Here is a 57,671-nt window from a genome sequence, read left to right as displayed (position 1 = left end):
AAAACTGTTTGGCCAGGTCGTTCATTGCCTTGTCGGACTTCGCTACCACGAGCAGTCCGGATGTATTTTTATCGATGCGGTGTACCAGCCCGAAGCGGGGCAGCGCGGGCTCCGTGGCCTGGGTTTTATCGCCCAGGTACCAGGAGAGGCCATTGACGAGGGTGCCGGTGTAATTCCCGCAACCAGGGTGTACCACCATGCCGGCAGGTTTATCGATCACCATTACATCATCGTCTTCGTACACGATATTCAACGGCATTTCCTCCGGTACCACTTCCGTGCTTTCCGGGCTTTTGTTGGAATACACGACGATGTGGTCCAGCGGGCGGATCTTATAGTTCGATTTTACCGGCTTATCGTTTACCAGTACCATTTCCCCGTCCAGGGCTTGTTGTATTTTATTGCGGGTGGCGCCTTCAATACGGGCGGTGAGGAATTTGTCAATACGGACAGGCTCCTGGCCTTTGTCCACTACCATATTGATTTTTTCGTATAATTCCTCGCTGCCATCACCGTTTTCCAGCTCATCTTCCAGTTCCAGCAATTCTTCAGCCATTGATTCAAATTTTTGCAAAGGTACGTATCTTTGCGGGCTAAAAGCCAGGGGCTAAAGGCAAAAGCTATGAGTAAGCAACAGATTGTAGTTAAGGATCTTGGGAAGATAGACTATCAGCAGGCATGGGACTACCAGGAGCAGCTGCTGAAAGCGAACGTGGAGATTAAGTCAAAGGCCGGCGCTGTAAGCCCCAAGCCTACTACCAATTACCTGCTGTTCTGCGAGCATCCGCCTGTTTACACCCTGGGAAAAAGCGGCCACCTCGAAAACCTGTTGCTCACCGAAGCGCAGCTCCAGGAACAGGGGATCGGCTTTGTAAATACCAATCGCGGCGGGGATATCACCTTCCACGGCCCCGGGCAGATTGTAGGTTACCCCATCCTTGACCTCGAAAATTTCTTCACGGACATTGGCAAGTATTTACGGTTGTTGGAAGAAGTCATCATCCACACCATCGGCGATTATGGCGTAACCGGCGATCGTTCCCCCGGTGAAACCGGCGTTTGGCTGGACCCTGCCGTAAAGGCCAGCGCGCGCAAGATCTGCGCGATGGGCGTGCGTTGCAGCCGCTGGGTAACTATGCACGGCTTTGCGCTGAACGTCAACACCCCGTTGTCTTACTTTGGCAATATTATCCCTTGCGGCATACAAGACAAGCAGGTAGCAAGTTTAAACCGGGAGCTGGGCCGCGATGTAGATGTGGAAGAGGTGAAAGCGCGGCTGGTAAAGCATTTCGCGGATGTGTTCGAAGCGGAGATGGTTTCCTGAGCCCACTCACGGAAACGACTATACGTTAATCAAAGTATTTATTGCATAGTATAACCCTGCTGATACCGCTGGTATCGGTAGGGGAAGGCATGTCCGATGGGTGTTGGAGATTGGCAGCGCCCTGGCGGGAACGTGGGATTAAACGGGAAAATATCAAATTGATAAGATTGTAATCAACTTAAAACCAATTATTTAAATATTATTTTTTAACCAGTTATTAACAAACTGTTTTAAATGTTTTTTGTTACTTCGGGTAGAAAAAGATAATATTGTTATGTGTAATGTTACACCCCCCATTTCTTCATTTTTAGCTGCGCGAATCCCCATTCATACGCCAACGGGATTGATTTAACGGCTGTTTGTCAACAGCCGGAACACATGAAACCGAATCAATGGTAAGATCAATGCATTCACTGCATGGATTTATTGTATAATCATTTAAATCACATTTTATGGAAAACGCTCCTGGCAAAAAACATCCGGAGCCACTGGCTCCGCCACGCCCGCGATCTGAAATGAACCCAATCGAAGTGATGATCTCTGATCAGCGCAGAATTTTTCACGCTATTGCAAATGGAATTCCCTTGTCAATGCTTACTGACATTAAGTTTGCTGATGTGAGCCATGTTAAATTTGATCCTTATGAAGGCCCCGAAGACTTACTACGTAAGTACGACCTCTAATACGCATTGTTTTTGTACGAATGCGTTGGTATTGTACACGGTGGTTTTCAGTGAATTTGAATTAACGGATTACCATCAGAATAAGGTGCCGGCCTGGTTGTTGAATATATCCAGGGAGCCGCCTGCTATCAGGGGAGAAGGGAGTAATCATAGGGATTCCCTTGTTGGGCCAACGATTCAGGCTATCATTATCAGGTTTCTGAAAGAAAGGTCAACGGATGCCCTGTGTTACATCTGTGATGCGGCAGGCGGGTTGGCATCCGGCAGGCATCGGCTATTTCAGAGATGGTTCAGGCAGGGGCAGACAAAAATGGTGAAATATGATTCTAAACCATATCATCAGCAGCAGGACATCTACGCCTCCATTGTTATGCATACCAGCCATCCGAACCGGCTATATGTGATGGATGCATTTTACAAAACACTTGATTATCATTATCCGGAGGAGGTGCTTTATCCTATACCGGATGAAGATTGGCAGCTTGGTAGATTTTCAACCGCCCCTGTCACCCCAACCCTCATTTCCAAATAAAAAAGCCGGCCATTACGCCGGCTTTTCTCCATATCCTTTACATCTTATAATTCAACGGTATAAAAAAGTTCCATTTCTCCTTCAGCTTCCCATCCTCAAACAACTCAAAATTAAACCAGCCCGCATGCAAAAAAATAGCCTTTTCCAATACCAGGAAAGGCGCTTTCACCTTTTCAATATCGAAGATAAACGCGCCGTTTGATTCATAAAACTTAATACTGTAGTGCTTCTTCGGCGCTTCCGGCAGGCGGATGTTCACATTCCCGTCCGCAGTGGTGTAAATATAATTGGACGGGTGCCATACCACTCTTTCCGGCTCTTTGTTTTCCTGTTCCTTGCCGCGCATGCCTTTTGCCGCGTCCTTGATATCAGCGTATTGCAGCTTCATATCCGCCCGGAAAGAGCTGTCCGTCTGGGCCAGTATGGTTTTACTATAAAAGAAGCGGCCGTTGTTGAACACTACCAGCAAGCGGTAGTAGTTAGTGCCCGGCAGCGGCTTGCTGTCCTGGAAGGTACCGCGGGTATCTTTGTTGGCATATCCGATGGTGCTGAAGTTGATGACGCTGTCCAGCGAGCGCTGTACGCCAATTTCCTTTACATCCCGAAATCCTGAAATCCAGTCCAGGGATATTTTCCCGGTTTTGATGATGGCAGAGAACTCAGGTAATACCGGCGGCATAATTTCTTCCTGGCTCTGCGCGCTCACACGGATGGTGGTCAATAAAACTATTCCAATAGCAATTGAAAATTGCACGATCTGCTTCATACTTGATACCCTATCTCTTAAAGTTGGCAAAAATACACTACCCGTCAAATATAAAGAACACTTTTTAAAATGCGAGCGTGCCCGGCGGAAGCGAGCTATTGCCCTGAAGTCCGCCAGTATGGATCAACAGCACGTTACTGCCCTCGGGGAAGTAATTCCTTTTTAACAAAGTATTAAATGCCATGATAAGCTTGCCGGTATAAATAATATCCGTGGGGATGCGGGTTTCCTCGTAGAATTCGTTCATGGCGGCCAGTTGCGCGGGCGCGAACTTCCCATAGCCGCCGCCGTGGTGGTCCGTCAGCAGCTCCCAGCGCGCGGTGTGGCCGGGCTGAAGGAGAGCGGCTATGTCATCTTTAAGGCCGGCGGCGCCTTTGAGCACGCTGATGCCCAGCACCTGCTGATGGGGCAGCGCGCTGTTGATAAGTCCGGCCAGGGTGGTTCCTGTGCCTACGGCACATAATATATGGGTATAGGGAAAAGTTGGCTGCGCGTGGAGAATCTCCCCGGCGCCGCTGGCCCCTTCGCTGTTGTGCCCGCCTTCGGGTACAATCCAGGCGTTTTTCCACCCTTCCTCCATACGTGCGCCGGAAGCGTGCTGCAAGGATTTGTAATCTTCCCGGGTGACGAAGCGCAGCTCCATGCCGTTGGCAGCGGCTGCGCGGAGGGTGGCGTTGCTGTCCGCCTGTATTTCCTGGCCGCGGATGATGCCGATGGCGCGCAGGCCGGCGTCCCGGCAGGCGGCGGCCGTTGCGGCGATGTGGTTGGAGTAGGCGCCGCCGAAGGTGACGATGGTGTCTTTGCCGGCGGCCCTGGCGGCTGCCAGGTTGTATTTTAATTTGAACCACTTGTTGCCCGAAATCTCCGGATCCAGCAGGTCCAGGCGCAGCATGGCAGCGCTGATGCCCGCCGGCATGGCGGCGGTGCGGATGGCGTCCAGTGTGATGTTGCTGTAATCGGGCATGGGTGCGAAGGTACGATATGTAAAAGTTTCAGTGCAATACCCCTAAAAAGCAGCGGCGCAACGGGTATCCCGCTGCGCCGCCGTATCGTTCCTCATAAAATTTATTCCCCTGTCAGGAAGCCGCCTTTGCCTCTGTACAGCTTCACCGGCTTATCCAGTTTTACTTTCAGTACGGTTACATACTTATCCTGTACGTGCGCCGGTACGTCGATGTACACCAGCCCCGGTACAGGGCTCCAGGAAATTTTACCCACTACTTTATGTGTCAGCCGGGTGCCGTTCCCCACTACGGAGATGTCCTGGATGTTGTTGTCCAGTCCTTTGATCACTACCTGGCCGCTGGTTTTACCCGGCAGGAAGAGGTAGAGGGTGGTGGAATCCTTTGAGAGGGTGGTAGGGCCGTAGAAGTGCCCCAGTGGCAGGCCGCCGATGGTGTTGAACACCGCTTCGCCGTTCTTCTTATTCCATGCGCCCAGCTCTTTGAGCACGTGTACCTGTTCGGCCGGGATGGTGCCATCCGCTTTCGGACCGATGTCCAGCAGGAGGTTACCGCCATTGCTCACCGCATCCACGAAGATGGTGATGATTTCAAAAGGCGTTTTCCAGTTGGTATCCTGCGGCTGCCAGCCCCAGTTGTTGTTGATGGTCATGCAGAGTTCCCACCAGTGGTAGGCGGGGCGGGTCACGGGGAAGTTCTGTTCCGGCGTGTCATAGTCCCCGTAGCCCTGCAGGCGGCCATTGATAATGGTTTTCGGGTTGTGGGTGGTAAGCATGTTGCGCATTTTCGCGGCTTCCCACTCTTCGGCGGAATGTTCCCAGTCGCCATCAAACCACCACAGATCGGGGTTGAATTTATTCATGACCTCGGCCATTTGCCCTTCGTAGAACTGCAGGAATTTCTGCCATCTGGCCGGGTCTTTCTTTGCGTCATAGCGGCTGCTGTCCTTCAAAAATCCCGGGTAATCCGGGTAGGACCAGTCGATCAGCGAAAAATAGGCACCACATTTGATGCTATCGCGGCGCAATTCGGCGTAAAGGGGAGTGAGTACGTCTCTTTTTGCCGGTGTACTGTTTACCACATCCAGTTTGCTTAATTTACTATCCCAGAGCGCAACGCCGTCATGGTGTTTGGTGGTCATGACCGCGTACCTGGCGCCGGATTCCCTGATCAGGTCCGCCCATTCGCGGGGATTATATTTTTCAGCAGTAAATCCTTTTAGCTGAGCCATATAATCAGGATAGGAGATTTTCTTATTGTGGAACGACCAGGATTCGTCAACGCCTTTAACGGAATAAATACCCCAGTGGATAAAGATGCCCAGTTTGGCATCGGCAAACCACTGCATTTTTTCTTTAATGTCGGCCGGATTCGTTTTCTGTTGTGCGTTTGCGCTGAGGCAAAGCTGCATGGCACAGGCGCCGAGCAAGATCAGTCTCTTCATTGTCCCTTATTAAATTAGTCTTTGAAATATGTGTTAAACACAAAAAGAACTGTGAAAATAGGAAGTATTGATTAAATTTAGCGCCGATTATTTCAGGTAAATAATTGAAAATTATAAATCTAAAACAAACAAATGCAACCGACTTTATTGATTTTGGCGGCCGGTATGGCCAGTCGTTATGGCAGTTTGAAGCAAATCCAGCAATTTGGCCCCAGCGGTGAAACTATCATTGATTACTCTATTTATGATGCAATACGCGCAGGATTTGGTAAAATAGTATTTATCATCCGCGAGAGCTTTGCAGCAGAATTCAAGGAGATATTCGAGCCTAAGCTGAAAGGGCGTGTGGCTACTGATTACGTGTACCAGGATATGGATTCTTTTGTGGGTAAATATGAAGTACCTGCGGACAGGACCAAACCATGGGGTACCGCACATGCAATTTTATGTGCAAAGAATGCGATCAACGAACCATTTGCGGTAATCAACGCGGATGACTTCTATGGCGCAGATGCATTTGTGAAAATGGCCAACTTCCTGAAAGGGGAAGCAAAAGCCGATATATACAGCGTAGTGGGTTATGAACTGGGCAAAACGATCAGTGAGCACGGTTCCGTATCCCGCGGCGTGTGCGCGGTAGATGGCGCCGGCTTCCTGTCGGCCATCAACGAGCGTACGAAAATCTATTCCGAAAATGGCGCTATTGTTTACGAAGAAGCCGATGGCAGCAAACATCCGCTTTCTCCTGAAACGCCGGTGTCCATGAATTTCTGGGGCTTTGATCCCAGCGTATTCGATTTGAGCCAGGACCTGTTCTATGAGTTCCTGGAAAACAATCGGAGCAATCCAAAAGCAGAGTTTTTCATTCCGATCGTTGCCGACGAGTTTATCAAACGCGGTAAAGGTAAGGTGAAAGTGCTGCCTACCAGCTCTCAATGGTTTGGCGTAACCTACAAAGAGGATGCGCCAGGCGTACAGGCTAGCCTGAATGAGCTGGTTGCCAAAGGAGCATATCCCAACAATTTATGGAAATAATGCCCAACAAGCTAATCCTTCAGGCTTTCGGACTTGAGCCTGAAGGATTAAATGTCCGACGATTTGGATCAGGACACATCAACAACACTTTTCTGCTCGAAAAGAAAGAGGATGGCAGCAGGTACGTTCTACAGAAAATCAATGTGAACGTATTCAGGGAACCAGGAATTATCGCCGCAAACCAAAGAATGGCAGCTGATTATCTGGCAATTCATCATCCGGGGTATCTGTTCATCACGCCTATCCCCACCGTAACCGGCGATGAGCTGTATGTGATGAACAACGAATACTGGCGAATGATCCCCTTTATTGCTGATTCCGTGACGGTGGATCAGGCAGATAACCCGAAGCAGGCTTATGAGGCAGCCAAACAATTTGGACGCCTGGCCAATTACCTTACGGGCATCGACCTTAAACCGTTTAAAGCTTCAATTCCGAACTTCCACAATCTGACGCTGCGTTACGCCGCTTTCCAGGAAGCCATACGCAACGCCGCTGAAGAAAGGAAGGCAGCAGCAGAAGAGATGATTGAAGAGTTCCTCCGCTACTCCGACATCGCAGTGACTTACGAGCAGCTGAAAACAAATCCGGAATTCAGGGACCACCTGATGCACCACGACACCAAGATCAACAACGTATTACTCAACAAGGATACATTCGAAGGTATATGTGTGTGCGACCTGGATACCCTGATGCCCGGTAAAATTATCTCCGACCTGGGGGACATGATCCGAACTTATGTTTGCCCGGTTTCAGAAGAGGAGAGGGATTTCAGCCAGATCGTTATCCGCGAAGAGTATTTCGAAGCGCTTATGCAGGGATACCTCGAAGAGATAGGCGGCGCCTTAACAAAGGTGGAAAAAGAACAACTGTTCTTCGCAGGAAAGTTCATGATCTACATGCAGGGTATCAGATTCCTCACAGATTATCTCAACGGGGACGTCTACTACCCAATCAAGTATCCGACAAACAATTTTGACCGTGCAAAGAACCAGCTGATCCTATTGCAGCGGTTAATCGAAAAACAGGATGTGTTGCAGGCCATCATCGACAAATGCCTGCACGTCAGTGAACAGGTTTAGAAAAGTGAACAAAAGAAATGAAGCTATTTTAAAGCCGTTTCCGCAATGGAAACGGCTTTCCTGTTTCCAGGAAGGCAGGCCGGCGGGAATTTCAGTGATTCCACCCCTCCGGCAGGCCCCTTTCCCCCAATTTCCCGTCCCTTTTACACAAAAATCTTACTGCTATATGTCTACCGATTTTGTGATTTGTTTAGAATATGCCTAACAAATCGACTTCTTTTTTGAATATTTTCAAAAACCTTTATAGCAATTAATTTTTGACGAAATATTTGGCCCTTTGTTGTTTTTTATTTTAACCACCCATACTTTTGTATTGATAGAAAAAAATATCACCAGCCTCCATGTGGGTATATAAAGACAATATCAAACTTAATCACATCGTTGCACAGTTGAACTGGGCTATCACGAAGGTCGTGATTATTGTCGTTGTCATTATTAGCCACCAGTATGGAGGATAGGTCCACGTGCATATAACACACTTAAATACGCCTTCCTCCGCAAAGAGGAAGGCTTTTTTTTTGGGATCATATTTGACGACGCTAATAATTTCAATTTTATGTATAGCTATTACAACGACAACACCATTCTTTACATCGACGGTGAATACCGTAAAGCAGCCGAATCTACTACAGACCTGTACGGCCAGTCGCTCCACTATGGATATGCAGTATTTGAAGGTATCCGCGCCTACAAAACTGCCAGCGGCGAAGTGAAGATCTTCAAGGCCAAAGAACACTACGACCGTCTCCGTCGCTCCTGCGAATTAATCCACATCCCATTCAAATGGACCAATGAAGAACTCATTGAAGCTACTTACAAGGTGTTGGAACTGAACAACATGGAAGAAGCTTACATCCGTCCGCTGGTTTTCTGTCCGCCAAACATGACCCTCAAAGCCGCATCAGAAGCACATATCCTGATCTGCGCATGGGAATGGGGCGCGTACCTCGGCGAAAAACTGCTCAAGATCATGACCTCCTCCTACGAGCGTCCTAATCCTAAAGCATTCAAAATCGAGTCTAAATCAGCCGGCCTGTATGTAAACTCGATCCTCGCCTCACAGGAAGCAAAGGAAAAAGGCTACGACGAAGGACTGCTCCTGGATCAGCAGGGATTTGTAGCAGAAGGCCCCGGCGCCAACGTTTTCTTTGAAAAAGACGGCAAAGTGTACACTCCTCCTCCAGGCTCCATCCTCCCAGGCATCACCCGCGCCACCGTTATTGAGCTGTGCCACGAACTCAACATTCCCATCGAAGAAAAACTCTTTACCATCGACGAACTGAAAAAAGCTGACGCAGCATGGTTCTGCGGTACCGCTGCAGAAGTAGTTGGTCTGGAATCCCTCGATGGTCAGCCTTTCGGCAAACCATGGGCCCAATCCCTCGGTAAAGTGCTGCAACAGGCTTATAAAGCAAGGGTGCTGGAAAAAGAATTCGAACGCGCTGAACAATTAGCATAAATCTCTCTACAGAAGGCATTGAGTATGAACACACCGGAGTTTTAACGGCCGCCATACTGTTAACTGCGCTTCAGTCAATGTAATTAGCTTTATGATTCGTACTGAATGCCTTCTGTTTTTTTTGAAGACCGTAAAACCGAAAAGTGAAAATCCCTGTCCAGAAAGGGTTTGCGGGCAAGAAGGCCAAATTTGAAGACCGGTATTAGATGAATTCTTAGTTTGACTATCACACATTCACCTTCTAATTTTAAACCAACTTTTAAAATAGGATTACTATAAACCGTTGGTAATCACCACTAACAAAACAACAGCAATGGAATTGAACAAGTACAGCAAAACGATCACGCAGGATCCTACGCAACCAGCTGCACAAGCGCAGCTGCACGCTATCGGGCTGACAGACGAAGATCTGAAAAAAGCTCAGGTAGGCGTGGTGAGCATGGGCTATGATGGCAATCCCTGTAATATGCACCTCAACGACCTCGCTAAAGTAGTCAAAGCCGCCGTCTGGGAAAACGGACTGGTCGGACTCAACTTCCACACCATTGGCGTGAGCGATGGTATTAGCAACGGTACCGCAGGTATGCGTTACTCCCTCGTTAGCCGCGATCTGATTGCTGACTCTATTGAAACCGTTGTTGGCGCACAATATTATGATGCGGTAATCACCGTTCCCGGCTGCGATAAAAACATGCCCGGTTCCCTCATGGCCATGGGCCGCCTCAACCGCCCCGGCATCATGATCTACGGCGGTACTACCGCTCCCGGTAAATGGAAAGGCCAGGACCTCAACATCATCTCCGCCTTCGAAGCGCTGGGCCAGAAAATGGCCGGAACCATCGCCGAAGAAGACTTTAAAGGCATCATCCACAACGCCTGCCCGGGCGCCGGCGCCTGCGGAGGTATGTACACCGCCAATACCATGTCTTCCGCTGCTGAAGCACTCGGTATGAGCCTGCCTTACAGCTCATCCAACCCCGCGTTGAGCCAGGAGAAAAAGGACGAATGCCAGGCCGCTGGTAAATACATCCGCCTGCTCCTCGAAAAAGATATTAAACCACGCGATATCATGACCAAGGAAGCATTCGAAAATGCTATCACCGTCGTAATCGCACTGGGTGGAAGTACCAACGCCGTACTGCACCTCATCGCCGTTGCCAAATCCGTAGGCGTGCAATTAACGCTGGAAGATTTCCAACGCATCAGCGATGCCACCCCGCTGATCGGAGACCTCAAGCCAAGCGGTAAATACCTCATGGAAGACCTCCACAACATCGGCGGCGTGCCCCTGGTGATGAAATACCTGCTGAAAGCCGGTCGCCTCCATGGCCACTGCATCACCGTAACAGGTAAAACCATCGCCGAAAACCTGGAATCAATCCCCGATATTGATTTCAGCTCCCAGGATATCATTGTTCCGCTGGAAAAACCACTCAAAGAGTCCGGTCATATCCAGATATTATACGGCAACCTCGCCACACAGGGCTCCGTTGCCAAAATCACCGGTAAGGAAGGCGAACGTTTCAAAGGTCCTGCCCGCGTATTCGACGGGGAGTTTGAACTGATCGCCGGCATCCAGTCCGGCCGTGTTAAATCCGGCGACGTGGTGGTGATCCGCCAGGTAGGCCCCAAAGGCGCGCCAGGCATGCCTGAAATGCTGAAACCTACCTCCGCTATCATGGGCGTAGGCCTCGGCAAAAGCGTTGCCCTCATCACCGACGGCCGCTTCTCCGGAGGTACCCACGGTTTCGTGGTAGGCCACATTACCCCGGAAGCTTTTGAAGGAGGTACGATCGCCCTCGTTCAGGACGACGATATAATCGAAATAGATGCAGTGAACAACACCATCAATGTAGAAGTGAGCGATGAAGAACTAACCGCACGCCGCGCTAAGTGGGTACAGCCTGCATTGAAAGCATCCAATGGAATCTTATTTAAGTACGCAAAACTTGTAAAAAATGCAACAGAAGGATGTGTTACCGATGAAGGCTGAGACAGAAGCCGATAAGCGGTCAGCCGTTAAACCTGTAATCACCGGATCAGAAGCGGTTATCCGTTCGCTGATAGCGGAAGGGGTAGATACCATCTTCGGTTATCCCGGTGGTGCAATCATGCCAATCTATGACGCCCTGTACGACTTCCAGGATCAGGTGCATCATATCCTGGTGAGGCACGAACAAGGTGCGACACACGCCGCACAGGGATATTCCCGCGCTTCCGGCAAGGTAGGTGTGGCGTTTGCTACATCCGGCCCCGGCGCTACCAACCTGGTAACAGGGCTGGCAGATGCTTATATGGACAGTACGCCGCTGGTCTGCATCACCGGTCAGGTGGCAGCCTCCTTACTGGGTACTGACGCTTTTCAGGAAACAGACGTGATCGGCATCACCATGCCTATCACTAAATGGAATATACAGGTTACCCGGCAGGAAGATATTCCAGCCGCCATCGCCAAAGCCTTCTATATCGCCCGCAGCGGCCGCCCCGGCCCGGTGCTGGTGGATATTACCAAGAACGCCCAGGTAGGTACCTTCGAATTTGAATACAACAAATGCGAATTTATCCGCAGCTACCAGCCGGTACCTGAACTGGATAAGGAAGCAGTAACCGCTGCCGCCGCACTGATCAACAGCGCCAAAAAACCTTACATCTTCTGCGGCCACGGCGTATTGCTCGCCGGCGCGGAAAATGAACTGATCGCACTGGCCGAAAAAGCGCAGATACCTGTCGCCTCCACGCTGCTGGGCCTCTCCGCCGTTCCGGTGGATCACCCCCTCTACGGCGGATTGTTAGGAATGCATGGTAACTACGCGCCGAATATGCTCACCTGCGAATGCGATGTGGTAATCGCCGTAGGGATGCGCTTCGACGACCGTGTAACCGGCGACGTGAGTACTTTTATCAGCCAGGCAAAAGTAATCCACATCGAAATCGATGCGGCCGAAATCAATAAAATCATCCACGCGGACGTAGCCATCCATGCAGATGCCAAAGAGGCGCTCACCGCCCTCAACCAGCTGATAATGCCGGCTAAGCACGACGCATGGCTGGAAGAATTCCGCTTCGGTCATAAAAAAGAATACGATAAGGTACAGCACCGTGAACTCTATCCTGAATCAGGAGAGATCAAAATGGCGGAAACCGTTCGCCTGCTGTCCGAAAAAACCAACGGCGAGGCTATCCTCGTAACGGACGTAGGACAGCACCAGATGATCGCTTCCCGCTACTACCGCTTCAAAAATCCGAATACCAATATCACCTCCGGCGGTATGGGTACCATGGGCTTCTCCATCCCTGCCGCTATGGGAGCCAAGATGGGAGCGCCGGACAAACAGGTAGTAGCCGTAGTAGGGGACGGATGTTTCCAGATGACCTTACAGGAACTCGGTACCATCTACCAGTCGCAGATCGGCGTCAAAATCGTCATCCTGAACAACAACTTCCTCGGGATGGTAAGACAGTGGCAGCAACTGTTCTTTGATAAGAGATACTCTTCCACCGAAATGGTGAATCCTGATTTCATACAGATTGCCAAAGGGTTCTTTATCCCCGGCAAAAAAGTTACCGCAAGGGAAGACCTGGCTGCCGCCATCGATGAGATGCTCGCGCACGACGGCGCTTACCTGCTGGAAGTAGTGGTGGAAAAAGAAGACAACGTATTCCCAATGGTGCCTGCGGGAACGCCGGTCTCCACTATTCGCCTCGAGTAGTACCACGCAGTAACACCCGTATTGTTTATCAGAAATTCACAACAACATTATGCAAAAGGAATATACAGTTACGGTATATACGGAAGATCGTATAGGGATCACCAACCGTATCACCATCATATTCACCCGCCGGGGGATCAATATCACCAGTCTTACCACTGCTGAAACGGAGATTCCGGGCGTCTACAAGTTCGTAATAACGGTAATGTCTACACGCGAAAAACTGGACAAGGTAGTTGGCCAGATCGAGCGGCTGATTGAGATTCACCGGGCCTTTGTACACGAAGAAGACGAGGTGGTGTACCAGGAACTGGCACTTTATAAAATATCTACCAAAGCCCTGCATACCGCAGGGGATGTAGAAAGGCTGATCCGCGAGAATAATGCGCGCATTCTCACCATCACTGCCGACTACTTCGTGATCGAAAAAACAGGCCACCAGCAGGAGCTGATTGATTTCATCAAAAAGCTCGAGCCGTATGGACTGATAGAATATACTAAGAGCGGGCGCGTAGCGATTGTCAAGTGGAGCCGTCGATTCCACGAACATCTCAAAGAACTGGATAAAACAGTAGCCAGCTATTAATCGGAAAAAATAATATTCATTCACAATTCACAACCGGCCTATCGCATTAGCTGAAGGCCAATGCAAAAAAAACACAACATGGCAACCATCAATTTTGGCGGCGTACTCGAAGAAGTAGTAACCAGAGAAGAATTCCCTATGGAAAAAGCTAGGGAAGTGCTGAAAAACGAAGTGATTGCAGTTATCGGTTACGGTGTGCAGGGCCCAGGCCAGGCACTGAACCTGAAAGATAACGGCTTCAACGTAATCGTTGGTCAACGTAAAAACTCTGCAACCTGGGATAAAGCTGTTGCTGACGGCTGGGTACCAGGCGAAACACTGTTTGACATTGAAGAAGCAGCTGCGAAAGGTACTATCATTCAGTTCCTCCTGTCTGATGCTGGTCAGATCACCCTGTGGCCTACGCTGAAAAAACACCTGACTCCGGGTAAAGCGCTGTACTTCTCTCACGGTTTTGGTATCACTTACAAAGAGCAGACCGGTATCATTCCTCCTGCTGATGTAGATGTGATCCTCGTAGCTCCTAAAGGTTCCGGTACTTCCCTGCGCCGCCTGTTCCTGGCTGGCCAGGGTCTGAACTCCAGCTACGCGATCTTCCAGGACGCTACCGGCCGCGCTAAAGAACGCGTTGTAGCACTGGGTATCGGCGTTGGTTCCGGCTACCTGTTCGAAACAGATTTCAAAAAAGAAGTTTACTCCGACCTCACCGGCGAACGCGGTTCCCTGATGGGTTGTATCCAGGGTATCTTCGCTGCCCAATACGAAACACTGCGTAAAAATGGTCACTCTCCATCTGAAGCTTTCAACGAAACCGTTGAAGAGCTGACGCAGTCCCTCATGCCACTGGTGGCTGAAAACGGTATGGACTGGATGTACGCTAACTGCTCTACTACTGCTCAGCGCGGTGCGCTCGACTGGTGGAAGAAGTTCAAAGAAGCTACCCAGCCTGTATTCGATGAACTGTACAAATCAGTTGCCGAAGGTAAAGAAGCTGCCCGTTCTATCGCTTCCAACAGTACTCCTGACTACCGCGAGAAACTGAACGAAGAACTGAAAGAACTGCGCGAAAGCGAAATGTGGCAGGCAGGCGCCGCTGTACGCAAGCTGCGCCCTAATGCGTAATATACTATAACAGGTTGCGGAACTTTCCGCAACCTGTTTTCAAATCTTTTCTATTTTATGTCCACCAATACTTCCCCGGGCGTCAGCCCGCTTAACATACTGGATGCGGCTGTCAAACTCAAGCCGGTTGTTAACCGCACTCCGCTCACTTATTCTGCAACCCTCTCCCGCCGTTATAACTGCGATGTGTACCTGAAAAGAGAGGATATGCAAATTGTACGTTCTTATAAATTGCGTGGGGCATATAACCTGATTAGCAGCCTTCCGGCCGAATTGCTGGCCAAAGGCGTTACCTGCGCCAGCGCCGGTAACCATGCACAGGGCTTTGCCTATGCATGTAAAGCAATGAACATTAAAGGCGTGGTATTCATGCCTATCATCACACCCAAACAAAAAGTTACACAGGTGCGTATGTTCGGTGGGGATAACATCGAAATACGCCTCGTAGGAGATACCTTCGATGACTGCTCCGCCGAAGCGCAGGCATTCACCAAAGCAGAAGGTATGACCTTTATCCCCCCATTCGATAACCCAAAAATTATTGAAGGCCAGGGAACGGTAGCCGTGGAAATACTGGAAGACCAGCAAAACATCGACTTCCTCTTTGTACCCGTAGGCGGCGGCGGCCTCGCTGCCGGCGTGGGAACCTATTTCCAGACCTACAGCCCGCAAACCCGCATCATCGGTGTAGAGCCGGAAGGCGCGCCCTCCATGCTCCGCGCACTGGAAAACGGCAGCCCCGTTACCCTCAACGAAATCGAAAGGTTTGTAGACGGCGCAGCGGTAAAACGCGTAGGCACACTCAACTATGACATCTGTAAGGAAGTGCTGGAAAAAATGCACCTCGTCAACGAAGGTAAAGTTTGCTCCACCATCCTCAAATTATACAACGAAGACGCCATCGTGGTAGAACCGGCCGGCGCTTTGTCCATCGCGGCGCTCGACGATTTTGCCGGCGAAATCCGCGGAAAGAAAGTCGTATGCGTCATCAGCGGCAGCAACAACGATATCGACCGCATGCAGGAAATCAAGGAAAGATCCCTCCTGTACGAAGGCCTGAAACACTACTTTATTGTACGTTTCGCCCAGCGCCCCGGCGCCCTGAAAGACTTCCTGAATCACGTGCTCGGCCCCAACGATGATATCACCCGCTTCGAATACATCCAGAAGCACAACAAGGAATCCGGTCCGGCCCTCATCGGCATTGAGCTCGGCAGGAAGGAAGACTACGATGTACTCATCGCCAACTTCCGCAAGTACAACCTGAACTTTACCGAACTGAATAAAGACGATAACCTCTTCGGTTACCTCGTATAAGAGATTTTTTTACTGCTGATTGATCAAAAGAGATGGCTGCTTTCGGGCAGCCATTTTTTTTTCAGCGCGACAAGAGCAGCTGCCGCATTTAGCCTCACCGGCTTTTCCCCCGGCGCCATCCCTCGGAAACAGGAAATTTTTTACTAGCTTAGAATATCATCTCTCAAAATCCTAATCATATGGACCTCAAGTTAAACGGAAAAGTAGCCATCGTTACCGGTGGCAGCAAAGGCATCGGGAAAGCCATCGCGGAAGCGCTGCTGAAGGAAGGAGCCAAAGTGGTGATCAGCGCCCGCAATGCGGACGAAGTGGAAGATACCGCCGCCACGCTGCGCCTCTCCGGTTACGATGTAACAGCTGTAGCGGCGGACATGAGCAAAAAAGCAGACCTGGAACAGCTGGTGGCCGCAGCCCTGCACCGCTACGGCCGTATCGATATCCTCGTCAACAATGCCGGCACCATCGATACATTCGCCCCCATAGCGGATATTACGCTGGACCAGTGGCGCTATATCTTCGAAGTGAATTTCTTTGGCGTGGTGGAACTCACCAACCTCGTAATCCCCGTGATGCTGAAGGAAAAAGGCGGACGCATCATCAACATCTCCTCGGAAAACGCCGTACAGCCGGATCCGATGATGGGGCATTACAACGCTACCAAAGCCGCCCTGAACAATTATTCCAAAACCTTGTCCATGGCTTACGGCAAGGATAACATCCTCGTAAACACCGTTTCCCCCGCCTTCATCCGCACGCCGCTGCTGGATAACATGCTGGATAAAATGGCCGAAGAAGCCGGCACTACCCGGGAAGAAGCTGCCCGTAAATTCCTGAAGGAAAACCGGCCGTACCAGTCGCTGGGCCGCGCCGGCGCCATGGAAGAATCGGCCGGTATCGTGGCTTTCCTGGCGTCCGGACAGGCGTCGTTTATCACCGGCGCCGTCTTCCGGGTGGACGGTGGTTCTGTAGGTACGGTATAAATTCAATCTCATGCTCAGCTACTGGGAAAAACAGTCCCTCCTCCAATACGATTACATCATCGTCGGCAGCGGCATCGTCGGCCTGTCCACCGCCATCAGTCTGAAAGAGGCAGACGAAAGTGCAAGGGTACTGGTGCTGGAAAGGGCCATACTGCCCACCGGCGCCAGTACTAAAAATGCAGGCTTTGCCTGCATCGGCAGCCTCACTGAAATATTGGCGGACCTGCAAACTATGCCGGAGCAGGAAGTACTACACCTCGTCAAACTCCGCTACGAAGGGCTGCAGCTGCTGCGCCAGCGCCTGGGGGATCACGCCATCGCCTACACGGAAAACGGCAGCTATGAACTCATTACCCCGCACGACGAATGGGCGCTCCGGCAAATGGATACCGTCAATAGCCTCCTGGGCAACTTCTTCCCGCAAAAAGCTTTTACCCTGGCCAACAATAAACTACATACCTTCGGATTCAATACCAACGTGGTAAAAGCCGTTGTCAGCAATACCTACGAGGGAGAACTGCATACCGGGAAAATGATGCGCAGCCTCATCGACCTTTGCCTGCGTGTAGGCGTGGAAGTAAAAACAGGCGCCGAAGTAGCCCGGGTAGAAGACCTGGGAACAGGTGTAAACGTGGTAGTGCCGCATGTACTGCTGAAAGAAGAACTGGTTTTCTCCGCACGCAAACTGATCATTTGCACCAACGCTTTCACCAAACAACTATTGCCCGCTACAGAAGATATAATGCCGGGTCGCGGACAGGTGCTGCTCACCAATCCTATTCCCAACCTCCGCTTCAAAGGGATTTTCCATTTTGAAGAAGGATACTATTATTTCCGGGAGCTGGAAGGGCGGGTACTCTTTGGTGGCGGCCGGCAGCTGGACTTCCAGGGTGAAAGCACCACGGATTTTGAATACAACAACCGTATTCAGCATCAGTTAGAAGAATTGCTGCGCACCGTTATCCTACCGGATACGCCTTTCACTATTGCTGACCGCTGGACGGGTATTATGGCATTTGGTAAAACCAAACAGCCAATCATTCAACACCATTCACCCAACGTAATTGTAGGCGTAAGAATGGGTGGAATGGGGGTAGCCATTGGGTCTAAGGTAGGGGAGATGCTGGCGGAGATGGCCGTGCGGTAGCCAAATGATCTTGTTTGACGAGCTGAAAACTGCCATGAAAAACATGCAGCAAAAGCCGGATAAACAATAAAACCCGGAGGCTGACTGCTTTCCGGTCTGCCTCTGATCCTATCCTCCCTCATCCTGATACCCTTTTCACCCGCTATTGCACTGGCTTTTTATTTTGCCTATTTTGTTAGCAAGATATTATTAGCCACTAATGAAAAAGATACTATTTATTGCCCTGTTGGCAGGCGGCTCCACGTACGCGCAACAAAAACTTCCCTTACAGCTCTGGTACAAACAGCCCGCCACCAAATGGATGGAAGCCCTGCCTATAGGCAACGGCCGCCTCGGCGCTATGGTGTACAGCCATCCGCAATCCGAAACCATCCAGGTCAACGAGGAAAGCCTCTGGGCCGGTGTCCATTACAACGATGCCAACCCTAACAGCCTTCGTGTACTCGACTCCGTAAGGCAGCTCCTCTTTGCCGGTAAAAACGCGGAAGCCGTCCAACTCGCCCGGCCGAATATGATCGCCGTCAACGCGGAAAATTCCCATACGCTCCTGCGCAACTTCCGCTCCTATCAAACGTTCATGAACGTGAACCTGCTGCATAGCGTTAAGGAATACACGAACTATAAAAGAGAACTGGACCTCACTACCGGCGTGGTTACGAGCCGTTACAGCAGTAACGGCGTCACCTACACGCAACAGGCTTTCGCATCTGCCCCGGCTAATAAAATATTTATAAAACTCAGTGCCAGCAAAGCTGGCGCCATCAACACCACGGTATTCCTCACCCGCCCGGACGATAGCAAAGGCGCCAACAACCAGTATAAGGACTGCTCCACCCGTACGGACGGTACCCGCCGCATCCTCCTCACCGGGCAAATCGAAGATAAAGACCCGAACCAGGGGCCGGAAGGTAAGCATATGCGATTCGCCGGCGCCGTCACGGTTATCAACGAAGGCGGCCGCATCAACGCCCAGGCGGACAGCCTGAAGATTACCAACGCCACGGCCGTCCTCCTCGTGGTGGATGCCGCTACGAACTACGATTTCCAGCATCTCTCCTTCAACGATGCCGTAAATCCCGCAGACCTCCTGGATAAAGCGCCACTGCCCGCCTACGCCCAACTCCTGGCCGACCATGTAAAGGACCATGCCGCCCTCATGAACCGAGTGCAGTTCCACCTCGCCGGCGATGCGCAAAACCTCCCTACGGACGAGCGCTTGAAAAAAGTACAGGCAGGCGCCTACGATCCATACCTCACCACGCTGCTGTTCCAATACGGCAGGTACCTGCTCATCGGCTCCTCCCGCGCGCCGGGCAAGCTGCCGGCCAACCTGCAGGGCATCTGGAATAATCATATCAACGCGCCCTGGCAGTCGGACTTCCATACCAACATCAACCTCCAGATGAACTACTGGCAGGCGGAAACCGGCAACCTCCCGGAAACCGTGTCCCCGCTGGTGAACTTCATCAATAACATCATTCCGGAAGGCGCCATCACCGCCGCCAAAATGTACGGCGCCCGCGGCTGGACGCTCCACCACGCCACGGACGCCTTCGGGAAAACCGGCCTGCAAAACGAATTGCACTACGGTACCTTCCCAATGGGCACCACGTGGACGCTCCTGCATTACTGGGACCATTACGATTATAACCGCAGCCTCCCGTTCCTGGCGGATACGGCTTTTCCGGCCATGGCATCCCATGCCCGCTTCATCAAAGATTTCCTCGTGAAAAGCCCGGAAGGCTACCTGGTAACTGCCCCGGCTTATTCCCCGGAAAATTCCTTCATCGACCCCAATACCGGCAAAGGGCAGTCGCTGACCTACGGCCCCACCATGGATAACCAGATAATACGCGAGTTCCTCACCCGCTATATAACGGCCGCACATATACTGAAACGGGACGCCGCCTTTGCGGACACGATGCAGCAGGTCATCCGCCAGCTGCCGCCTACCCGCCTCGGGAAGGACGGCCGCATCATGGAGTGGATCAAAGATTATGAGGAAGCGGAACCCGGCCACCGGCACATCTCCCACCTGTTTGGCCTCTATCCCGGCACGCAGATAAACCCGCATACGCCGGAACTCTACAACGGCGCCCGCAAAACGCTGGAATACCGCCTCTCTCACGGTGGCGGCCACACGGGCTGGTCCCGCGCGTGGATCATTAATTTCTACGCCCGCCTGCACGAGGGGGAAAAGGTCTTCGAAAACATCCAGGCCCTGTTTAAAAAATCCATCTACAGCAACCTGTTCGACGATCATCCGCCGTTCCAGATAGATGGCAACTTCGGCAGCGCCGCCGGCATGACGGAAGCCCTCCTCCAAAGCGAAGACGGCAACATCGAGCTCCTGCCCGCCCTGCCCGCCGCCTGGGCTACCGGCAGCATCAGTGGCATAAAGGCCCGCGGAGGTTACGAAATTACCATGGCATGGCAAAACCATCAGTTGAAATCAGCGAGCCTCAGGAGCGCAAACGGCGGCAGGGTAACGGTCACGTATAAAGGAAGATCCGTGACGGTGAATCCCGCCAAAGGCCAGACAGTAGCGCTCAATGGTATCATTCAGTAAATGATATGGGTATCAAATGTTGCATTTTTTGTTAATGACCTTTGATATGTGCCGGAAAATGATAGTTTTGAAGCCGCAAAAAACCGCAGAATTTTTACTGCGGTTTTTACTTTTTAACACGCAGGTAAGGGTAAAATTTACATTTAAATTGCTAAATTGTTCCGCTATTTATTTTAACAACCACGTTTGAACGTTATGAATCACACTCTTCGCGGTATGGACTACCTTGTTTTCCTGGTCTACTTCATCATTGTAGCGGGTTATGGGTATTACATCTACAAAAAGAAAAAGAAAGCCACTACAGACTCGAAAGACTTTTTCCTGGCGGAAGGATCTCTTACCTGGTGGGCAATCGGCGCTTCCCTGATTGCATCTAACATCTCAGCCGAGCAGTTCATCGGTATGTCCGGAAACGGATTCAATATCGGGCTCGCTATTTCTACCTACGAATGGATGGCAGCAGCAACCCTCATTGTGGTGGCTGTATTCTTCCTGCCCATCTACCTCAAGAACAAGATTTACACCATGCCCCAGTTCCTGGAGCAGCGGTATAACCAAACGGTGGCCACCATCATGGCCGTCTTCTGGCTATTGCTGTACGTGGTGGTAAACCTGACGTCTATCCTCTATCTCGGAGCCCTGGCCATTACTACCATCTCCGGTATCAACTTCTACGTCTGCATGGTGTGCCTGGCGGTATTTGCCATCATCATCACGCTGGGCGGTATGAAGGTGATCGGTTATACGGACGTAATCCAGGTGTTCTTCCTCATCCTCGGCGGCCTCGCTACCACTTACCTGGCGCTGCAACTGGTGTCCAAACAGTTTGGCGGGGAAGGCGTACTCAACGGTTTCAAACTGATGACCCAACACGCCAACGATCATTTCCACATGATCATCCGCAAGGATAATCCCAAATACCTCGACCTGCCCGGCCTCAGCGTGCTGGTAGGCGGTATGTGGATCGTAAACCTGAACTATTGGGGTTGTAACCAGTACATCACGCAACGCGCGCTGGGCGCGGACCTGAAAACCGCCCGCAATGGTTTGCTCTTCGCAGGTTTCCTCAAACTCCTCATGCCTATCATCGTGGTATTGCCGGGTATCGCAGCCTACGTGCTGTGGAAGGAAGGCCAGTTCCAGACAGAAATGATGAAAGATGGTAGCCTGAACGCGGATAACGCTTACCCGGTACTGTTAAACCTCCTGCCTACCGGTCTGAAAGGCTTGTCCTTCGCCGCGCTGACAGCCGCTGTGGTGGCCTCCCTGGCAGGTAAAGCCAACAGTATCTCCACCATCTTCACCCTGGATATTTATAAAAAGATCTTCAATAAAGAAGCCGATGAAAAGAAGATTGTAAACGTTGGCCGCGCCGCCGTGGTAATCACCATGCTGATCGCCATCATCATTTCCAACTTCCTCGGTATCGATAAAAAAGGCGGATTCCAGTTCATCCAGGAATACACCGGTTTCGTATCCCCGGGCGTATTCGCGATGTTCGCACTGGGCTTCTTCTGGAAGCGTACTACTTCCGGCGCTGCCCTGTTTGCGATGATCGGCGGTTTGCTGCTGTCCTTCTTCTTCAAATTCCTGCCGAACTTCGCGGACCTCGAGTCCCTCAACAGTATCGGCTGGGCCATCCTGAACCCGGATTCAGGCCGCTTCGAAATGGCATTCCTCGACCGTATGGGCCTCGTGTTTGTCATCTGCGTAATCGGTATGATCATCATTACCCTGGCTGATCCGAAGAGCGCTAACAACCCGAAAGGACTGGCCATCGACGCAAGTATGTTCAAGCCATCCGTTGGCTTTACCGTTGGAGCAGTATTGATCTGCGGTATCCTGATGGCGCTCTACACCGTTTACTGGTAGTAGTTTTTTTTATAGAGAGAGATATAACTTCGCAGGGGTTGTATCAAACGTTACTTCCGAAAAAGTTCAGCGCCACGTGCGATCCGCCCCGTTGCCGCCTTAGGCAGCGGGGCCTCCGGAAAACGCTTTGATACGCCCTCCCGGAAGTCTGTTGCCCATCCCAAATAATAAGATATGTACTTTATAGGCTACGATATTGGATCTTCATCAATTAAAGCCGCATTACTGGATGCCGAAAGTGGTAAATGCCTGGCCAGCGCCATCAGCCCTTCCCGGGAAATGCCCATGCAGGTGCTGCACGCCGGCTGGGCAGAGCAGGACCCTGAAAGCTGGTGGCAGGAAGTGGTCAACGCCACTAAAATCCTTCAACAACAGGCGGCCTTCGAACCCGCTTCCGTAAAAGGCATCGGCATCGCCTACCAGATGCACGGATTGGTATGCGTGGACAGAAACCAGCAGGTATTACGCCCGGCAATTATCTGGTGCGATTCCCGCGCCGTGGAAATCGGCCGCCAGGCGTTCGGCCAGCTGGGAGAGCAATACTGTCTTACCCACCTGCTCAACTCCCCCGGCAACTTCACCGCCTCCAAACTGCGTTGGGTAAAGGAAAACGAACCGCACGTCTACGAACGTATTCATAAAGTAATGCTCCCCGGTGATTTCATCGGCATGAAGCTTACCGGCAACGCCTGCACGACGGCCTCCGGCCTGTCCGAAGGCACCTTCTGGGACTTTACCGCCCAGGGCATCGCCGTCAACCTCCTGGAGCATTATGAGATCGACGCCGCACTGCTGTCCGATGTAGTGCCTACGTTTGGCCACCAGGGCAGCCTGACGCCAACGGCAGCGGCTACGCTGGGCCTGGCCGCCGGCACCCCGGTGACCTACCGCGCCGGCGACCAGCCCAACAACGCTTTCTCCCTCAACGTGCTGCAACCCGGCGAAGCGGCTACCACCGCAGGTACTTCCGGCGTGGTGTACGCCGTAACGGACCAGCATGCCTACGACCACCAGAGCAGGGTCAACACCTTCGTGCATGTCAACAACCAGCCCGGCAACGTACGCAACGGCGTGCTGATGTGCCTCAATGGTACCGGCATCGCCAACAGCTGGCTGAAATCCGTAGTAGGGGAGCTCAGCTACCCGCAGATGAACGAGCTGGCAGCCACCGCGCCCATCGGCTCCGCCGGGTTACAGGTATTCCCCTTCGGCAACGGCGCGGAAAGGATCCTCACCAATATGCGTGTAGGCGCCACCGTGAACCAGCTGGATTTTAACCTTCACAGCCGGGAGCATATGCTGCGCGCCGTGCAGGAAGGCATCGTGTTCGGATTGAATTACGGGATGGACATCATGGCGGAAATGGGTTCCGCCATTCAACGCGTGCGCGCCGGACAGGCAAACATGTTCCTCAGCCCGCTCTTCCGCGAAGCGTTTGCCAATACGGCCAATGTAGTCATAGAATTATACAATACAGACGGCGCCCAGGGCGCCGCCCGCGGCGCAGCCGTAGGAGCAGGCCATCACACGCTGGCCACCGCCTTCCACGGAATGGAATGCCTGGCCGTTATCGAACCGCAGGCCAAACTGCAGGCACAATACCGCGAAGCTTACGGCCATTGGCTGTATGCCCTTAAACAACGCCTCTCCCTTGGGGAACTGGCGGATAATAAGTAATCCTAAATTTAACATAGTTATGAGCATTACACTTGGAAACCAGGAATACTTCAAAGGGATCGGTAAGATCAAGTTTGAAGGACCTCAGTCAGACAACCCGCTGGCATACCGTTATTACGACGAAAACAGGATAATTGCAGGTAAATCCATGAAGGAATTATTCCGTTTTGCCGTTTCTTACTGGCATACCTTCTGCGGCACTGGCGGGGATCCGTTTGGTCCTGGTACTAAAAACTTCCCATGGCTCGTTGCCTCCGATGCAGTTCAAAGCGCAAAGGATAAAATGGACGCAGCCTTCGAATTCATCACTAAAATGGGCTTGCCTTACTATTGCTTCCACGATGTGGACCTGATAGATGAAGGCGCTAACGTAGCCGAATACGAAAGCCGTATGCAGCAGATCGTGGCATACGCGAAGGAAAAACAGGCGGCCAGCGGCGTGAAACTGCTCTGGGGTACTGCCAACGTATTCAGCAACCCGCGCTATATGAACGGCGCCGCTACCAACCCCGACTTCGCAGTGGTAGCCTACGCCGGCGCACAGGTGAAAAACTCCCTGGATGCCACCATCGCGCTGGGCGGTGAAAACTACGTGTTCTGGGGCGGCCGCGAAGGTTATATGACCCTGCTGAACACCAATATGAAACGCGAACAGGAACACCTGGCGCGCTTCCTGGGCATGGCCCGCGACTATGCGCGTAAACAGGGCTTCAAAGGCACATTCTTCATCGAGCCTAAACCGGCCGAGCCTACCAAGCACCAGTACGATTTCGATAGCGCCACTGTAATCGGTTTCCTCCGCCAGTACGGACTGGATAAGGATTTCAAACTCAATATCGAAGTAAACCACGCCACCCTCGCCGGCCACACCTTCCAGCACGAGCTGCAGGTAGCTGCGGACGCCGGTATGCTGGGCAGCATCGATGCCAACCGCGGCGATGCGCAGAACGGCTGGGATACCGACCAGTTCCCGACCAACCTCAATGAGCTGATCGAAAGTATGCTCATCATCCTCGAAGCCGGCGGCTTTGCAGGCGGCGGCGTTAACTTCGACGCTAAAACACGTCGTAACTCCACCGACCTGGAAGATATCTTCCACGCGCACATCGGCGGTATCGATACCTTCGCAAGAGCGGCCATCATCGCGGAAAAAGTGCTGAACAATACGCCGTATAAACAATTCCGTAAAGACCGTTACGCTTCTTTCGACAGCGGTAAAGGCCAGGAATTTGAAGCCGGTAAACTCACCCTGGAAGACCTGCGCAACTTTGCCGCAGCCAATGGTGAGCCTAAACAGATCAGCGGTCGTCAGGAATGGCTGGAAAATATAATCAATAACGCCATCTGATTTTTTTGACTATTTTGTATGCAAAAAAACAGGAACAATGAGATTTAGTTTGCTTTCATTCCAGGAAGGTGGTTTTGATATTGTGGCATTGACAGACGGAAAAACCGGTACAACCGTGGAAATTATTCCGGCGCACGGCGCTTTATTGCATGCTTTTAAGGTGAAGCAGGGGAATAGTACCCTCAACCTGATCGACAGCTATAAGGATACGGCCGATATGCAGCAGGATCTGAAAAACAGCTTCAAGAATGTAAAACTAAGTCCATACGCCTGCCGGATCAAGGACGCCAGCTATAGCTTTAACGGTAAAGCCTATACGCTGGAGAAAACCATCGCTCCCGGCAACGCTATCCATGGCCTGCTGTACAACGCTCCGTTCAAAGTAACGGCGCAGGAGGCGGACGATACAAAGGCGGCTGTTACCCTTGCATACAGCTATAGCCAGGAAGATGCAGGATACCCGTTCGCGTATGATTGCACGGCCACCTACACCCTGCACCCGGATAATACCCTGCAGATCACCACTACCGTAACCAGTAAAAGCGATACGGTAATGCCCCTGATGGATGGCTGGCACCCTTACTTTTCTACCGGCACGCCGGTGGATCAGCTGGTGCTGACCTTCGCTTCCAAACAAATTGTAGAATTTGATGAGAAGCTGATCCCCACAGGGAAAGTCCTGCCTTTTACCGAGTTCAGAACCGGCAAAGGCCTGAAAGGAGTGGAGCTGGATAATTCCTTCGTCCTGGATTTTAGCGCTTCCCAGCCGCTGGCCGTGTTGCGCGATCCGGTGAAGAATATCAGCATCAGCTTCTATCCTTCAGAGCAGTATCCGATCCTGCAGGTGTACATCCCGCCGCATCGCAAAAGTATCGCGATCGAAAACCTGAGCGGCGCGCCCAACGCGTTCAACAACGGTTTGGGCCTCGTAGAGCTGGCCCCTGGCGCATCGCAGCGGTTTGATACCCGCATTAAGGCGACAGTTTAAACGCGCAAATTTACTTGCCATAAAAAATCCTTCCGGTCGGCAGACTGGAAGGATTTTTGTTTTCATAAAACTGTAATATTGTAAAGCGATATGCCTGAACATAAGGAGGAATTGATCTGTTGATTGGAGTAGATAACCGTCAGGATGTAAAAAATAAAAAAGATATGAAGCAAATTGCCCGCATTTTAGCCTTAGGCTGTATGCTGTTATTGACCATGCAGTTCGTGCAGGCGCAGGTAGTGGTAACTGGCGTCGTTTCCGATACGAACAGGCTGGTACTACCGTACGCTACGGTAACCAACCTGACCACCGGCAAGCATTCCATTACCGACCAGGGAGGGTATTACCGGATCAATGCCTCCCGGGGCGACAGGCTGACCGTTACCTTCGTTGGCTATAACTCCGATACCGTGCTGGTAACCGCCGCTTCAGGCACGCAGACCATCAATATACGGATGACCGTTACCGGCAAATTTCTCAAAGGGGTGGACATCAGCGCCCAATATACCCCGTACCAGCTCGATTCCATCGCCCGCCGGGAACAATATGGCTACCTGCTGGACCTGCCAAATAAGCCGCTCGCCGGGGGGAATACGCCAGAGGGCGCCGGGATAGTCTTCAGCCCGATTACCCGCTTCTCCAAAAAAGAAAAACAAAAACGCCAGTTTAAACAGAACTACGAGAAAATGGAGCAGGAAAAGTATATCGATTCCCGTTATACGCCGGCATTGGTTAGCCGGGTAACCGGTTTGTCAGGCGACTCCCTGCAACACTTTATGCGTGATAACTATCCTTCATATGAAACCATGCGCAGCCTCGGCAACAACGACCTGCTGTACTGGATCACAGATAAATACAAAAACTGGAAAAAGAAATAACGCCACCGGCTACAGGATAAAAAAGGAAAGGGTGATCAATGGAGAATTGATCACCCTTGTCATTTTTGGGGTTAGACCGTACAATGAGGATTTTTGGGGGTAACAAACTGTGTTAACTAATAGTATTAGTCGGCGGATGAAAGAGGAGGTAAACAGGATTGGTGAAATTTTTTTTACGTATATTAGTTTTCTCCAATTCTTTATTTATTAACCTCTATGATACCCATAACCGTAAATAGTAGCAGGGACGCGGAGATCCTTGCAGGCTTACAGATGGGCGGCCCCGCAAGACGTTCTTTTGAAGAACTGCTCTATACTTCATTTTACTACCTCACCCGGGAGGGCGAACGGAAGTACAATCTCAGTACGGACGATAGCGCCAGCGCCTATTCCGATGCCGTGATCGCGGTGATAGACAATGTGGTAGCCGGCCGGTTTGAAAGCCGCGCCTCTCTCAAAACTTATATTTCCCAGATTTTTTATAATAAATGTGTTGACCTCAGGCGAAAAAACACGACCAATAAAGAGCGGGTACATCATACTTCCGACCTGGACGCGATGCTGCTGCTTTTGCCGGACAATGCGCGCAACGCTGTCCAGCAGCTGATAGACAACAACAACCGCGCATTGCTGCGCCGGAAGCTGGCTGAAATCGGCGAAAAATGCAGGGAATTGCTGCTCCTGTTTGAAGATGGTTACCCCGATCGTGAAATAGCTGCCATGCTGCATTATAACTCCGCCGAGGTGGTGAAAGTGAGCAGAAGACGGTGCCTTGATAAATTAAGGGAAAAAATGCCTGGTTATGAATGAGCAATTGCATTATATCGATGATTACTTCACCGGGGCGCTGGGGCCGGAAGAGAAAGCCGCGTTTGAACAGCGCTGCGCTACGGATGAAGATTTTGCCCGGTCGGTAGCGTTTTACCTCACTGCAAGAACGGCCATTAAAGACCAGCTGCGGGAAAATAAAACCGCCGCTTTCAACGCAATAGCCCCACGGATACCGGCTACACGCCCCATCTGGCATTACCTGGCCGTGGCCGCCGCCGTGCTGGTACTGGTAGTGGCAGGATGGTGGTTGTACCAGCGCCCGCCGGCGCCATCCACGCTGGCAGCGGATTACATCCAAACGGAGCTGCACCGGCTCAGCACAACCATGAGCAGTGAGGGCGACAGCCTCCAAACCGGTATCGCCGCCTATAATAAAGGCGATTACCAAACGGCGGAAAAGATTTTCAGCACCCTGACGAACCGCGCATCTGTAAAAACAGATGCCATCAAATACCTTGGCATCGTGTACCTTGTTACCAACCGGTACGACAAGGCCATCACACAGTTCGACCTGCTCATACAGGAACCGCTGTACGCCAACCCCGGACCATTTTACAAAGCCCTGGCATTGTTACGACGCGCAACCCCTGAAGACCTCCCGCTCGCCAAAGAATTATTACTGGAAGTTAAAAACAAACAGCTGCCCGGCAGTAAGTACGCCGCCGAATGGCTGAACAAACTTTAAACATGAAACCTCGTAATCTGCTGTTGCTACTCCTGCTCATTGTAATCCTCCTTGTGCTGTTCCTGCTTCGCCGCTGTAAGGACCCCCATCCCGCTGGTAAAATTACCCGTACGGATAGCGCCTACGCCTCCCCGCCGTACCGCAAAAACCAGCTGGTACTGATCTTTAAACACCCGCCCACCGAACAGGAGCGCGCCCGCATTAAGGACAGTATGGAGCGATACGGCATCGAAACCTCCGAGATAAAAGTCACTGCATGCCCCAACTGTAAGGACATGCCGGTAGAGCTCTGGCACGCGCCGGGCATAGAAACCTACGTTTTTGCGGACCCCGTGCGGGGCGGTACCACCACCGGCGCCGGTTCACAAGGACAAGGAGAGGATTCCACTTCTTACTATTCGCCGAATTTCATCTTCCAGGGGCCGCCGGACCAGGATGGCAGACCAACTGCCGGCATTTCAAAACTGGTGTCCCGCAGGTTCGTCAGCAACGGGCAGCCGATTCGTGTAGCCATACTCGATACCGGCCTCGATGATGCCCTGCTGAACACCGGCTATACCTGGAAAAATCCTGCAGAAATACCCGGCAATCAAACCGATGATGACGCCAACTGCCTGAAAGACGACGTGGCAGGATGGAACTTCGTGGGCAATAACGCCGATATCCGGGACGATCATCCCGGCCGCCATGGCAGCCACATTGCACTGTTCATTATGAACGAGTTCCAGCGCGACAGCGCCAACGCCTTGCAGCTGATGATCCTCAAAACGCATGATGAAAAAGCGCAGGGCGACCTGTTCAACTCCATGTGCGCCATCAGTTATGCCGCCAGCCACGATGCGAAAATCATCAACGCATCCTGGGGCTATTACTCCGGCTACAAATCATCGCCGTACCGGCCGCTGGATTCCATGATCACCCGGGTGCTGGCAGATAAAGGCATCCTCTTCATTACCTCCGCCGGCAACCGGATGCCCCCTGCGGACGATAGCGCACGCAAACGCGGCCTCACCGAAGCGGAGCTGCGGGACCTCACCAAACACCAGATGTACCCGGCCTGCTTCAACAACCCGGCTACCAACATTATCGTGGCCACTACCGTCAACGATACCATGGTGAGCCCTACGCAAAACTTTGCCGACCGCTATGTGGACATCGGGGTGAAAGCGGATAGCATGGAGAACGGCGTGCAGCTCTTCCGGGTGCCGCTCGTGCTCAGCAATAATTACATCACAGGGTCCTCCTTTGCTACCGCCATCGTCACCGGCCGCATCGCCGCCCTATGCCCGCTGACGATGTACCAGCAGCACCCGGTTAAAAAAGAAACATTCCTGGCTTACCCGGGTATCCATGCGCAGTACAACAGTGTGATCGGCGCAAAGAAACAGGTAGCGGGAGGCAGGTATATAACGCATAACTAAACGTAAGTTTATAAGGAAAAACGGCTTACATACCACCCGGTTGATCCTCAGGCAGCTGCTGTTATGCAGCTGCCTGGCCTGTTATTTTCACGCCCCGGCGCAATGCCCGGACCGGCCAGCCCTGATGCAGGCGGTCATCGCCATAGAACAAAGCGCAGCGGATAACACCAGCAAGCTGCATCAGCTGGATTCGCTGCTGGCCATACAAAAACGCTGCTACAAGGTGAAGGACAGCGTTTATGCCCGCATTGTACACCGCATGGGTAACATCTACCACCTGGAACAATCCTGGGATAACGCCATCGCCTATACGAAGGATGCCATCGCGGTGAACAGCACGGCAAAAGACCGCCAGGAGCCCTTCCTGGTGAACAGCTATTTCAACCTCGGGCTGTTTTACGATAAGCTGTACCTCTACGAGGAATCCTATCATTATTTCGACAGCTGCATCCTCCTGGGCATCCGCTTCCCGGAGAAGACGGCCATCGCCCTGCTGGCCTTTGAAAGGTCGGCCTTTTCCCTCTACAACAACGGGCAGTACCAGCAGGCGAAAAACATTTCAGAATTAGGCATCCGCGTGGCCCACAGCATGGGGGACACCCTCTCGGAAATAGCGCTGCTGGCGCAGAAGGCCCAGGCTATGGTCGCGCTGGACGATACCGCTGCCGCCGGCGGCATCCGCAAGGCCATCAGCATGCTCACGCCCGGTACGCCGGAGGCCTACAGGATCGTCTGCTACACCGTTTACGCCGCCGTCTGCGGTAAGCGCAGGCAGGAAAAGGAAGCCGTGAAGTGGTACCGGCAGGTGCTGCGCTGGAACGAGGCTGCCGCGCGCTGGAACGAGTGCGCAAGGAACACCCTGGACCTCGGTAATTTCTATCTCGATATACGCCAGCCTGCGCAGGCCATGACCTGCTACCGGCAAGGCATTCAATATGCCCTTAAATCCGCCGACCCCTACGCGCTGGCCGGCGTGTACAACAACATCGGCTCCGCCTGCTGGAACCTGAAGCAATACCGGGAAGCCCTGGCCCATTATCAGCGGGGCCTGAATATTTTGCCCATCGGCTTTAAGGATTCCTCGCTGACCGCTAATCCGGGTTATGCGCAACTCCGGCATGTGAATAATAACTATTTCGTGTACACGCTGTTGAGCAACAAGGCGGAATCCCTGCTGGAATTATTCCGCAGCACAGGGCAGCCCCAATGGGGCAAAGCGGCCCTGCAAACCTTTATGGTGGCTGATTTGTCGGTAGACCTTATGCGCTGGAAGCAATACGGGGAGCCGGTGCAATTGTACTGGCGCAACCGTACCCGTAAGATGTATGCACAGGCGATAGAAACCAGCTACCTGCTCGGCGATGCGAATGCGGCCTGCCATTTTTTTGAAAAAAGCCGCGCCGTATTGCTCAACGACAAGCTCAACGAACTGGGCGCCCGCCGGCTGTTGCCCGCCGCCGCAGCAGCGGAAGAGCAGCAACTACGGGTACGCATCAACGCTGTGCAGCAGCAAGTGGAAGCCCGGGCGCCCGGCACGGCGGCCTACGAAGAGGCCTCCCGGCAGCTCTTCCGGGAGGAGAAGGCGCTGGAAAGGTTTATTGCAGGCCTGGAAAGGCGGCATCCCGGCTATTACCGGTACAAGTACGATACCAGCGCCGCCACACCCGCGCTGATACGGGAGCATATACTGGCGGCGGACCAGGCGCTGCTGAGCTATTTTATGGCAGACAGTTTTGCCTATGTGCTGCAGGTGGCAAAGGAAGGAACGCGATTGTACAAACTGCCCTATACCAAACAGGATCTGGAAGCCTGGCTGGATTTACTGGACCAGCCGGCGTTTACCACAACGGCGTATAACCGTTACCGTAAGTTGTCCTACGCCGTGTACCGGCAATTATTCGCCCCCCTGCAGCTCCGCGCCGGCAGGGTGATTATTTCAGGCGATGAATATTTTATCCCCTTTGAAGCCTTGCTGACGGATACTACGGCCGCCAACAACTACCTCTTACGCCGCCATGCCTTTAGTTACACCTATGCTGCCGGCTCCCTGTTAAAGCAACAGCGGCCCGTTGCCAGGGCGTTTTATCGCTTCCTGGGCGTGGCGCCGGAGGAATATGCTGCCGGCATGCAGTTGCAGCCGCTTCCCGGCGCAGCGGCTTCCGTAGGCAGGATCCGGCGGAATTACCGGCGCGGCCGGGTGCTCACCGGCCCGCAGGCAAACAGGCAGCATTTTTTGGCCCAGCTGCCCCGCAGCAATGTAGTGCAACTGTACACCCACGCCAGCGCGGCAGGCGCGGAGCCGGTACTGTACCTGGCTGACACCAGTTTGCGCTTGCCTGAAATCGGGTTGTTGGAAGATACCGTTACCTCGCTGATCATACTTTCCTCCTGCGAATCCGGCGCCGGTAAGCTGGCCCGCGGGGAAGGCGTGTTGAGTTTGGGCAGGGCCTTCAGTATGGCCGGCATCCCCGCGGTCATTACCTCCTTATGGAAAATTGATAACAAGGCTACCTACGATCTGACGGAGAAGCTGCACGATGCCCTGGCCGGCGGGCTGCCTAAAGATGTGGCCTTGCAGCAGGCCCGGCTGCAGTACCTCGCCCAGCAGGAGATGGATCGCCAGCTGCCTTATTACTGGGCATCCGCCGTATTGATAGGGGATGCCGCCGCCGTTACCCACCCCGCCGCCAGCCGCTTCCCGTATGGCTATGTGTTGACAGGCCTGTTCTTCCTCGCGCTGATCATCCTGCTGGTGCGTAAATATTTTTAAATTTTTTGTTTCCCTGCGGCCTGTGAATGCCGACCAATAGTTTGGTGAATACTATTTCAATACCCCAAATTATACTACAATGGCAAACTCAAATTTCTCCCCCAAAAGTGCCGTACTGGAAACCGTAGCAAACAATTTTGTGAATGGCGGCTTTTATCCTAATCCGGAAGACCCCGGACCATGGCCATGGCCTATCGGCCCTGTGGTACGCAAATACGGCGTACTGGGTTTGGCAGCGTTGCACAACCCTGCCATCTGGGACGTGATTATTCCGCATGGCCCGGTGCAAACCACGGCAGGCTCCTCCAAGGAAATTTTCGCGAAAGCGGTAGCTGCCGAGGCGGTGGCCCATGCGCAGCAGCTGGCTGCTTCCCATGAAGGCGGCGCCGGCGCGGACGGCAGGTTTATCACCCAGCTGACGGATGAACTGTGCCCCCGCAGGGTCACCATTAAAATTCCGAAGCCCAAAGGCCCGTTCGATGAAACCGTGCTGTTTGTCATCGGCAAGGAATTTAAAGTAGCGGCGGCCGGCCTGGAAAAAGGCGAGCTGAAATCCTCCCTGGAAGCGGCTTCCCAGCGCTTCTTCGATGCGGCGACTACTATTTACGCAGGTTAATCATTTTAAACCCCCTTGATCATGAAAAAGTATGTAACCCTGGCCATCACCGTGATGGCGCTGGCAGCCCTGTTTGTAGCATGTAAAAAAGGAGATACCGGCCCGGCGGGCCCTCCGGGTACTTCTAATGTACAGTATTCCGAATGGCAGGCCACCACTGCCTGGCGTCTATCGTCTACTTCTGCCGGAGCCGGCAAAAGAACCTACTATTTTGATATTGCGGAAGCAAAGGTGACGCAGGAAATCCTGGATCACGGAACAGTGCTGGTATTCATGCAGTTTGTTTCCGATCCGGATAGCGCCGGCATTGTGAAGCAGTTACCCAGCATTTATTATAACCTGGGCGGCGCGGCCACGCAATACCGTTTTCAGCATGGCCTGTTCCCCGGGAAGATCCGGATCATTTGCGATGTGATACCTGACGGTATTCCTGCCAATAACAACAAGGTCCGTTACCTGGTCATCCCCGGCGGCGTGTCCGTAACTGCCACTGCCAGGGCGATGGCGCCAGATTACAGCCGTATGAGTTACGAGGAAATCTGCCGGGTATTCCACCTGAGGCCTTAGCCGGCGGTGTTGCTGTAAAACGGTGTTGCTGTAAAATCAAAAAGGTATATAAACGAAAAAGTCCCGCAACAAAGCAGGACCTTTTCGTTTATTTTTCATTTTCTCAGTTATACACGTATTAGTTGTAGACTTTTACGAGGTACACAAATTCTTCTACTTTTTTGATCTGGTCTACCCGGCTGAGGCCTTCCAGTTTGCTTTTATGCGCCCATTCCTTTTTGGACTGCTTGTCTTTCGGCATTTCGTCCAGGAGGCGTTTCAGGTGGGCGGATTTCACGGCGAAGGCGATACCGTCCGAGGTGGTTTGTTTGCCGGTGATGATACCTACGATATCGCCTTTGGCATCGAGGAGGGGGCCGCCGCTGTTGCCCGGGTTAACGGGGATGGATACCTGGTAAGCCGTGGTATCGCCGTTGAAGCCGGTTTTAGCGGAGATGTAACCTTTACCATACACAATTTCATCCCGCGGGTAACCCATGGTGAAAACTTCTTCGCCGAGGGTGATGCTTTGCGGTTTGAGGGCGTAGGGCAGCGGTTGACTTTTAAAGGTGCTGTCGGCGATTTTGAGTACCGCCAGGTCGCTGGAGATGTCTTCAAACACGCTGACCGCCTTATAGGCCTCGCCTTTGGTATTTTGCACGTAGATGGAATCAGCGCCCGCCACTACGTGGAGGTTGGTCACGATGTACCCGTTGCCGGATACCGCGAAGCCCGTACCGCCGTAGGTGCCGGGGTTGACCGGCGCTTTATTCTTGTCTTTGATATCGTTGATGATGGCGTTCTGGGAGCGCTGGATGTTGTTCAGCACCCGGCGAACGTCCTCATACTGTGCGGTGGATTTATTGCGGCTGCTGTTCTGTATGATGGCGATGGTAGACAGGGATGTTACCAGCGCGATACAGGCGGCTGCCGCCAGGTTGGCGATGGTGCGGCGGCGTATCCGTGCCCGTTTTTCGGCCTGGTTGGCTTCATGAACGGTGTTGCGGATGGCCGGCATATCCAGTTGTTCGTGGATGCGGTCCATCTGTGCCTGCAGGTCCTTCCGTTTGCCGAGGTGTTCCAGTTCCTGGATGAGGAGCCGGTGTTCTTCCACCTGGCGGTTGATTACCGGGTTGGTTCTGCGCAGTTCATCAAAGGCAGCCTTCTCCTGCACGGTCATTTCCCCCTCGAGGTAACGCTCAATTTCACTGATGAGAAACATTTCTTCTTTCATGGCTGCTGCTTATAATGATGTATTGTATTTATCGAAAAACATTTTCTTGAGTCGCATGAGGCACTTGTACTTTTGGTTTTTGGCGTTTTCCGAACTGGTGTAGCCAAATTTTTCCGCTATTTCCTGCATGGAAAGTTTATGCAGGTAATAATCTTCCAAAATCGTTTTGCAAGGTTGCCCCAGGCTGTCCATAGCTTTTTCCATTATGCGGAACTGTTCGTCCTTCGCCTCATGGTCGTCCACAATCTCTTCGGCCGGGATGATCTCCTCCAGTTCGCTGGGGAGGGCGTACAGGCCGTGATTGCCTTGCAGTTTTTTCAGCCAGAGGTGGCGGCAAACAGAATACAGGAAAGTTTTCAGGCGGCTGGTGAGCGTAAAGTCCCCTTTACATGCCTTTTCATATAATATAATGATGGCTTCCTGGAATACGTCCTTCGCGTCGTCTTCGGTTCCGTTATGCTGCAAAATCATGCGTAAAACAACCGGAAAATTATCTGAATAGATGATTTCCAATGACTTACCATCACTTTTTGCCAACCCCAGCAATAAATCCCTGTCTTTAGCTATGTCTTGAATTTGCTTCACTCTTAATACAATTAAAAGGCTTTTGGTAACCCAAAGTACCGAAAAAAAAATTTTTTAAAACAGTGGGTTACCTTTTGGGTGATCCCGGTATAAAGGTTAAATCATTCAAAAAACATCCTAAATTATTGTACAATGAAGAACGTAATCAAATTTGGTTTCCTGGTAGCCGCTTTCGGTATTTTCGCTGTTGCTTGTGGTGGTAACGCTGAACAAAAAGCTGTAGATTCTACTGCTACTGAAGCTACTCAAGCTATTGACTCTGCTGCTAACGCTGCTAACGCTGCTGTTGCCGCTACTGCTGATTCTGCGAAAGCTGCTGTTGACTCAGCTGCTGCTGCTGCAGTTGACACTGCTGCAAAACACTAATTTTGCAACACAACGCATATTATAATAAGCCGCTCCGGACTACCGGGGCGGTTTTTTTATTTAGGGACGTCCGGGGAAGGTAATGCCCATGGCGGCTCGTGAGCCCCGGCTGCCGGCCCGGCGCCAGGGAGGTGTGAACGTTTGTTTTTTTTAGGGGAGAAAATAAATCTTTCCCCAAAATAATCATACGTCCGTTGCATAAGCGCCCTTTGCCATATGCCAAACTCCTGCCCGCCGCGATACGCATTATTCCCTCCGTAAACCCGGGTATTTTTTAATCAATCTGCTGATTTACCCTTTGTTACCCCGCCCCGGTTTCCCCTTTTTTAGATATTGTTCAAAAAAATAAGCTTGTTGTTGAAATAATTGTATTTTTCCAGTGATGGTATTGGATAATTAAAATCCAGTTGTATTTTTGTTTCACAATTCAAAAAGAAATGACTTTACAAACGACTTTTGGTTTTTTTGGCTTTTATTATTTCTGGTACCAGGAATAGGGAGGTCGTTTGTAAACTGGAATAAAAGAAACTACAAAAGGGCCTCCCGAAAAACGGGGGGCCTTTTTAATTTTAGCAATAAGTATTATATGTCAAAATTCACAACGTACTTTTTTTATTATTTCTCTTACTTCTTTTATGCGAAGAAGCCGGGGACTCGTTTGCAATAACTGAACTTTACATATAACAAGTTTTAAGCAAAGGGTCCCGTTGTCGGGGCCCTTTCTGTTTCAGGTAACTAGTTGCTACAACAACTAAAAAAATATAAAAATCAATTCATTAAACATGAAAATTGCGATACAGGGGTTTGAAGGATGTTTCCACCAGGTGGCTGCTCAGTCTTATTTCGGGAAAAATACCGGGATAGAATGTTGCGCATCCTTCGCGGAGCTGGTCAAAAAAGTAAAATCCCAGCCCGACGTAGACGCGGGCATCATGGCCATCGAAAACTCCATCGCCGGCAGCATCTTACCCAACTACAGCCTCATTAAAAACTCAGGGTTGCATGTAACGGGCGAAATCTACCTGCAGATCAATCAACACCTGATGGTTTTACCGGGGCAAACCATGGAGGATATCCGGGAAGTTCACTCACATCCCATGGCGCTGTTGCAGTGTATGGACTTCCTCGAAAAATACCCCCACATCAAACTGGTAGAAACAGAAGATACCGCCCTCAGCGCCAAACATGTTCGCAGCAAAAAGTTGAAATCTACCGCGGCCATCGCCGGCAAACTGGCAGCCGAAATATTTGAACTCGATATCATCGCTCCAAATATTCACACCAACAAAAACAACTATACCAGGTTCCTGGCCGTATCAAAGAAACCGGTAGCCACCGCGCCGGATGCCAACAAAGCTTCGGTCTATTTCCAAACCAGCCACGAAAGAGGCAGCCTCGCAGCAGTACTTACCAGGATTGCCAACGCAGGGATCAACTTATCCAAACTGCAGTCTTTCCCCATCCCGGCCAAAGTATGGAACTATTACTTCCACGCTGATATGGAATTCGAAAACCTGGAAAGTTTCCAGACTGCGCTGAAAGATATTGAACAACATACCGAACACCTCAAAGTGCTGGGTATCTATAAAAAAGGTAAAACTCATTAAGCTGATTATATGCAGATACAGGTAGCTAAAAGATTACAAGGCACGGAAGAATACTACTTCTCAAAGAAGCTGCGCGAAATAGAGCAGATGAACCAGGAAGGCCCGAAGGTAATCAACCTCGGCATCGGCAGTCCGGACCTCCCTCCGCATCCCTCCGTGGTAGAAGCGCTGCACGCCAATGCAGCCCTTCCCAACACGCACGCTTACCAGGGTTATAAAGGCATTCCCGCGCTCCGTAAAGCCATGGCCGACTGGTACCATCGCTTCTACCATGTTACGCTCAACCCCGATACGGAAGTGCTGCCCCTGATCGGTTCCAAGGAAGGCATCATGCACATCTGCATGACCTACCTGCAATCCGGCGATGAAGCGCTGGTGCCGAACCCGGGCTACCCAACCTACCGCTCTGCCGTTAATCTCAGTGGCGCTACCGTACGCGATTATGACCTGACGGCCGAAAATAACTGGCTGCCTGACCTCGACGCACTCGCTAAGACAGACCTGAGCAAAGTGAAGCTGATGTGGGTGAACTACCCGAATATGCCAACCGGCGCCAAAGCTACCCGCGAATTCGCCAAAAAGCTGATCGCATTCGGTAAAGCGCATAACATCCTTATCTGCCACGATAACCCGTACAGCTTCATCCTCAACGATGAGCCGGTGAGCCTGCTCCAGGAAGAAGGCGCGATGGACGTGGTGCTGGAATTAAACTCCCTCAGCAAATCTTCCAACATGGCCGGATGGCGTGTAGGCATGCTCGTGGGTAAAGCGGAATTCCTCAACGAAGTGCTGCGCTTCAAAAGCAATATGGACTCCGGTATGTTCCAGCCCCTGCAAATGGCCGCTGTGAAAGCGCTGGAGCTGGGTAAGGACTGGTACGATTCCCTGAACAATATTTACCGTGCACGCAGGGAGAAAGTATTCCAGCTGCTGGATATGCTGCACTGCGCGTATGATAAGAACCAGGTAGGTATGTTCGTGTGGGCGAAGATCCCGGCTGACTACCAAACCGGTTATGAGCTGAGCGACAAAGTACTCTACGACGCGCGCGTGTTCATTACTCCCGGCGGGATCTTCGGCAGTAACGGTAACGGCTATATCCGTGTGAGTCTTTGCCAGGACGTGAAAGTTTTTGACGAAGCCATTTCAAGAATTCAAACAGCCATCAATAAATAATACGATGATAGCAACAGTAATAGGAACGGGTCTTATCGGCGGCTCACTGGCCATCTCCCTGAAGGAAAAGGGAGTAGCGCAGCATGTCATCGGTGTGGATCAGTCGGCCGCGCATTTGGAGCGCGCCAAAGAACTGGGCATCATCGACGAGGCGGCTACGCTGGACGAGGCCCTCGAACGTACCGATCTGATCATCCTGGCCATCCCGGTAGACGGGTTGTTGAAACTCCTCCCGCAGATCATGGACAAAGTGAAGCCAGGACAGGTAATTATGGATGTGGGTTCCACTAAAAACATCATACTGCAACTCGTTGCCGGTCATCCCAACAGGGGGCGCTTTGTAGCGGCCCACCCGATGGCCGGCACGGAGTATTCCGGGCCCGATGCCGCTGTGAAGAACCTCTTCACGAACAAAACCATCGTGCTGTGCGATGTAAAAAACAGTGATGAAGACGCCCTGGAAATGATTGAGAATATGGTAGACCAGTTGCAGATGCGCATCGTATATATGAATGCGGAAGAGCATGACTTGCACACGGCTTATATTTCACACATTTCCCACATTACTTCCTTTGCACTGGCGCTGACGGTGTTAAAGAAGGAAAAGGAGCAGGGCCGGATATTTGAACTGGCAAGCGGTGGTTTTGAGTCGACCGTACGCTTGGCCAAAAGCTCTCCGGACATGTGGGTGCCTATCTTCAAACATAACCGCAACAATGTGCTGGACGTGCTGGAAGAACATATCCACCAGCTGGAACAGATGAAAACATTGCTGGAAGAAGAAGATTACGACACCATCTACAAACTCATTCAGAAATCAAATAAGATCAGGAAAATCCTGAAATAACATAAAATCTACTTAAACGCAGTAACTTAATACTATGGAACAGCATACCACAATGGAGCAAATTCTTGCTAATACCAAATTCTCCGATCCTTCATCGGATAAAAAGCCGTTGATCATTTCCGGCCCTTGCAGTGCAGAAACAGAAGAGCAGGTACTTGCTACCGCACTGAGATTACAGAAAACAGGTAAAGTGGACGTATTACGCGCCGGTATCTGGAAACCACGTACCCGCCCGGGTTCTTTCGAAGGCATCGGTACCAAGGGCTTACCCTGGTTGCAGAAAGCGAAAGAGCTGACCGGTTTGCCGGTGGCAGTGGAAGTAGCTACCGCCAAGCAGGTGGAAGATGCGCTGCACTTTGGGGTGGACATCCTGTGGGTAGGAGCCCGTACTACTGTGAATCCTTTCTCTGTACAGGAAGTGGCTGACGCGCTGAAAGGTGTGGACACCACCGTGCTGATCAAAAACCCGATCAACCCTGATCTGGAACTCTGGCTCGGCGCTGTGGAAAGAATTCAGAAAGCCGGTATCAGCAAAGTAGGGCTGATTCACCGCGGTTTCTCCAGCTACGGTAACACCACTTACCGCAATGCTCCCATGTGGCACCTGGCGATCGAACTGAAACGCCGTATGCCTGAACTGCCAATGATCTGCGACCCAAGCCACATCTCCGGCCGCCGCGATATCCTGCAGGAAGTTTCCCAGGAAGCGATCGACCTGGATTACGACGGGCTGATGCTGGAAACGCACGTAGATCCGGACAACGCCTGGAGCGACGCCAAACAGCAGGTAACCCCTGAGCGCCTGGCTGAAATCCTGGATGGCATCGTATGGCGCCGCGAACATACCGATAAGAAAGATTTCAATTCCGCCCTGGAAAAACTGCGCGCGCAGATCAACCAGGTGGATGATGAAATCATGCTGCTGCTGGGCAACCGTATGAAAATTGCGGAGAAGATCGGCCAGTACAAAAAAGAAAATAACATTACCATCCTGCAAACCAACCGCTGGAATGAAATCCTGGAGCGCAACATCGCCAAAGGCGAAAAGCTGGGCCTGACCAAAGAATTCATTACCAAGTACTTCGATGCTGTTCACCTGGAGTCCATCAACCGCCAGAACAGAGTAATGAACGAAGACAAGTAAGCAGGTATGAAAATACAAACGCACCAATTCAAGCAGCAGACCTCCCGCTATTTCCTTGGCGAGAGCCTGCTGCAACTGGGCAACCACGTGGATAAAAACCGTTCCGTACTCGTGATCGACGAAAATGTAGAGCGGCGCCACGGGCACAAGTTGCACGACTGGAAAAAGATTGTTGTAGCCGCCGGCGAGGAGGTGAAAAACATGCAGACGGTGGAGCAGATCATCGATGGGCTCATCGGTTTTGAGGCCGACCGCAAGACTACGCTGGTAGGCATTGGCGGCGGGATGATGACCGACGTGGCGGGGTTTGCCGCCAGCATTTACATGCGCGGGATTCCTTTCGGCTTTGTTCCTACTACCTTACTGGCGCAGGTAGATGCCAGCATTGGCGGTAAGAACGGGGTGAGCCACGGTAAGCAGAAAAACCTCCTGGGTACGATCACGCAGCCTGAATTTATCCTCTTCGATTATACGTTACCGTTAACCATGCCGGATGAGGAATGGCATAACGGTTTTGCGGAGATCATTAAATATGCCTGCATCATGGATGCGGCGTTGTTTGATTATTTGGAACAGCACAAGGAGAAAGCTTTGGCCCGCGATGTGGAAGTACTGCAGTACCTGGTGGAAAAGTCAGTGGACGCGAAAACCAAAGTGGTGCTGGAAGATGAATTTGAAACGGGCCCCCGCCGCTGGCTGAACTTCGGGCATACCCTGGGGCATGCGGTGGAAAAGCTGGAGCATATTGCGCACGGAAAGGCGGTGGCGATCGGTATGGTGGCTGCGGCGCGTTTCTCCGAGCAATTGATGGGCTTCCCCAAAGAGCAAACCCTCCGGCTGATTAAACTGATTATGGATTACCAGCTGCCGGTTGCTTTTACTTCAGATAAGGATGCCGTGTATGACATCTTTAAGCTGGACAAGAAGCGGGAGAAGAACGATATTCACTTTGTGCTGCTGGAGACGATAGGGAAGGCGACGACGAAGGCGGTTCCTATCACGGAGTTGAGGACTATGATGGAGCAGTTGTAAAATTTTTCTAACTAACTAAAACGGCTATACGAATTATATGCAAGTTACTGTATCACCCGCCAGCATTTCCGGAACGGTTACGGCCAATCCATCAAAAAGCGCCATGCAGCGCGCGGTAGCAGCTGCGCTGCTGGCAAATGGAAAAAGCATTATCCGCAATCCCGGCCTGAGCAACGATTGCCTGGCAGCGCTGGATGTGGCCGAAAAGCTCGGCGCCACGGTAATCCGTAAGGCTGACCTGATTGAGATCAGCAGCAATGGCATACAGCCGCGTTTTGATGAGATCAACTGCGGGGAGTCCGGTTTGGGCATCCGCATGTTCACGCCGATTGCGGCGCTGGCATCTCAGCCGATCACGATTAACGGGCATGGTAGTTTGACGACCCGCCCGATGAACTTTTTTGAAGAGGTGCTGCCTCAGCTGGGCGTGAAGATCACCTCCCGCGAGGGCAAGCTGCCTTTACACATACAGGGGCCGCTGCAACCGAAGGATATTACCATCGATGGCAGCCTGAGTTCCCAGTTTTTAACAGGTTTGCTGATGGCGTATGGCGCCAATGCGGAAAATGTAACCATCACGGTGCAGGACCTGAAGAGCAAACCTTACATTGCGTTAACCTTGCAGCTGATGGCTCACTTTGGAGTGAACGTTCAGCAGGAAAATTTTGAGACCTTCCATTTCGGTAAAAAGCAACAGTACCAGGCAAAGGATTATACCGTGGAAGGCGACTGGAGCGGCGCTGCCTTTTTGCTGGTAGCCGCTGCGGTGGCGGGTAAAGCGGAGGTGCATCACCTTAACACGGCTTCTGCGCAGTCCGACAAGGCTATTTTGGATGCGTTGCGCAGCGCGGGCGCTTACCTGTTGCCAGGCATGTTTACCATCAATATTGAAAAGGACGGGTTGAAGGCTTTCGAGTTTGACGCTACTGATTGTCCGGACCTGTTTCCGCCGCTGGTAGCGCTGGCTGCTAACTGTAAGGGCACTACGAAAATACTTGGTGTGAGCCGTTTGGCGCACAAGGAGAGCGACCGTGGCATTACGCTGCAGCAGGAGTTTGGTAAAATGGGCATTCAGATTGACCTCAACGGCGATGAGATGCTGGTGCATGGCGGTACCGGTATCAAAGGCGCTACGGTGAGCTCGCATAATGACCACCGTATTGCCATGGCCTGTGCGGTAGCCGCGTTGACGGCAGATGCGCCGGTAGTAATTGAAAATGCAGAAGCGATCAATAAGTCATACCCTGAGTTCTACGACCACCTGCAGACCATAGGCGGTAAGGTAGCCGTAGCAGTGAATGCTTAAGGATCATCAACAATATTCATCTTTAAAAATTAGTGTGTGAACAGTTTTGGCAGATTATTCAGGGTTAATGTATTCGGAGAATCCCATGGGGCCAGCGTTGGTGTGAATATCGACGGGGTGCCTGCCGGTATTTCCCTGAAGCAGGAAGATTTCCTGGCAGACCTGGAAAGGCGCAAAGGCGGCTCAAGAGGCACTACTCCCCGTAAGGAAGAGGATCTTCCGTTCCTGAAATCAGGCGTTTTCAACGATCATACGACCGGCGCTCCGGTGACGATTATGTTTGAAAACAACAACACCCGCAGTACAGATTATGAGAAGCTGCGGGAGTTTCCGCGGCCCGGCCATGCCGACTTTGTAGCCACCGAGAAGTTCGGCGGTTTCGAGGATTACCGTGGCGGCGGGCATTTTAGCGGTCGCCTTACGCTGAACCTGGTGGCGGCTGGCGTGATTGCCAAAAAGATACTCGGCGACAGCGTAAAAGTGAGTGCCTATATTACGGAAGTGGGTGGTAATCCTGATCCGGAAGCGGGCCTGGAAGCGGCTATTGCGGCGAAGGATTCCGTAGGCGGTATTGTAGAGTGCAGGGTAGAAGGTTTACCGATTGGATTGGGCGAGCCTTTCTTTGATTCTTTGGAGTCGAACCTGGCCCATGCCGTATTTGCCATTCCTGCCATCAAGGGCATTGAATTCGGCGCCGGCTTTGCCGCCGCGAAGATGAAAGGCCTGGAACACAACGATCCTATTGTGGATAAAACCGGTAAAACGGCTACCAATCATGCCGGCGGTGTGGTTGGCGGGATTACCAACGGCAACCCGCTGGTTTTTCGTATAGCCGTGAAGCCGACGTCCAGCACGCCTAAGGAGCAGCAGACGTTGAATATTAAGAGCGGGGAAGTGGAAACGTTTAGTGTGAAGGGGCGTCATGATTTGTGTATAGCGTTGCGTGTGCCGGTGGTGCTGGAAGCGGTGACTGCGATGGTGCTGGCGGATTTCATGCTGCTGGAGCAGCGGAGGCCGCGGGTGTTTAAGCAGGGGTGATTGCTGTGGGGATTAGAGAAGTTATTAGCAGAGAGAGCCGGCCGGGAGGGTCGGCTTTTTTTGTGTGGGTTTTTTGTGGTTGTGGGGGGGCCGGGCGTCAGGGGGGGACGTGGCTGTGGTTTTGGACGGGAGTTAGCTGGTCTTTTAACTGCACACAGTGGTTTTTCTACACCGCGCGCCTGTGTTCTTACTGACGGCATACCTGTGTTCTTCCTTACTTCCCTGGCCTCCTCACTGCACACTTCCGTTTTTCTATACCGCGCGCCTGCGTTCTTCCTGACGGCATACGTGCGATCTTCCTTACTTCCCTGACCTCCTGCACACTTCCGTTTTTCTATACCGCGCGCCTGCGTTCTTCCTGACGGCATACCTGCGTTCTTCGCACTTCCCTGGTTTCCTGACTGCACACCCTGGTTTCCTGACTGCACATCTGCGTTCCTCCTCACTGCACGTCTCCGATCCTCCTCACCGCACACCTCCATTCTTCCTCACCTTACACTTCCGTCCCTCCTCACGGCAAATCTCCGATCCTCCTCACTGCGCACCTCCGCGCCTCCTCACTACACTCCCAAGGTCTCCCCAATGCATTTCTCCATGCCGCTGTACCGCACTTCTCCGTGCTCCTACTGCACCCTCCGAGCCTCATTCATCCCCAAAACCCCCGGTTCGCTGATACTTCCTTAACCGCCCATGTAAAGTTTTTACCTTTTTTTCGTTTATGCTTTCGATTGCAAAGCCTTTTTTATATTTTGGGGGAAGCAATCAATAAACCACGCTATGAACCATAACGATTCAAGAAGGAGCTTCCTGAAACAGGCAGCGCTGGCTACCCTGGCAACCGCCACTCCCAGCCTGCTGATGGCCGCTGCGAAGCCTTACACCCGTAAGATCGGGCCCAACGAAAAAGTAAATATCGCTTTCATTGGTATTGGCAACAGGGGAGGAGAGATCGCCCAGGCGCTCTATAAAACCGGACTGGCAAACGTTGTAGCACTTTGCGATGTGGATATGGGCGCGCCCCATACCCTCGAAGTCATGAAGATGTTCCCTAACGTACCACGCTTCCAGGACTTCCGCCAGATGTTCGATAAGATGGGCAACCAGATCGATGCCGTATCTGTCGGCGTACCTGACTTCTCCCATTTCCCGATTACCATGATGGCCATAGGCCTGGGTAAACACGTGTATGTGGAAAAACCGATGGCCCGCACCTTCAATGAAGTGGAGCTGATGATGAAGGCCGCCCGCAAGAACCCTAAAGTGGTAACCCAGATGGGTAACCAGGGCCACTCCGAGGCCAACTATTTCCAGTTCAAAGCCTGGACAGAAGCCGGTATTATTAAAGATGTAACTGCTATCACCGCACACATGAACTCCCCACGCCGCTGGCATGGCTGGGATCCAAATATTAAGTCGTTCCCGCCGGCAGAACCGGTACCAGCAACACTGGACTGGAACGTATGGCAGATGACCACGCAAGGCCATTCCTATAATAAAGACTTTGTAAACGGGCAATGGCGCTGCTGGTTCGATTTCGGCATGGGCGCACTGGGCGACTGGGGCGCGCACATCATCGATACAGCGCATCAGTTCCTGAACCTGGGCTTGCCGTACGAGGTAGATCCGATTAAACTCACCGGTCATAATAATTTCTTCTACCCGATGAGCACCACGCTGGCTTTCAAATTCCCTAAGAGAGGAAACATGCCGGCACTGGATATCACCTGGTACGATGGTGTGGATAACCTGCCACCGATCCCTGAAGGCTATGGTGTACAGGGGCTCGATCCAAATATCCCGCCGCCAAGCAATGGTCCGATAAAGCCAGCTAAATTGAACCCTGGTAAAATCATTTACAGTAAAGACCTGACTTTCAAAGGCGGTTCACACGGTAGCACCCTGTCTATCATTCCGGAAGAAAAAGCGAAAGAAATGGCAGGTAAATTACCAGAGGTGCCGAAGAGTCCTTCCAACCACTTTGAAAACTTCCTGAAGGCTTGTAAAGGCGAGGAGCAAACCCGTTCGCCATTCGCCATTGCAGGGCCGCTTAGCCAGGTATTCTGCTTAGGCGTAATTGCGCAGTGGACCGGTGAGAAGATTCAGTTTGACAGGGAGAAGAAAGTGATTACGAGTAGTAAACGTGCGAATGAATTATTAGTAGGGCCTCCGCCTAGAAAGGGCTGGGAGCAGTATTATAAGGTATAAAGGGAAAGGGGCTTAGGCCCCTTTTTTTATAGGAATTGAAATTTGTCGAGTGTTTATTTATTTTGAATTTTAACAGTAAGTTGCCTATTTTTAAATAGGCATTTTTTCGAGGATACTGCCGTTTAAGAAGCTATATATTGTAAAGCTGTAGAACCAAAATGATACTTAGCATCTGACCTAATTTAGTCAAGCTGCCAAAAAATATCTATACCTATTTGTTATGTTGAAAAGAATCACGCTGGTCTTAGGATTGTTGTTAACTTATGTTATTACTGAAGCCCAGACAAATGAACCATCTTACAAAAAGGAATTATGGAAGCTGCCGATACCTACGACGCCTAACGCCGCCGCTCTTGGTAAGTTTGGTGACATTCCTGTTGGTTTGGCAACTGGAATCCCATCAATTACAGTTCCCATCTTCAATTATAAAGACGATTCAAAAAATCTGAATGTAGATATCCAATTACGTTATCATGCTGGCGGATATAAGGTAGAGGATATGGCATCTAATGTGGGACTTGGATGGGCGCTGGATGCAGGTGGTGTTATATCCAGGGCCATGAATGGTACCCCTGATGAGCGGCCGGGAGGATATCTGATAACAGAAGCTTTGCCAGATTTGGAAACACATGTTCCCGAATTGTTTAGTTATGTATGGGGAGATTCGGCTTATGAACCAACCATTAATCAGGCTATCACATGGGGAAACTACCATCAGGCTTATTTACTGCTGGATGAAATAGAGAAAAGGAATATGGATAGCCAGGCTGATATATTTAATATCAGCGCACCTGGTATCTCTGCCAAATTTATATTTACAAAAGATAGAAAAGCTCATTTAATCAGTCAGCAGAACTTAGCAGTAAGTTTCGTTGGAAATATTGATGATTTCCATGGAGGAGAAATAGACACTTTTCGTGTGGTGGATAATAATACAGGTACAAATTATGTATTTGCTGTAAAAGAATATCAAGATTTAGGCAGCATGTTTGAGCCAATTGGAGTGAACGGCGCCGAAGCCAGACATTTTACTTCCAATTGGTATCTGAACTATATTATTTCTGCGGATAGAAAGGATACCATTATTTTTAAATATGAAAAATTTCAAGGGCCTTTAGAATACGAAGGAATGTTTTCAGAGTCGCGTAGATATCAGCTAAATAACTTCAATGGTTCTTCGGGGGGAGCGTATAGTGGAATAATACATAGCACACCGATTATTGTTTACGAACCTATTCGATTAACTGAAGTGCATTTCCCGGATGATACAAAAATAAATTTCGCTTATAATTTAGCCAGATTAGACTACACAAGAGATAAAGCACTTACGGATATTATAATCAAAAATCAGGATCAACAGAAACATTTTAATCTTACATATGATTACTTCGACTCACCCTGTATAAATAGTGATTGTGTATCTTTTATTCCAACAGATTTACCGAATGATTACAGTAAGCGACTAAAATTACTTCGCGTACAACAAATTGATAAAAATGGTGGTCTGTTGCCTCCTTATGAGTTTGAATATAATAATAAAATGTTGCCTAGTCGTAGATCTACAGCCCAAGATCACTGGGGTTATTACAATGGAAAGACAGCGCTTACTTTAATTCCTGAATTTTACATTCCCAATATTGGGATTGCAGGTGGGCATGTTGGCGGGGCTATTCGGGATGCTGACCCAAATTTTGCAATTGCAGGTATTTTGGAAAAGATAAAATATCCGACAGGTGGATACACTAAGTTGTATTATGAAGGTAATAATGTGTATAATGAGGAATACTTTTACAATCAAACAACTCAGAACGTCAATTTTGTAAAACAGGAAGCTGGGCTATTCAAAAGTCTGGCATTACCTGACAGAGCGTCGGCAGATACAGTACCTTTAACGATTCAAAGTGATAGTCCATTTGAATTGGATACTGATGAAACAGAGAATCAGGTTCCTACAGGGGGAAATATTGAAGTTACCATTAGAAGTACAGACCTTTCTTACTCAAAAACGATAATATGCCCCACCGAGAGCTTAAAGGGAGGGGTATTTGAAAATCTCCTGTTACCTTTAAATAAGAGCTATGAGGTTTCCTTTACTGGAGATTATTTCACTAATCTTAATCCGAATTATGAAATTAAGTTAATTTATACTTATAAGATTCATCCTGTACCGCGGAGCGTGGGTGGTTTAAGAGTTGTTAAAACTGAGGATTATGATGGTGTAAAAACTGAACCAATTGTTACTCGTTACAGCTATGCGGCCGTTGATGGGCCTACATCAGGGAATATACAAAATATGCCAAATTACTCGTACTCATATGATACACATTTGGAATGGTCTGAAGGAGATATGAATACTTTACCCAAGCTTCGTATTCTATATTTTGTAAACTTTATTTCTTCTCCAACGCAGTCGCTAAGTTACTATCAGGGGAGTCCGGTAATTTATAAACGTGTTACGGTGACTAAAAGCCAAGCTGCTACCCCTCTTGGATATACAGTTCATGAATTTTCCAGCTTTGCAAGGGAGCCTAATGCAATTAATGATTATCCATACGTTCAACAACAACCGTTGGAGTGGAAACAGGGGCTGCCTTTAGCCGATTCAGTGTTTGATGGTGTAGGAAGATTAATAAAGACAATTAATAATGAATATCAGTATCATGAAGAAAGACCCAGTGATAATAATAGCAGAAATCTATTAACTTATACCGTTCAGACGGACAATAAGGATACACGACAAAATACAGTATTTGGGGCCAGAAGATTTTACTGGATTTTTGGCCGGTCTGAGTTAACTAAAAGAACTACGAAAGAGTTTACAGCAAGTGGCACTATTGAGCAGGTGGTGGAATATACCTACTATCTGGATAATTATCAACTAGCGAAACAACGAACATTTAATAGTAGAGGTGAAACTTACGAGTCAAGATATTATTATGTAAATAATTATGATCAGAGTGTATTTCCTCCAAATACACTCTTGTATAACGGGCATAAGATGGTATCAAAGGAAGATTGGCTATTCAAAAATGGAAACTGGTTCCTCACGAATGCCTTTGTAACTAGTTTTGCTGCATTCGATAATATTGTAAGACCTTCAAGCATCTTATCCGCGCCATTGGGACTTACACCTGAATCCTCAGTTGGTGCGTTTAATCCCGCCATATTATATCGCGTTCCCGGCCTTACTGAGGATATCACTTTCGAAAAATACAACTATCAGGGAAATGTGACAGAAGTCAAATTTAAAAACAAACCTCTAAACAGCCTTATCTGGGATAGCAAACAACTGCACCAGCCTACCGCAGTTGTGGAAAATGCGCGTCTTGAAGAGGTTTATTATACTAGTTTTGAAGATGCCACAGGCATTGCTGATCCGGAAGCTGTAACAGGTGATAAAGTCTTTGCTGGCAATTTTACTATTCCCTTTACCATCCCAACGAATTCCGGGCGTACTTTCACCCTTTCTTATTGGACATCAAATGGTAATAAGTGGGAGCTCCACCAGGAGCCCTATTTTGGGCCGAAAGTCATTTCTGCTATAAAGATCGATGAAGTAAGAGTATTTCCCACAGATGCAATTATGACTACTTTTACTGCTAAACCACTTGTGGGTGTTACAAGTACAAGTGATTCGAAAGGCCTTATTGCTAAATATGAGTATGATGATTTCCTGCGCTTGATGCAAATCAGGGATATCCACAAAAATATTCTGAAGAAGTTTGAATATTCATATAATACGCCCTCGGCGCCTGGACAAATTTATCGAAGTGATGCAATTAGTCAGTCATTTACAAAAAATGATTGCGCAGGTGGTTTTGCAGGCAGTACAGTTACTTATACCGTTGCTGCGGGGAAATATAGTTCTACCATTTCTCAGTCAGATGCTAATGAAAAAGCATGGATGGAACTAAACGCAAACGGGCAGAATTATGCGAATGCAAATGGCCAATGTAGCGCCACCGGTTGTTCGACAAATTCTTGCTCTGGACCAGGTCAGCGTTGTGTTGCGAATAATTGTGAAACTGGAATAAAAATTTGCACCAACTCTGTATTTAACCCTTCTACAGGAATGTATGATTGCACGTTCCATTATGAATGGAGTGATAATGTATGGTCGGCTGATTTTATAGAAAGTTCGCCATATGAATGTTTAATTCATTAGAAGTCGATTTAATAATGAAAGCTGTTTTCTTTATTGCTTTTGCATTAGCACTGTTATCATCTGATGCTGTGGTAGCTCAAACTGCACATGATGCAGGTATCTGTAAACGAATGCAGGATAGCTTGCATATTGATGAAATGCAGTTAAATAATATAATGAAAATTAATATGGAAATTACCAGAAAGAAACAACAGGCGAGATTGGATAATAAAGATGAGATAAAATTACGGATGAAAATTCAAACAGTGGAGAATACAAGGGACTCTCTCTTTAGTAATGTCCTTACTGTTGAGCAATTTCGAATTTATAAAGCAAAGAAAGGGTACTTTTTGAATGGAGGTTTAAATTAAGCAGCATCTCTCGCTGGGTCAAAATTTATTTAATAGATCACTTTTATATGTAAAAGTCATGCTGGAAAGAATGATATTACGATTAAGTACCTGTACCGTGAAAAAAATCCTTATTCTCCTTATTTGCAGTTTTGTCCCAGGCGTCATTTTTGCCCAGGAAAATAAGCCCTCACCGGTAGCGCCGGTAGCGGCAACGCCAGCCCCTGTACCGAATGGCTATACGAATCCTTCCATAAACTACGTAAGAACCTGGGAGCCGGCAATACCAATAACCAATGCTGCTGATGTGAGTAGCCGTACTAAACCTGTTAGCCAGGTTAAAGAACAAACTGCTTATGTGGACGGTCTTGGCCGCCCTCTTCAGACAGTAATAAAAGGAATTAGCCCCCAAGGGGGCGACCTGGTGACACCAGTAGTGTACGATCAATTTGGAAGAGAAACTCTTAAATATTTGCCTTATGCCTCCTCAACAGGTGATGGTAACCTGAAGTTGAATCCATTTATAGAGCAGCAACAGTTCTACCAGGGCTATCCGTCAGCACAACAGCAAACAATTTACTATAGCGAGGTGGAATATGAAGCCTCACCGCTTAGCCGGCAATTAAAAAGCTATGCAGCAGGGAACAGCTGGGCTAAGACGGGTGGCAATCATCCGGTGGAGCAGCAATACCTGGTAAATGACGCAGCCGACCAGGTGGTTATCTGGACGGTTGATAATAATGGCAATACAGTTGCATCAGGTTTCTATGCACCTGGTACTTTGTATAAGGAGGTAGTCATCAACGAGGATGGCGCGAAAGTGATCACCTTTAAGGATAAAAGTGATCACCAGATTTTGAAGAAGGTGGAAAAGACATCCGCTCATGCCAATGCCTACGATGGCTGGTTAAGCACTTATTATGTTTATGATGATTTAGGGCAGCTCAGGACGGTCATCCCCCCACTGGCTGTGGAAAAGATGGCAGGGCAGTGGAACCTGGATCCGGTAAAAGAGGAACTCTGCTTTCAATATAACTATGACGGCCGTGGCCGTATGATTGAAAAGAAAATCCCGGGAGCGGGATTGGTGGAGATGGTGTATGATAGCCGTGACAGGTTGGTGTTTACCCGCGATGGAAACATGCGAGCGAAAGGTGATTGGATGGTAACTTTCTATGATGGGCTTAACAGACCAGTGGAAACAGCGGTTTATCATCCCGCAGTCGGTACAGACCGGTCTTCCCTGCAGGCAGTCATGAATGCGGTCAATAATACAACAGGCCAGCAGCAGTTCACTTTTGCCGGTATTGACAACCTGGTAATGGCGGCAGACCAGCAAAAGTCGCTTTATGAAGCAAGAGTAAGCATTGAACTGGTGGATGGCTACGACAGTAATACCGGGGAAAAAGAATATTCGATCAATCCCAATCTGAATGCCGGACAGGTATCCTTGTCGGTAACTAACCCGTTACCTGGTTTGAATGAGGCAGAACTAACACCGCTAACTTTTACTTTCTATGATAACTATAATTATCCTGGTGTGATTGCACCGGTTGGATTTGATTTTAATCCTTATAAAGACGTTAATGCTGTAGGGCCGGTAGATCCGGTTCGGACTACCAGTACCCAGGGATTGGTAACAGGTATCCGTACCCGCGTTTTGGGCACAAATACCTGGCTGACTACCAGTACCTATTATGACGATAAGGGGCGTACAATAGAAGTTGCGGCAGATAATTATAATAATGGCCGGCACACAGTACATACCATGTATGACTTCACCGGTAAAGTATTACTCACCCATGAACAGCTGACCAATCCGTCCAGTGCCAAACAGTCGAGCATGGATGTGATTACCCGTAATACCTACGATGCCGGCGGTAGATTACTTACGGTTACCAAGCGCTATAATAATGATCCCAGCCTGGAACGTGTAATTTTATCCAATACATATGATGCGAATGGTCAGCTGCAGAAAAAGGATCTTGGCGTAGGCAGTGATGGAATAGCGCTTACCTCCATTACCTATGATTATAATATCCGCGGTTGGCTTACGGGCATGAATAAGGCCTATGTGACCAATGGCGGAGGAGACCGCATATACTTCGGACAGACGCTCTCCTATGATAATGGCTTTGACAAAAAGTATTTTGGCGGAGATATTGCCGGTCAGCAATGGCGTGGATATAACGATCCGGTAGCAAGGGCTTATGGATATAACTATGATAATGCCAACAGGCTGCTGGGAGCGGACTTCAACCAGCAAAACAATGGCCCTTCAGACAGCTGGACGCACAACCTGGTGAATTTTACTGTATCCGGCCTTAGTTATGATGCCAATGGAAACATAATGAGCATGAAGCAGGAGGGGATGGCAGGCGGAGCACCGGCGGTGATAGATGATTTACAGTATCGCTATAACAATAACAGTAACAAGTTACAGTCCGTAAATGACAACGGAGGAACGCCGGTGGCATTGGGAGACTTCAAAAACTCTCCTTCCGATGGAATAGACTATGACTATGATGCCAACGGCAACCTTACCCGTGATGAAAATAAAGGCATTACCAGCATTGGCTATAATTTACTGAATCTGCCACAGGAAATCACCGTTGGGGCAAAAGGCAGTATAAGCTACCTGTACGATGCCGCCGGTACTAAATTAAGAAAGACCGTTGTAGATAGAACTGTTTCACCGGTCAAGAGAACGGTAACAGATTACCTGTCCGGCGCCGTTTTCAAGGACAACGTGATGGAATTAATCGGTCATGAGGAAGGCAGGCTGCGGGTGGTGAACAAGGAAGGCAGTGCACCGCTGTATATTTATGACTACTTCCTGAAGGACCATCTGGGCAACGTACGTACGGTATTGACAGAGCGCAATGACCAGACCATTTATGCGGCTACCATGGAACCCGCAAAGGCATCTACAGAGGAAGCATTATTCAGTAATATCTCCACCACCCGGGCTGATTTGCCGGTAGGTTATCCGGCCGATGGAACCACGGCTTCCAATAAATTTGCATCCAAACTAAACGGTGGATCTGACAAGAAGGTGGGCGCCTCCCTGGTATTGCGCGTCATGGCGGGGGATACCGTCAAAATGGGCACCAAGGCCTTCTACAAATCAGCCGCAGGGCAAAAGAAGAATGCTTCCAGAGAAGAGATACTTAGCTCCTTGCTGAATGCATTTGGAGAAAGTGCGGGCAGTGGAGGTCACGGCAGCGTGGCATCCAATCGTGGCCCGGTAAGCAACCTGACCGGCAACGACCTGCGGAGGCTGGCTGAAAAGAACCCTGATCAGGGGGTGGACAAGCCCCGGGCTTACCTGAACTACGTATTGTTTGATGATCAGTTTAAGCTGGTGGATCAAAGCAGCGGTCTTAAACAGGTGGCAGCCACCCCTGACGAGCTGCAAACGCTGGCAACGGACGAGGTAGTGATGACTAAAAGCGGATTTCTGTATATTTACACCAGTAATGAAACCAGTCAGGATGTTTACTTCGACAACCTGGTGGTGACGCATAACGGTGGACCGGTGTTGGAGGAGACGCATTATTATCCATTCGGGTTGACTATGGCGGGGTTGAGTGAGAAAGCTATTTATAACCCGCAAAACCGCGTTCAGTTCAATGGTAAGGAGTTGCAGAACAGGGAGTTCGCAGGGAATGGAGGCAGTGGTCTGGAGTGGTACGATTACGGCGCCAGGATGTATGACCAGCAGATAGGTAGATGGCATGTGATTGATCCGCTAAGTGAAGAGTATATCCAGTATTCACCTTACAACTTTGCGACTAATAATCCTGTTTACTATTACGATGAGGATGGTCGTTTTCTGGGAACGCTTATTGGAGCAGGTGTTGGAGCAATTGTCGGTGGTGTTCGGGCGGCGATCAGGGGTGAGAATATCCTGAAGGGCGTTGGAAAAGGAGCGTTATCCGGTGCGATTGCAGGCGCAGTTGTAGACCTTATGTAGACCTTACAGTTGCCACTGCAGGAACTGGTACGGTAGCGCTGGTTGCAGCAGGAGCCTTGTCTGGTGCGGCGGGAAACGCAGTGGATCAAGGATTGAATATACTGGACGGTACGCAGGACAAGTTTAGTTGGGGACAGTTGGGTATATCGGCCGGCATTGGTGGCGGATTAGGCTATGCTGGTGCCAAGCTGGCACCGTGGCTTTCAAAGGTATTTAGTAAAACTAGCGGAGGGAAAACACCGGTAGTTGAAATCGAGCAGCCGACTATAACGCAGTTTGGTGAGCGGGTTGTCTCGCCGTCTAATGGAGGGAATGCTAGTCCTGCTGCGAATTTAGGAGGAAGGGGTGCACCTAAGCCATCACCTAAGTTTAAGCTGCCTACTAACCCACCGCAGTCACCTCCTGCACAAGTTCCTCCGGGATATAATCTAAGGGTGATGCCACCTACTCAACAATATCCTAATGGTTATTGGGTGCTGGAAAAGGCAATGCCTCAAGGAGGCTTCCAGAAAGTCAATCCTGCTACAATGAAACCCGGGCCTAATCCCGATACTCACGTTCCGCTACCAGAAGGTTATTGGTAATTTTTTTAAAACAGTGTTATGTACTTTATACCTAAAGAGTTTGATTTTTCCCAGCTTAAAGGAGATTATATACAGCAGATATGTTTTAGCATAAATAACATTGTTCTTTTTCTTGAAAGAAAAGGATCTATAAAAATGGAAGGGCGATTTACATTGTCAGATGAACATGGAAACCTCTGCATATATGAGACCTATCCTGTTAATAAAGATTTTGGGTTATTAAAATTGCTTGAACAAAGAATAGAAGAACTAAACACAAATGAGACACGAAGTGACCTTATTATTAGTTTTGAAAATGGCTTTGTGCTAAAGTTACTAGGTGAAGAGGGGTATGAATCATATACATTGAATATAGGAGAAGATAGAATAATAATTTAACTCTTTGCTATTGGAGTACATTTTTAATTTTCCTGTTGGCGATAAAGGAATCAAGGAACTCGAACACGAGTTCTTTGTCTTTTAGGGACAGTTTATTGATATCCTGTATCCTGCCAAGGGTAGCGGCATCTAACTCCATATCCGTGATGCCCACGAGCCAGTCGAGCGATACGCCCAACACCTTCGCCATTTTTGTAGCTGCATCAATGGACGGCTTCATCTCATCCCGCTCATATCTTCCGATAGCAGGCCCTTTGGTACCGAGGTGAGATGCCATCTCTTCCTGGCTGATACCTTTCTTTTTGCGGGCTTCTAACAAACGTTTACCAAAACTCATACGTACTGATTAAAACGGCCAAACCGACCATACCATACATTTACAAAACAGTAATATCACTAAAGTTGATCAATAATGTTAAGAACTATTATATCATTTATTTTTGCGCTAATTTGGGTGGGCTGTAGCTTTGCACAAAAGCCGATCACCCCTCCTGCCACCAATGGACAAGATTCTCTTTTTAATTACCATTTTAAAATATTAGACTCAGTCGTTAATGCTAATGTAAAGGATACAGTTTACTATTGTTGTACTCAGCAAATTGCATTCATGGAAGAACATACTAAGATAGAGTCGAAATCGGATGGAACTTTGCTAGGAAAATTGAGTTTCAGTAAAAGTGATTGGGAGAAGTGGCATAAGTGGTACAAAGAACACTATCCACAATAAGGATATGATTAATTAAAAGGGCCGCAGGCGTCAGCTTGCGGCTTTTTACATTTGTTTAAGTTTAACGTTTTTGATGAGGGCATCAAGCGTATAAAGAATGTGTTGTTTATCTTCCTCCGGGAAAGAAGCAATATAATAGTGGGATTACTGGAACTTATTTAGGGCAGGAAGGGTATGCGGTTGATGAATCTTCAGGCCTGATTAATCATTATAATAGTGATGGTACGATTACACAAGGTCCAATTACTTTATCTGAAGTAACGGTTAGTCCTGGACTAAAAAATGGTTTTCCTGCTGAAATGTATGCAATGGCAGGTCGAGACTATTATAAAGGTAGCTACAGAGCTTTCCAGGATGCGATAAGAAGTCAAGACCGTTCATTTAAGTTTATTAATAATTACTTTGCTCCAGTAGTGATTACTGTATCAACTATGGGGCTTGAAGGTATGGCGGCCAGTGGAATAACGCCAGCCTTAAGACTTACTTCAGGACAAATGGGCAAAATTATCGGTTGGGGAGAAGGATGTAAGCTTCCCCTAAAACTAAGCCAGTCAGGATTAGAGCTTCTCATGCAATAGACCTTGATAAAAACGCTCGGCGTATTTGCAAGGAGATAGATACC

Annotated in this window: 47 protein-coding genes (1 of these 47 running past the window's edge); 40 read left to right on the top strand and 7 right to left on the bottom strand. The window is 50.1% G+C overall.

Annotated features, from left to right (window positions below):
- Positions 1-556, bottom strand: the 5' portion of a protein-coding gene (locus BOC67_RS24080; RefSeq protein WP_291914585.1) for an RluA family pseudouridine synthase. 539 nt of this gene lie to the left of the window's left edge; the window shows 556 of its 1,095 coding nt (coding positions 1-556); it begins with the start codon at positions 554-556; the stop codon falls past the left edge of the window.
- A 66-nt stretch (positions 557-622) separates the two neighbouring features.
- Here BOC67_RS24080 and lipB point away from each other — a divergent pair, with 66 nt between their 5' ends.
- The 3 genes from lipB (at position 623) to BOC67_RS25410 (ending at position 2,539) form a co-directional block, all read left to right on the top strand.
- Positions 623-1,324, top strand: coding sequence for a lipoyl(octanoyl) transferase LipB (gene lipB / locus BOC67_RS24075; protein WP_291914583.1), 702 nt, complete (start codon positions 623-625; stop codon positions 1,322-1,324).
- 452 nt (positions 1,325-1,776) lie between these two features.
- A complete protein-coding gene (locus BOC67_RS24070; protein WP_291914581.1) occupies positions 1,777-2,007 on the top strand; it encodes a hypothetical protein in 231 nt (76 codons plus the stop codon).
- Positions 1,949-2,539, top strand: coding sequence for a DUF6169 family protein (locus BOC67_RS25410; protein WP_367115590.1), 591 nt, complete (start codon positions 1,949-1,951; stop codon positions 2,537-2,539). Before BOC67_RS24070 ends, BOC67_RS25410 begins: the two co-directional genes overlap by 59 nt.
- A gap of 37 nt (positions 2,540-2,576) precedes the next feature.
- Here the strand turns inward: BOC67_RS25410 and BOC67_RS24065 are convergent, their stop codons facing one another.
- From BOC67_RS24065 to BOC67_RS24055, 3 genes are all read right to left on the bottom strand, one after another.
- Positions 2,577-3,305 (bottom strand): hypothetical protein, encoded by a 729-nt coding sequence (locus tag BOC67_RS24065; protein ID WP_291914580.1) that lies wholly within the window; start codon positions 3,303-3,305, stop codon positions 2,577-2,579.
- 64 nt (positions 3,306-3,369) lie between these two features.
- The gene (locus BOC67_RS24060; protein WP_291914579.1) at positions 3,370-4,269 is read right to left on the bottom strand and encodes a 1-aminocyclopropane-1-carboxylate deaminase/D-cysteine desulfhydrase; all 900 of its coding nucleotides are present in this window, start codon (positions 4,267-4,269) and stop codon (positions 3,370-3,372) included.
- A gap of 101 nt (positions 4,270-4,370) precedes the next feature.
- A complete protein-coding gene (locus BOC67_RS24055) occupies positions 4,371-5,711 on the bottom strand; it encodes an alpha-L-fucosidase (RefSeq protein ID WP_291914578.1) in 1,341 nt (446 codons plus the stop codon).
- 132 nt (positions 5,712-5,843) lie between these two features.
- Between BOC67_RS24055 and BOC67_RS24050 the strand changes: the two genes are divergently transcribed.
- From BOC67_RS24050 to BOC67_RS23945, 22 genes are all read left to right on the top strand, one after another.
- Positions 5,844-6,746 carry a sugar phosphate nucleotidyltransferase gene (locus BOC67_RS24050; RefSeq protein WP_291914577.1) on the top strand — a complete coding sequence of 301 codons (903 nt, stop codon included), beginning with the start codon at positions 5,844-5,846 and terminating at the stop codon, positions 6,744-6,746.
- Positions 6,737-7,828: a phosphotransferase enzyme family protein gene (locus BOC67_RS24045; RefSeq protein ID WP_367115589.1), complete on the top strand. Its 1,092-nt coding sequence runs from the start codon at positions 6,737-6,739 to the stop codon at positions 7,826-7,828. Before BOC67_RS24050 ends, BOC67_RS24045 begins: the two co-directional genes overlap by 10 nt.
- Before the next feature lie 556 nt (positions 7,829-8,384).
- On the top strand, positions 8,385-9,287 hold the full coding sequence (locus tag BOC67_RS24040) for a branched-chain amino acid transaminase (protein WP_291914575.1): 903 nt from the start codon (positions 8,385-8,387) through the stop codon (positions 9,285-9,287).
- A 313-nt stretch (positions 9,288-9,600) separates the two neighbouring features.
- Positions 9,601-11,280 carry a dihydroxy-acid dehydratase gene (gene ilvD, locus BOC67_RS24035; protein WP_291914574.1) on the top strand — a complete coding sequence of 560 codons (1,680 nt, stop codon included), beginning with the start codon at positions 9,601-9,603 and terminating at the stop codon, positions 11,278-11,280.
- Positions 11,246-12,997: a biosynthetic-type acetolactate synthase large subunit gene (gene ilvB, locus BOC67_RS24030; protein WP_367115588.1), complete on the top strand. Its 1,752-nt coding sequence runs from the start codon at positions 11,246-11,248 to the stop codon at positions 12,995-12,997. Before ilvD ends, ilvB begins: the two co-directional genes overlap by 35 nt.
- A gap of 49 nt (positions 12,998-13,046) precedes the next feature.
- Positions 13,047-13,583 (top strand): acetolactate synthase small subunit, encoded by a 537-nt coding sequence (gene ilvN, locus BOC67_RS24025; RefSeq protein ID WP_291914573.1) that lies wholly within the window; start codon positions 13,047-13,049, stop codon positions 13,581-13,583.
- Positions 13,584-13,661: 78 nt separating this feature from the next.
- The gene (gene ilvC, locus BOC67_RS24020) at positions 13,662-14,705 is read left to right on the top strand and encodes a ketol-acid reductoisomerase (RefSeq protein WP_291914572.1); all 1,044 of its coding nucleotides are present in this window, start codon (positions 13,662-13,664) and stop codon (positions 14,703-14,705) included.
- Positions 14,706-14,762: 57 nt separating this feature from the next.
- Positions 14,763-16,022 (top strand): threonine ammonia-lyase IlvA, encoded by a 1,260-nt coding sequence (ilvA, locus tag BOC67_RS24015; RefSeq protein ID WP_291914571.1) that lies wholly within the window; start codon positions 14,763-14,765, stop codon positions 16,020-16,022.
- 179 nt (positions 16,023-16,201) lie between these two features.
- Positions 16,202-17,002 (top strand): SDR family NAD(P)-dependent oxidoreductase, encoded by an 801-nt coding sequence (locus BOC67_RS24010; RefSeq protein ID WP_291914570.1) that lies wholly within the window; start codon positions 16,202-16,204, stop codon positions 17,000-17,002.
- A gap of 10 nt (positions 17,003-17,012) precedes the next feature.
- The gene (locus BOC67_RS24005; RefSeq protein WP_291914569.1) at positions 17,013-18,149 is read left to right on the top strand and encodes an FAD-binding oxidoreductase; all 1,137 of its coding nucleotides are present in this window, start codon (positions 17,013-17,015) and stop codon (positions 18,147-18,149) included.
- Between the two features lie 199 nt (positions 18,150-18,348).
- The gene (locus BOC67_RS24000; protein WP_291914568.1) at positions 18,349-20,718 is read left to right on the top strand and encodes a glycoside hydrolase family 95 protein; all 2,370 of its coding nucleotides are present in this window, start codon (positions 18,349-18,351) and stop codon (positions 20,716-20,718) included.
- A 195-nt stretch (positions 20,719-20,913) separates the two neighbouring features.
- Complete coding sequence (locus BOC67_RS23995) at positions 20,914-22,590, top strand: sodium/sugar symporter (RefSeq protein ID WP_291914567.1); 1,677 nt, start codon at positions 20,914-20,916, stop codon at positions 22,588-22,590.
- 174 nt (positions 22,591-22,764) lie between these two features.
- Entirely contained in the window at positions 22,765-24,267 is a 1,503-nt protein-coding gene (locus BOC67_RS23990) for an FGGY family carbohydrate kinase (RefSeq protein WP_291914564.1), read from the top strand.
- A 19-nt stretch (positions 24,268-24,286) separates the two neighbouring features.
- A complete protein-coding gene (gene xylA, locus BOC67_RS23985; protein WP_291914562.1) occupies positions 24,287-25,615 on the top strand; it encodes a xylose isomerase in 1,329 nt (442 codons plus the stop codon).
- Between the two features lie 37 nt (positions 25,616-25,652).
- Complete coding sequence (locus BOC67_RS23980; RefSeq protein ID WP_291914560.1) at positions 25,653-26,603, top strand: aldose 1-epimerase; 951 nt, start codon at positions 25,653-25,655, stop codon at positions 26,601-26,603.
- Positions 26,604-26,767: 164 nt separating this feature from the next.
- The gene (locus BOC67_RS23975; protein WP_291914558.1) at positions 26,768-27,481 is read left to right on the top strand and encodes a carboxypeptidase-like regulatory domain-containing protein; all 714 of its coding nucleotides are present in this window, start codon (positions 26,768-26,770) and stop codon (positions 27,479-27,481) included.
- Positions 27,482-27,697: 216 nt separating this feature from the next.
- Positions 27,698-28,291 (top strand): sigma-70 family RNA polymerase sigma factor, encoded by a 594-nt coding sequence (locus BOC67_RS23970; protein WP_291914556.1) that lies wholly within the window; start codon positions 27,698-27,700, stop codon positions 28,289-28,291.
- Complete coding sequence (locus BOC67_RS23965) at positions 28,284-28,997, top strand: hypothetical protein (protein ID WP_291914555.1); 714 nt, start codon at positions 28,284-28,286, stop codon at positions 28,995-28,997. Before BOC67_RS23970 ends, BOC67_RS23965 begins: the two co-directional genes overlap by 8 nt.
- 2 nt (positions 28,998-28,999) lie before the next feature.
- Positions 29,000-30,418 (top strand): S8 family serine peptidase, encoded by a 1,419-nt coding sequence (locus tag BOC67_RS23960; RefSeq protein ID WP_291914553.1) that lies wholly within the window; start codon positions 29,000-29,002, stop codon positions 30,416-30,418.
- A 40-nt stretch (positions 30,419-30,458) separates the two neighbouring features.
- Positions 30,459-33,188: a CHAT domain-containing protein gene (locus tag BOC67_RS23955; protein WP_291914551.1), complete on the top strand. Its 2,730-nt coding sequence runs from the start codon at positions 30,459-30,461 to the stop codon at positions 33,186-33,188.
- Positions 33,189-33,267: 79 nt separating this feature from the next.
- Positions 33,268-33,804 carry a hypothetical protein gene (locus tag BOC67_RS23950; protein ID WP_291914549.1) on the top strand — a complete coding sequence of 179 codons (537 nt, stop codon included), beginning with the start codon at positions 33,268-33,270 and terminating at the stop codon, positions 33,802-33,804.
- 21 nt (positions 33,805-33,825) lie between these two features.
- Positions 33,826-34,371: a hypothetical protein gene (locus BOC67_RS23945; protein WP_291914546.1), complete on the top strand. Its 546-nt coding sequence runs from the start codon at positions 33,826-33,828 to the stop codon at positions 34,369-34,371.
- A 118-nt stretch (positions 34,372-34,489) separates the two neighbouring features.
- On the opposite strand, the gene BOC67_RS23940 is transcribed toward BOC67_RS23945, so the two are convergent.
- Positions 34,490-35,584 (bottom strand): serine protease, encoded by a 1,095-nt coding sequence (locus BOC67_RS23940; RefSeq protein ID WP_291914544.1) that lies wholly within the window; start codon positions 35,582-35,584, stop codon positions 34,490-34,492.
- Positions 35,585-35,593: 9 nt separating this feature from the next.
- Positions 35,594-36,169: a sigma-70 family RNA polymerase sigma factor gene (locus tag BOC67_RS23935; RefSeq protein ID WP_291914542.1), complete on the bottom strand. Its 576-nt coding sequence runs from the start codon at positions 36,167-36,169 to the stop codon at positions 35,594-35,596.
- Positions 36,170-36,301: 132 nt separating this feature from the next.
- On the opposite strand from BOC67_RS23935, the gene BOC67_RS23930 reads away from it, so the two are divergent.
- The 14 genes from BOC67_RS23930 (at position 36,302) to BOC67_RS23865 (ending at position 56,322) form a co-directional block, all read left to right on the top strand.
- Positions 36,302-36,535 (top strand): hypothetical protein, encoded by a 234-nt coding sequence (locus tag BOC67_RS23930; RefSeq protein ID WP_291914540.1) that lies wholly within the window; start codon positions 36,302-36,304, stop codon positions 36,533-36,535.
- A gap of 782 nt (positions 36,536-37,317) precedes the next feature.
- Complete coding sequence (locus BOC67_RS23925) at positions 37,318-38,142, top strand: prephenate dehydratase (RefSeq protein ID WP_291914539.1); 825 nt, start codon at positions 37,318-37,320, stop codon at positions 38,140-38,142.
- Between the two features lie 9 nt (positions 38,143-38,151).
- A complete protein-coding gene (locus BOC67_RS23920; RefSeq protein WP_291914538.1) occupies positions 38,152-39,318 on the top strand; it encodes an aminotransferase class I/II-fold pyridoxal phosphate-dependent enzyme in 1,167 nt (388 codons plus the stop codon).
- 4 nt (positions 39,319-39,322) lie between these two features.
- Positions 39,323-40,165, top strand: coding sequence for a prephenate dehydrogenase (locus tag BOC67_RS23915; protein WP_291914537.1), 843 nt, complete (start codon positions 39,323-39,325; stop codon positions 40,163-40,165).
- A 34-nt stretch (positions 40,166-40,199) separates the two neighbouring features.
- Positions 40,200-41,309, top strand: a complete 1,110-nt coding sequence (locus BOC67_RS23910; RefSeq protein WP_291914536.1) for a chorismate mutase — start codon at positions 40,200-40,202, stop codon at positions 41,307-41,309.
- Between the two features lie 6 nt (positions 41,310-41,315).
- On the top strand, positions 41,316-42,341 hold the full coding sequence (gene aroB, locus BOC67_RS23905; RefSeq protein WP_291914534.1) for a 3-dehydroquinate synthase: 1,026 nt from the start codon (positions 41,316-41,318) through the stop codon (positions 42,339-42,341).
- Positions 42,342-42,378: 37 nt separating this feature from the next.
- A complete protein-coding gene (gene aroA, locus BOC67_RS23900; RefSeq protein ID WP_291914532.1) occupies positions 42,379-43,647 on the top strand; it encodes a 3-phosphoshikimate 1-carboxyvinyltransferase in 1,269 nt (422 codons plus the stop codon).
- 36 nt (positions 43,648-43,683) lie between these two features.
- Positions 43,684-44,685, top strand: a complete 1,002-nt coding sequence (locus tag BOC67_RS23895) for a chorismate synthase (protein ID WP_291914530.1) — start codon at positions 43,684-43,686, stop codon at positions 44,683-44,685.
- Positions 44,686-45,462: 777 nt separating this feature from the next.
- Complete coding sequence (locus tag BOC67_RS23890; RefSeq protein ID WP_291914527.1) at positions 45,463-46,890, top strand: Gfo/Idh/MocA family oxidoreductase; 1,428 nt, start codon at positions 45,463-45,465, stop codon at positions 46,888-46,890.
- 220 nt (positions 46,891-47,110) lie between these two features.
- Positions 47,111-51,055, top strand: a complete 3,945-nt coding sequence (locus tag BOC67_RS23885; protein WP_291914525.1) for a DUF5977 domain-containing protein — start codon at positions 47,111-47,113, stop codon at positions 51,053-51,055.
- 14 nt (positions 51,056-51,069) lie between these two features.
- Positions 51,070-51,405 carry a hypothetical protein gene (locus BOC67_RS23880; RefSeq protein WP_291914523.1) on the top strand — a complete coding sequence of 112 codons (336 nt, stop codon included), beginning with the start codon at positions 51,070-51,072 and terminating at the stop codon, positions 51,403-51,405.
- 58 nt (positions 51,406-51,463) lie between these two features.
- Complete coding sequence (locus BOC67_RS23875) at positions 51,464-55,360, top strand: DUF6443 domain-containing protein (RefSeq protein WP_367115587.1); 3,897 nt, start codon at positions 51,464-51,466, stop codon at positions 55,358-55,360.
- Positions 55,361-55,452: 92 nt separating this feature from the next.
- Complete coding sequence (locus tag BOC67_RS23870) at positions 55,453-55,944, top strand: hypothetical protein (protein WP_291914519.1); 492 nt, start codon at positions 55,453-55,455, stop codon at positions 55,942-55,944.
- A gap of 18 nt (positions 55,945-55,962) precedes the next feature.
- Entirely contained in the window at positions 55,963-56,322 is a 360-nt protein-coding gene (locus BOC67_RS23865) for a hypothetical protein (RefSeq protein WP_098192105.1), read from the top strand.
- Between the two features lie 7 nt (positions 56,323-56,329).
- On the opposite strand, the gene BOC67_RS23860 is transcribed toward BOC67_RS23865, so the two are convergent.
- The gene (locus BOC67_RS23860) at positions 56,330-56,659 is read right to left on the bottom strand and encodes a helix-turn-helix transcriptional regulator (protein ID WP_120514131.1); all 330 of its coding nucleotides are present in this window, start codon (positions 56,657-56,659) and stop codon (positions 56,330-56,332) included.
- Positions 56,660-57,357: 698 nt separating this feature from the next.
- Here BOC67_RS23860 and BOC67_RS23855 point away from each other — a divergent pair.
- Positions 57,358-57,627, top strand: coding sequence for a hypothetical protein (locus tag BOC67_RS23855; RefSeq protein WP_291914510.1), 270 nt, complete (start codon positions 57,358-57,360; stop codon positions 57,625-57,627).
- Positions 57,628-57,671 lie beyond the last annotated feature (44 nt).

Source organism: Chitinophaga sp. CB10 (assembly GCA_001870995.2).
In the GTDB taxonomy this organism is placed as follows: domain Bacteria; phylum Bacteroidota; class Bacteroidia; order Chitinophagales; family Chitinophagaceae; genus Chitinophaga.
The sequence above is the reverse complement of the archived record's forward strand: the minus strand, read 5'-3'. Positions and strand labels throughout refer to the sequence as shown.

Bases quoted from the DNA above. Each gene is read 5' to 3' on its own strand.
- lipB (WP_291914583.1), top strand. From the start codon at position 623: ATGAGTAAGCAACAGATTGTAGTTAAGGATCTTGGGAAGATAGACTAT.
- BOC67_RS24070 (WP_291914581.1), top strand. From the start codon at position 1,777: ATGGAAAACGCTCCTGGCAAAAAACATCCGGAGCCACTGGCTCCGCCA.
- BOC67_RS25410 (WP_367115590.1), top strand. From the start codon at position 1,949: ATGTTAAATTTGATCCTTATGAAGGCCCCGAAGACTTACTACGTAAGT.
- BOC67_RS24065 (WP_291914580.1), bottom strand. From the start codon at position 3,305: ATGAAGCAGATCGTGCAATTTTCAATTGCTATTGGAATAGTTTTATTG.
- BOC67_RS24060 (WP_291914579.1), bottom strand. From the start codon at position 4,269: ATGCCCGATTACAGCAACATCACACTGGACGCCATCCGCACCGCCGCC.
- BOC67_RS24055 (WP_291914578.1), bottom strand. From the start codon at position 5,711: ATGAAGAGACTGATCTTGCTCGGCGCCTGTGCCATGCAGCTTTGCCTC.
- BOC67_RS24050 (WP_291914577.1), top strand. From the start codon at position 5,844: ATGCAACCGACTTTATTGATTTTGGCGGCCGGTATGGCCAGTCGTTAT.
- BOC67_RS24045 (WP_367115589.1), top strand. From the start codon at position 6,737: ATGGAAATAATGCCCAACAAGCTAATCCTTCAGGCTTTCGGACTTGAG.
- BOC67_RS24040 (WP_291914575.1), top strand. From the start codon at position 8,385: ATGTATAGCTATTACAACGACAACACCATTCTTTACATCGACGGTGAA.
- ilvD (WP_291914574.1), top strand. From the start codon at position 9,601: ATGGAATTGAACAAGTACAGCAAAACGATCACGCAGGATCCTACGCAA.
- ilvB (WP_367115588.1), top strand. From the start codon at position 11,246: ATGCAACAGAAGGATGTGTTACCGATGAAGGCTGAGACAGAAGCCGAT.
- ilvN (WP_291914573.1), top strand. From the start codon at position 13,047: ATGCAAAAGGAATATACAGTTACGGTATATACGGAAGATCGTATAGGG.
- ilvC (WP_291914572.1), top strand. From the start codon at position 13,662: ATGGCAACCATCAATTTTGGCGGCGTACTCGAAGAAGTAGTAACCAGA.
- ilvA (WP_291914571.1), top strand. From the start codon at position 14,763: ATGTCCACCAATACTTCCCCGGGCGTCAGCCCGCTTAACATACTGGAT.
- BOC67_RS24010 (WP_291914570.1), top strand. From the start codon at position 16,202: ATGGACCTCAAGTTAAACGGAAAAGTAGCCATCGTTACCGGTGGCAGC.
- BOC67_RS24005 (WP_291914569.1), top strand. From the start codon at position 17,013: ATGCTCAGCTACTGGGAAAAACAGTCCCTCCTCCAATACGATTACATC.
- BOC67_RS24000 (WP_291914568.1), top strand. From the start codon at position 18,349: ATGAAAAAGATACTATTTATTGCCCTGTTGGCAGGCGGCTCCACGTAC.
- BOC67_RS23995 (WP_291914567.1), top strand. From the start codon at position 20,914: ATGAATCACACTCTTCGCGGTATGGACTACCTTGTTTTCCTGGTCTAC.
- BOC67_RS23990 (WP_291914564.1), top strand. From the start codon at position 22,765: ATGTACTTTATAGGCTACGATATTGGATCTTCATCAATTAAAGCCGCA.
- xylA (WP_291914562.1), top strand. From the start codon at position 24,287: ATGAGCATTACACTTGGAAACCAGGAATACTTCAAAGGGATCGGTAAG.
- BOC67_RS23980 (WP_291914560.1), top strand. From the start codon at position 25,653: ATGAGATTTAGTTTGCTTTCATTCCAGGAAGGTGGTTTTGATATTGTG.
- BOC67_RS23975 (WP_291914558.1), top strand. From the start codon at position 26,768: ATGAAGCAAATTGCCCGCATTTTAGCCTTAGGCTGTATGCTGTTATTG.
- BOC67_RS23970 (WP_291914556.1), top strand. From the start codon at position 27,698: ATGATACCCATAACCGTAAATAGTAGCAGGGACGCGGAGATCCTTGCA.
- BOC67_RS23965 (WP_291914555.1), top strand. From the start codon at position 28,284: ATGAATGAGCAATTGCATTATATCGATGATTACTTCACCGGGGCGCTG.
- BOC67_RS23960 (WP_291914553.1), top strand. From the start codon at position 29,000: ATGAAACCTCGTAATCTGCTGTTGCTACTCCTGCTCATTGTAATCCTC.
- BOC67_RS23950 (WP_291914549.1), top strand. From the start codon at position 33,268: ATGGCAAACTCAAATTTCTCCCCCAAAAGTGCCGTACTGGAAACCGTA.
- BOC67_RS23945 (WP_291914546.1), top strand. From the start codon at position 33,826: ATGAAAAAGTATGTAACCCTGGCCATCACCGTGATGGCGCTGGCAGCC.
- BOC67_RS23940 (WP_291914544.1), bottom strand. From the start codon at position 35,584: ATGAAAGAAGAAATGTTTCTCATCAGTGAAATTGAGCGTTACCTCGAG.
- BOC67_RS23930 (WP_291914540.1), top strand. From the start codon at position 36,302: ATGAAGAACGTAATCAAATTTGGTTTCCTGGTAGCCGCTTTCGGTATT.
- BOC67_RS23925 (WP_291914539.1), top strand. From the start codon at position 37,318: ATGAAAATTGCGATACAGGGGTTTGAAGGATGTTTCCACCAGGTGGCT.
- BOC67_RS23920 (WP_291914538.1), top strand. From the start codon at position 38,152: ATGCAGATACAGGTAGCTAAAAGATTACAAGGCACGGAAGAATACTAC.
- BOC67_RS23915 (WP_291914537.1), top strand. From the start codon at position 39,323: ATGATAGCAACAGTAATAGGAACGGGTCTTATCGGCGGCTCACTGGCC.
- BOC67_RS23910 (WP_291914536.1), top strand. From the start codon at position 40,200: ATGGAACAGCATACCACAATGGAGCAAATTCTTGCTAATACCAAATTC.
- aroB (WP_291914534.1), top strand. From the start codon at position 41,316: ATGAAAATACAAACGCACCAATTCAAGCAGCAGACCTCCCGCTATTTC.
- aroA (WP_291914532.1), top strand. From the start codon at position 42,379: ATGCAAGTTACTGTATCACCCGCCAGCATTTCCGGAACGGTTACGGCC.
- BOC67_RS23890 (WP_291914527.1), top strand. From the start codon at position 45,463: ATGAACCATAACGATTCAAGAAGGAGCTTCCTGAAACAGGCAGCGCTG.
- BOC67_RS23885 (WP_291914525.1), top strand. From the start codon at position 47,111: ATGTTGAAAAGAATCACGCTGGTCTTAGGATTGTTGTTAACTTATGTT.
- BOC67_RS23880 (WP_291914523.1), top strand. From the start codon at position 51,070: ATGAAAGCTGTTTTCTTTATTGCTTTTGCATTAGCACTGTTATCATCT.
- BOC67_RS23875 (WP_367115587.1), top strand. From the start codon at position 51,464: ATGCTGGAAAGAATGATATTACGATTAAGTACCTGTACCGTGAAAAAA.
- BOC67_RS23865 (WP_098192105.1), top strand. From the start codon at position 55,963: ATGTACTTTATACCTAAAGAGTTTGATTTTTCCCAGCTTAAAGGAGAT.
- BOC67_RS23860 (WP_120514131.1), bottom strand. From the start codon at position 56,659: ATGAGTTTTGGTAAACGTTTGTTAGAAGCCCGCAAAAAGAAAGGTATC.
- BOC67_RS23855 (WP_291914510.1), top strand. From the start codon at position 57,358: ATGGCAGGTCGAGACTATTATAAAGGTAGCTACAGAGCTTTCCAGGAT.